58 protein-coding genes and 2 tRNA genes (1 of these 60 cut by a window edge) are annotated in these 56617 nt (G+C 54.7%); 40 read left to right on the plus strand and 20 right to left on the minus strand.

What is annotated here, in order from left to right; translation table 11 throughout:
* Positions 1 to 55: 55 nt before the first annotated feature.
* The 3 genes from ABLV17_RS07815 to ABLV17_RS07825 form a co-directional block, all read right to left on the minus strand.
* Positions 56 to 143 (minus strand) — tRNA-Ser (locus ABLV17_RS07815).
* A 146-nt stretch (positions 144 to 289) separates the two neighbouring features.
* Positions 290 to 967 carry an isochorismatase family protein gene (locus ABLV17_RS07820; protein ID WP_015367229.1) on the minus strand — a complete coding sequence of 226 codons (678 nt, stop codon included), beginning with the start codon at positions 965 to 967 and terminating at the stop codon, positions 290 to 292.
* Between the two features lie 19 nt (positions 968 to 986).
* On the minus strand, positions 987 to 1847 hold the full coding sequence (locus tag ABLV17_RS07825) for a pirin family protein (protein WP_308959190.1): 861 nt from the start codon (positions 1845 to 1847) through the stop codon (positions 987 to 989).
* 115 nt (positions 1848 to 1962) lie between these two features.
* Here ABLV17_RS07825 and ABLV17_RS07830 point away from each other — a divergent pair, with 115 nt between their 5' ends.
* Complete coding sequence (locus tag ABLV17_RS07830) at positions 1963 to 2868, plus strand: LysR family transcriptional regulator (protein WP_015367227.1); 906 nt, start codon at positions 1963 to 1965, stop codon at positions 2866 to 2868.
* On the opposite strand, the gene ABLV17_RS07835 is transcribed toward ABLV17_RS07830, so the two are convergent.
* Entirely contained in the window at positions 2865 to 3119 is a 255-nt protein-coding gene (locus ABLV17_RS07835; protein ID WP_348854208.1) for a hypothetical protein, read from the minus strand. The two genes, ABLV17_RS07830 and ABLV17_RS07835, sit on opposite strands and share 4 nt — an antisense overlap.
* 335 nt (positions 3120 to 3454) lie before the next feature.
* Positions 3455 to 3542: transfer RNA gene (locus ABLV17_RS07840), tRNA-Ser, on the minus strand.
* A 268-nt stretch (positions 3543 to 3810) separates the two neighbouring features.
* Here ABLV17_RS07840 and ghrA point away from each other — a divergent pair.
* The 7 genes from ghrA (at position 3811) to ymdB (ending at position 8465) form a co-directional block, all read left to right on the plus strand.
* Entirely contained in the window at positions 3811 to 4749 is a 939-nt protein-coding gene (ghrA, locus tag ABLV17_RS07845; protein ID WP_308959057.1) for a glyoxylate/hydroxypyruvate reductase GhrA, read from the plus strand.
* A gap of 85 nt (positions 4750 to 4834) precedes the next feature.
* Complete coding sequence (locus tag ABLV17_RS07850; RefSeq protein WP_015367224.1) at positions 4835 to 5572, plus strand: phosphatase; 738 nt, start codon at positions 4835 to 4837, stop codon at positions 5570 to 5572.
* A 23-nt stretch (positions 5573 to 5595) separates the two neighbouring features.
* Entirely contained in the window at positions 5596 to 6150 is a 555-nt protein-coding gene (locus ABLV17_RS07855; protein WP_087858025.1) for a molecular chaperone, read from the plus strand.
* Between the two features lie 102 nt (positions 6151 to 6252).
* Positions 6253 to 6735 (plus strand): DUF1097 domain-containing protein, encoded by a 483-nt coding sequence (locus ABLV17_RS07860; RefSeq protein WP_080961886.1) that lies wholly within the window; start codon positions 6253 to 6255, stop codon positions 6733 to 6735.
* 287 nt (positions 6736 to 7022) lie between these two features.
* Positions 7023 to 7319, plus strand: a complete 297-nt coding sequence (locus ABLV17_RS07865; protein WP_228302313.1) for a fimbrial assembly protein — start codon at positions 7023 to 7025, stop codon at positions 7317 to 7319.
* 228 nt (positions 7320 to 7547) lie between these two features.
* Positions 7548 to 7850, plus strand: a complete 303-nt coding sequence (locus tag ABLV17_RS07870; protein ID WP_087858023.1) for a type 1 fimbrial protein — start codon at positions 7548 to 7550, stop codon at positions 7848 to 7850.
* A 90-nt stretch (positions 7851 to 7940) separates the two neighbouring features.
* A complete protein-coding gene (gene ymdB / locus ABLV17_RS07875) occupies positions 7941 to 8465 on the plus strand; it encodes an O-acetyl-ADP-ribose deacetylase (RefSeq protein WP_087858022.1) in 525 nt (174 codons plus the stop codon).
* A gap of 44 nt (positions 8466 to 8509) precedes the next feature.
* On the opposite strand, the gene mdoC is transcribed toward ymdB, so the two are convergent.
* Positions 8510 to 9670, minus strand: coding sequence for a glucans biosynthesis protein MdoC (gene mdoC / locus ABLV17_RS07880; protein ID WP_213793810.1), 1161 nt, complete (start codon positions 9668 to 9670; stop codon positions 8510 to 8512).
* A gap of 252 nt (positions 9671 to 9922) precedes the next feature.
* Here mdoC and mdoG point away from each other — a divergent pair, with 252 nt between their 5' ends.
* The 3 genes from mdoG to ABLV17_RS07895 all read left to right on the plus strand — a co-directional run bounded on the left by mdoG (position 9923) and on the right by ABLV17_RS07895 (position 14286).
* A complete protein-coding gene (gene mdoG / locus ABLV17_RS07885; protein ID WP_045393624.1) occupies positions 9923 to 11476 on the plus strand; it encodes a glucans biosynthesis protein MdoG in 1554 nt (517 codons plus the stop codon).
* Positions 11469 to 13997 carry a glucans biosynthesis glucosyltransferase MdoH gene (gene mdoH / locus ABLV17_RS07890; protein WP_113374206.1) on the plus strand — a complete coding sequence of 843 codons (2529 nt, stop codon included), beginning with the start codon at positions 11469 to 11471 and terminating at the stop codon, positions 13995 to 13997. The genes mdoG and mdoH overlap by 8 nt, the downstream gene beginning before the upstream one ends.
* Before the next feature lie 61 nt (positions 13998 to 14058).
* Complete coding sequence (locus tag ABLV17_RS07895; RefSeq protein ID WP_087858019.1) at positions 14059 to 14286, plus strand: YceK/YidQ family lipoprotein; 228 nt, start codon at positions 14059 to 14061, stop codon at positions 14284 to 14286.
* On the opposite strand, the gene ABLV17_RS07900 is transcribed toward ABLV17_RS07895, so the two are convergent.
* From ABLV17_RS07900 to ABLV17_RS07910, 3 genes are all read right to left on the minus strand, one after another.
* Entirely contained in the window at positions 14287 to 14673 is a 387-nt protein-coding gene (locus ABLV17_RS07900) for a MysB family protein (protein WP_087858018.1), read from the minus strand. It lies immediately after the preceding gene.
* A gap of 91 nt (positions 14674 to 14764) precedes the next feature.
* The gene (gene mdtG / locus ABLV17_RS07905; protein ID WP_308959002.1) at positions 14765 to 16015 is read right to left on the minus strand and encodes a multidrug efflux MFS transporter MdtG; all 1251 of its coding nucleotides are present in this window, start codon (positions 16013 to 16015) and stop codon (positions 14765 to 14767) included.
* A 174-nt stretch (positions 16016 to 16189) separates the two neighbouring features.
* On the minus strand, positions 16190 to 17110 hold the full coding sequence (locus ABLV17_RS07910; RefSeq protein WP_348854209.1) for a Kdo(2)-lipid IV(A) acyltransferase: 921 nt from the start codon (positions 17108 to 17110) through the stop codon (positions 16190 to 16192).
* A 207-nt stretch (positions 17111 to 17317) separates the two neighbouring features.
* Here ABLV17_RS07910 and ABLV17_RS07915 point away from each other — a divergent pair, with 207 nt between their 5' ends.
* On the plus strand, positions 17318 to 18382 hold the full coding sequence (locus ABLV17_RS07915; protein WP_087858015.1) for a rhodanese-related sulfurtransferase: 1065 nt from the start codon (positions 17318 to 17320) through the stop codon (positions 18380 to 18382).
* On the opposite strand, the gene ABLV17_RS07920 is transcribed toward ABLV17_RS07915, so the two are convergent.
* The 7 genes from ABLV17_RS07920 to mdtH all read right to left on the minus strand — a co-directional run bounded on the left by ABLV17_RS07920 (position 18368) and on the right by mdtH (position 23722).
* On the minus strand, positions 18368 to 18481 hold the full coding sequence (locus ABLV17_RS07920; RefSeq protein ID WP_015367210.1) for a YceO family protein: 114 nt from the start codon (positions 18479 to 18481) through the stop codon (positions 18368 to 18370). The two genes, ABLV17_RS07915 and ABLV17_RS07920, sit on opposite strands and share 15 nt — an antisense overlap.
* 58 nt (positions 18482 to 18539) lie before the next feature.
* Positions 18540 to 19658, minus strand: coding sequence for an N-methyl-L-tryptophan oxidase (gene solA, locus ABLV17_RS07925; protein ID WP_308959001.1), 1119 nt, complete (start codon positions 19656 to 19658; stop codon positions 18540 to 18542).
* Positions 19659 to 19782: 124 nt separating this feature from the next.
* Positions 19783 to 20037: a biofilm formation regulator BssS gene (gene bssS, locus ABLV17_RS07930; RefSeq protein WP_015367208.1), complete on the minus strand. Its 255-nt coding sequence runs from the start codon at positions 20035 to 20037 to the stop codon at positions 19783 to 19785.
* Positions 20038 to 20342: 305 nt separating this feature from the next.
* The gene (dinI, locus tag ABLV17_RS07935; RefSeq protein ID WP_087858013.1) at positions 20343 to 20588 is read right to left on the minus strand and encodes a DNA damage-inducible protein I; all 246 of its coding nucleotides are present in this window, start codon (positions 20586 to 20588) and stop codon (positions 20343 to 20345) included.
* A 73-nt stretch (positions 20589 to 20661) separates the two neighbouring features.
* Positions 20662 to 21708 carry a dihydroorotase gene (pyrC, locus tag ABLV17_RS07940; RefSeq protein WP_308959000.1) on the minus strand — a complete coding sequence of 349 codons (1047 nt, stop codon included), beginning with the start codon at positions 21706 to 21708 and terminating at the stop codon, positions 20662 to 20664.
* A gap of 130 nt (positions 21709 to 21838) precedes the next feature.
* Positions 21839 to 22399, minus strand: a complete 561-nt coding sequence (locus tag ABLV17_RS07945) for a lipoprotein (protein ID WP_348854210.1) — start codon at positions 22397 to 22399, stop codon at positions 21839 to 21841.
* Positions 22400 to 22513: 114 nt separating this feature from the next.
* Positions 22514 to 23722: a multidrug efflux MFS transporter MdtH gene (gene mdtH, locus ABLV17_RS07950; protein ID WP_015367204.1), complete on the minus strand. Its 1209-nt coding sequence runs from the start codon at positions 23720 to 23722 to the stop codon at positions 22514 to 22516.
* Between the two features lie 227 nt (positions 23723 to 23949).
* On the opposite strand from mdtH, the gene rimJ reads away from it, so the two are divergent.
* The 4 genes from rimJ (at position 23950) to murJ (ending at position 27766) form a co-directional block, all read left to right on the plus strand.
* Complete coding sequence (gene rimJ, locus ABLV17_RS07955) at positions 23950 to 24534, plus strand: ribosomal protein S5-alanine N-acetyltransferase (protein ID WP_087858010.1); 585 nt, start codon at positions 23950 to 23952, stop codon at positions 24532 to 24534.
* 9 nt (positions 24535 to 24543) lie between these two features.
* On the plus strand, positions 24544 to 25191 hold the full coding sequence (locus tag ABLV17_RS07960; protein ID WP_042892208.1) for a YceH family protein: 648 nt from the start codon (positions 24544 to 24546) through the stop codon (positions 25189 to 25191).
* Between the two features lie 2 nt (positions 25192 to 25193).
* Positions 25194 to 26117: a Gfo/Idh/MocA family oxidoreductase gene (locus ABLV17_RS07965; RefSeq protein WP_087858009.1), complete on the plus strand. Its 924-nt coding sequence runs from the start codon at positions 25194 to 25196 to the stop codon at positions 26115 to 26117.
* A gap of 113 nt (positions 26118 to 26230) precedes the next feature.
* Entirely contained in the window at positions 26231 to 27766 is a 1536-nt protein-coding gene (murJ, locus tag ABLV17_RS07970) for a murein biosynthesis integral membrane protein MurJ (protein WP_348854211.1), read from the plus strand.
* Positions 27767 to 27821: 55 nt separating this feature from the next.
* On the opposite strand, the gene ABLV17_RS07975 is transcribed toward murJ, so the two are convergent.
* Positions 27822 to 29036, minus strand: a complete 1215-nt coding sequence (locus ABLV17_RS07975; protein ID WP_087858008.1) for an MFS transporter — start codon at positions 29034 to 29036, stop codon at positions 27822 to 27824.
* Between the two features lie 109 nt (positions 29037 to 29145).
* Between ABLV17_RS07975 and ABLV17_RS07980 the strand changes: the two genes are divergently transcribed.
* Complete coding sequence (locus tag ABLV17_RS07980; RefSeq protein ID WP_087858007.1) at positions 29146 to 30084, plus strand: LysR family transcriptional regulator; 939 nt, start codon at positions 29146 to 29148, stop codon at positions 30082 to 30084.
* Between the two features lie 39 nt (positions 30085 to 30123).
* Here the strand turns inward: ABLV17_RS07980 and rne are convergent, their stop codons facing one another.
* The gene (gene rne / locus ABLV17_RS07985) at positions 30124 to 33327 is read right to left on the minus strand and encodes a ribonuclease E (protein ID WP_348854212.1); all 3204 of its coding nucleotides are present in this window, start codon (positions 33325 to 33327) and stop codon (positions 30124 to 30126) included.
* Positions 33328 to 34152: 825 nt separating this feature from the next.
* On the opposite strand from rne, the gene rluC reads away from it, so the two are divergent.
* Entirely contained in the window at positions 34153 to 35106 is a 954-nt protein-coding gene (rluC, locus tag ABLV17_RS07990; protein WP_308959053.1) for a 23S rRNA pseudouridine(955/2504/2580) synthase RluC, read from the plus strand.
* Between the two features lie 40 nt (positions 35107 to 35146).
* Here rluC and ABLV17_RS07995 read toward each other — a convergent pair whose 3' ends face one another.
* On the minus strand, positions 35147 to 35731 hold the full coding sequence (locus tag ABLV17_RS07995) for a nucleoside triphosphate pyrophosphatase (protein WP_087858005.1): 585 nt from the start codon (positions 35729 to 35731) through the stop codon (positions 35147 to 35149).
* A gap of 141 nt (positions 35732 to 35872) precedes the next feature.
* Here ABLV17_RS07995 and yceD point away from each other — a divergent pair, with 141 nt between their 5' ends.
* The 22 genes from yceD to ABLV17_RS08105 all read left to right on the plus strand — a co-directional run bounded on the left by yceD (position 35873) and on the right by ABLV17_RS08105 (position 54805).
* Positions 35873 to 36394 carry a 23S rRNA accumulation protein YceD gene (gene yceD / locus ABLV17_RS08000; RefSeq protein WP_015705036.1) on the plus strand — a complete coding sequence of 174 codons (522 nt, stop codon included), beginning with the start codon at positions 35873 to 35875 and terminating at the stop codon, positions 36392 to 36394.
* A 16-nt stretch (positions 36395 to 36410) separates the two neighbouring features.
* Positions 36411 to 36584, plus strand: coding sequence for a 50S ribosomal protein L32 (gene rpmF / locus ABLV17_RS08005; RefSeq protein ID WP_000290724.1), 174 nt, complete (start codon positions 36411 to 36413; stop codon positions 36582 to 36584).
* A 146-nt stretch (positions 36585 to 36730) separates the two neighbouring features.
* Positions 36731 to 37831 (plus strand): phosphate acyltransferase PlsX, encoded by a 1101-nt coding sequence (gene plsX, locus ABLV17_RS08010; protein WP_308959054.1) that lies wholly within the window; start codon positions 36731 to 36733, stop codon positions 37829 to 37831.
* Between the two features lie 53 nt (positions 37832 to 37884).
* Positions 37885 to 38838, plus strand: a complete 954-nt coding sequence (locus tag ABLV17_RS08015; protein ID WP_045393676.1) for a beta-ketoacyl-ACP synthase III — start codon at positions 37885 to 37887, stop codon at positions 38836 to 38838.
* A gap of 15 nt (positions 38839 to 38853) precedes the next feature.
* Entirely contained in the window at positions 38854 to 39783 is a 930-nt protein-coding gene (gene fabD / locus ABLV17_RS08020; protein WP_087858003.1) for an ACP S-malonyltransferase, read from the plus strand.
* A 12-nt stretch (positions 39784 to 39795) separates the two neighbouring features.
* Positions 39796 to 40530 carry a 3-oxoacyl-ACP reductase FabG gene (gene fabG, locus ABLV17_RS08025; RefSeq protein WP_015367190.1) on the plus strand — a complete coding sequence of 245 codons (735 nt, stop codon included), beginning with the start codon at positions 39796 to 39798 and terminating at the stop codon, positions 40528 to 40530.
* A gap of 210 nt (positions 40531 to 40740) precedes the next feature.
* Complete coding sequence (gene acpP / locus ABLV17_RS08030) at positions 40741 to 40977, plus strand: acyl carrier protein (protein WP_000103754.1); 237 nt, start codon at positions 40741 to 40743, stop codon at positions 40975 to 40977.
* A gap of 88 nt (positions 40978 to 41065) precedes the next feature.
* The gene (fabF, locus tag ABLV17_RS08035; protein ID WP_087858002.1) at positions 41066 to 42307 is read left to right on the plus strand and encodes a beta-ketoacyl-ACP synthase II; all 1242 of its coding nucleotides are present in this window, start codon (positions 41066 to 41068) and stop codon (positions 42305 to 42307) included.
* A 128-nt stretch (positions 42308 to 42435) separates the two neighbouring features.
* Positions 42436 to 43245 (plus strand): aminodeoxychorismate lyase, encoded by an 810-nt coding sequence (gene pabC, locus ABLV17_RS08040; protein WP_087858001.1) that lies wholly within the window; start codon positions 42436 to 42438, stop codon positions 43243 to 43245.
* A 2-nt stretch (positions 43246 to 43247) separates the two neighbouring features.
* Positions 43248 to 44270, plus strand: a complete 1023-nt coding sequence (gene yceG, locus ABLV17_RS08045) for a cell division protein YceG (protein ID WP_271031909.1) — start codon at positions 43248 to 43250, stop codon at positions 44268 to 44270.
* Entirely contained in the window at positions 44260 to 44901 is a 642-nt protein-coding gene (gene tmk / locus ABLV17_RS08050; protein ID WP_113374196.1) for a dTMP kinase, read from the plus strand. Before yceG ends, tmk begins: the two co-directional genes overlap by 11 nt.
* Positions 44898 to 45902, plus strand: a complete 1005-nt coding sequence (gene holB, locus ABLV17_RS08055) for a DNA polymerase III subunit delta' (RefSeq protein ID WP_087857998.1) — start codon at positions 44898 to 44900, stop codon at positions 45900 to 45902. Before tmk ends, holB begins: the two co-directional genes overlap by 4 nt.
* A gap of 10 nt (positions 45903 to 45912) precedes the next feature.
* A complete protein-coding gene (locus ABLV17_RS08060) occupies positions 45913 to 46707 on the plus strand; it encodes a metal-dependent hydrolase (protein ID WP_087857997.1) in 795 nt (264 codons plus the stop codon).
* Positions 46708 to 47003: 296 nt separating this feature from the next.
* Entirely contained in the window at positions 47004 to 48437 is a 1434-nt protein-coding gene (ptsG, locus tag ABLV17_RS08065) for a PTS glucose transporter subunit IIBC (RefSeq protein WP_045393695.1), read from the plus strand.
* 257 nt (positions 48438 to 48694) lie between these two features.
* Positions 48695 to 49051 carry a purine nucleoside phosphoramidase gene (hinT, locus tag ABLV17_RS08070; protein ID WP_087857996.1) on the plus strand — a complete coding sequence of 119 codons (357 nt, stop codon included), beginning with the start codon at positions 48695 to 48697 and terminating at the stop codon, positions 49049 to 49051.
* Between the two features lie 4 nt (positions 49052 to 49055).
* A complete protein-coding gene (locus tag ABLV17_RS08075; protein WP_087857995.1) occupies positions 49056 to 49430 on the plus strand; it encodes a YcfL family protein in 375 nt (124 codons plus the stop codon).
* Between the two features lie 21 nt (positions 49431 to 49451).
* A complete protein-coding gene (gene lpoB / locus ABLV17_RS08080; RefSeq protein ID WP_308959035.1) occupies positions 49452 to 50090 on the plus strand; it encodes a penicillin-binding protein activator LpoB in 639 nt (212 codons plus the stop codon).
* Positions 50071 to 50898, plus strand: a complete 828-nt coding sequence (thiK, locus tag ABLV17_RS08085) for a thiamine kinase (RefSeq protein ID WP_113374194.1) — start codon at positions 50071 to 50073, stop codon at positions 50896 to 50898. Before lpoB ends, thiK begins: the two co-directional genes overlap by 20 nt.
* A gap of 23 nt (positions 50899 to 50921) precedes the next feature.
* Positions 50922 to 51932 carry a beta-N-acetylhexosaminidase gene (gene nagZ / locus ABLV17_RS08090; protein ID WP_183269023.1) on the plus strand — a complete coding sequence of 337 codons (1011 nt, stop codon included), beginning with the start codon at positions 50922 to 50924 and terminating at the stop codon, positions 51930 to 51932.
* A 36-nt stretch (positions 51933 to 51968) separates the two neighbouring features.
* Positions 51969 to 52511: an alpha/beta hydrolase YcfP gene (ycfP, locus tag ABLV17_RS08095; RefSeq protein ID WP_087857991.1), complete on the plus strand. Its 543-nt coding sequence runs from the start codon at positions 51969 to 51971 to the stop codon at positions 52509 to 52511.
* Positions 52512 to 52755: 244 nt separating this feature from the next.
* Positions 52756 to 54060 (plus strand): NAD(P)/FAD-dependent oxidoreductase, encoded by a 1305-nt coding sequence (locus ABLV17_RS08100; protein WP_087857990.1) that lies wholly within the window; start codon positions 52756 to 52758, stop codon positions 54058 to 54060.
* 205 nt (positions 54061 to 54265) lie between these two features.
* On the plus strand, positions 54266 to 54805 hold the full coding sequence (locus ABLV17_RS08105) for a glycine zipper 2TM domain-containing protein (protein WP_020079139.1): 540 nt from the start codon (positions 54266 to 54268) through the stop codon (positions 54803 to 54805).
* Between the two features lie 57 nt (positions 54806 to 54862).
* On the opposite strand, the gene ABLV17_RS08110 is transcribed toward ABLV17_RS08105, so the two are convergent.
* Positions 54863 to 56617: the 3' portion of a TonB-dependent siderophore receptor gene (locus ABLV17_RS08110; RefSeq protein ID WP_308958975.1), read on the minus strand. 435 nt of this gene lie beyond the right edge of the window; only the last 1755 of its 2190 coding nucleotides appear in the window; its start codon lies beyond the right edge, outside the window — the gene reads right to left on this strand; it ends in the stop codon at positions 54863 to 54865.

The following is a 56617-nucleotide window of genomic DNA, read 5'->3' on the forward strand; positions in this document are numbered from 1 at the left end:
CGGAGAATATAAAAGAAAAGAGCCCGTACTTTCGTACGAGCTCTCATCTCGAATATGGCGGTGAGGGGGGGATTCGAACCCCCGATACGTTGCCGTATACACACTTTCCAGGCGTGCTCCTTCAGCCACTCGGACACCTCACCATATTGTCTTGCTGCTCACCTTGGGTGGGCAACGGGGCGCTACTATAGGGAGTTGAGCTAAAACGGTCAAGCATATTTTTTTCTTTCTTTACCGTTCGGTTAAGCAATGAACACTGCCCCGTCGATTCATCGACGGGGCAGCTATTTTAACGCTGGGAGTCCAGCTTTTCGTTATTCTTCACGACGTCCTGCGCCTTGCTGTAGCTTTCAATCAGCAACTGATACGCCGGGAAGACTTTGGTGTACACCTCAGCCCACTCGGCGGCATCCGGACGGTTCCAGGTGCGCTGCAGTTCAGAGGCTACCGCGGCGGTATCCATTGGCACTACGCCGGCCTGGACTACTCGCGCCAGGGTGATCTCCTGCGCCATTTTGCTATAGGTACCCGAGGCGTCGATAACGGCAAACACCTTATAACCGTCGGCGACGGCGGCAATCGCCGGGAAAGCCATGCAGACGCTGGTAATAGTACCGGCAATGATTAAGGTTTTACGCCCGGTGGCTTTCACCGCGGCGACAAACTCCGGGTTGTCCCAGGCGTTGATTTCACCTTTACGCGCAATATATTTCGCATGCGGCGCGTTCTCATGAATTTCCGGAATCAACGGGCCGTTCGGGCCCTGCGGCACGGAAGCGGTGGTGATCACCGGGATCCCGGCAAGCGATGCCATTTTCGCCAGCGCGGCGGCGCGAGCGCGCAGTTCCGGCATCGGCATATCGCCGACGGTCTGAAACAGGCCGCTTTGGTGGTCAATCAACAGCATCGCGGTATCGTTAACATCAATCACCGGACGAGAACCGTTAAAGTTAGCTGGAGTAGACATATTCTTCACCTCAATTTCGTTAGATTTGGCCAAAACGGCCGCTGTTAAAATCGCGAATTGCTTCGGCAATTTGCGTTTTGGTATTCATCACAAACGGGCCGTAGCCCACGATCGGCTCCTGGAGCGGCTCGCCGGCCATCAGCAGAACCTTCGCGTTGGAGCCCGCTTCCAGATGGAAGGCTTCACCTTTTTGGCTCAGCACTACCAGCTGTCCTTCCCGTGCGTTTTCGGTACCGTTGACGGTGACTTCGCCCTCGAGTACAACCAACGCGGTGCTCCAGCCTTCCGGCTGATGCAATGTCACATCGTGACTTTGTTTGAGCTGCATATCCCACACGTTCAACGGTGAGAACGTATGCGCTGGGCCGGCGACATCGCCGTAACGCCCGGCAATCACTCTGACGCTCCCGGCATCGTCTTCCAGCGTCGCTTGTGGAATGACGTCTGCGGTAATGCTCTGATAGCCCGGAGTCGTCATCTTGTCTTTCGCCGGCAGGTTGACCCACAGCTGCATCATTTTCAGTTCACCGCCGGAGCGGGTGAACGCTCCCGAGTGGAACTCTTCATGCAGGATCCCGGCGCCAGCCGTCATCCACTGCACGTCGCCAGGGCCGATAACGCCGCCTCTGCCGGTTGAGTCGCGATGCTCTACTTCACCGGAGTAGACAATGGTGACGGTTTCGAATCCGCGATGCGGATGCTCGCCGACGCCGCGTTTACCGTTTCCCGCCGGAAAAGTATGCGGACCGGCATAGTCGAGCAGTAAAAATGGGCTCAGTTGTTCGCCGTGGGTCTGGTAAGAAAACATTGAGCGAACCGGGAAACCGTCGCCCACCCAGTGCTGCGAAGGGGCGGTGTAAACGCCAGTAATCTGTTTCATGGTTATCTCCTGCGTGTCTGTATCTGATGTGAATAAGCTTATATCTGGGGCTAATATTCCGGTAGATAGCGAAAATGACCTATACTGTTCTAAAAATGGAACGATGGAGAAAAGGATGCAGGATCTCAACGACCTGGCATGGTTTGTTCAGGTGGTAGACCATGGCGGTTTTGCCGCTGCCGGTCGGGCGCTCGACCAGCCTAAATCCAAACTCAGCCGCCGCATTGCGCAACTGGAAGAACGCTTGGGCGTGCGCCTGATTCAACGAACCACCCGACAGTTCGCCGTGACGGAAGTCGGCCAAACTTTCTACCAACATTGCAAGGCGATGTTGATAGAAGCCGAAGCGGCGCATCAGGCGGTAGAAACGCTGCAATCTGAACCGCGCGGCAGCGTCAAGCTCACCTGCCCGGTAACCCTGCTGCATGCCCATGTTGGCCCGATGCTGGCACGCTTTATGGTGCGATACCCTGGAGTAACGCTGCATCTGGAAGCCACCAATCGGCGGGTGGATGTGGTGGGCGAGGGGGTTGACGTGGCCATCCGCGTGCGGCCAAGGCCATTTGAAGATAGCGACCTGGTCATGCGGGTGTTGGCCGATCGCGGTCATCGCCTGGTGGCGAGTCCGGCGCTGATCGCTCGGCTTGGGCGCCCACAGGCGCCGGCGGAATTGAGTACCTGGCCGGGGCTAAGTATTGGCGCCGGAAAACATCAGCATAAATGGCAGCTGACCGGTCCGGAGGGGGCGCGAGCCGAGGTTTATTTCACCCCGCGGATGGTGACCAGCGATATGCTGGCGCTGCGCGAGGCGGCCATGGCGGGCGTTGGCGTGGTTCAACTTCCTTTATTAATGGTGCGCGATCAGCTGGCGTCAGGGGAGCTGGAAATCGTGCTTGATGAGTGGCAACCGCGTCGGGAAGTCATTCATGCGGTGTTCGCCTCGCGGCGCGGTTTATTACCTTCAGTCAGAGCGCTGGTGGATTATCTCAGCGAAGAGTATCAGCGGATGGAAGAGGATTAGCTTCGTTTTTTCCCGGCGGCGCTGCGCTTGGCCGGGGTACTGGTGGTGCGGCTTGCGTGATTCCCGGCGGCGCTGCGCTTGGCCGGGCTACTGGCTAATGGTGCGGCCTGTGGGATGGGTAGCCCGGGCGAGGCATTTATGCCGACCCCGGGAAGAGCGGCGGTGCCACATGCGAAAAAAAAGCCCGTACCAGCGAAGCTGGCACGGATAAAATCAAGACGTTGCATCGGTCGGGTCTCAGTCCAGGGCATAGCGAGTCTCCTCTTCTATGCCAGTTATAACTGTTACCCATGTGTCCGGTCTAAAGTGTTACCTATGTTTCCGGTTTGTACCGTTCTCGTCCCCCCCCAACGGAGAATATAAAAGAAAAAAGCCCGTACTTTCGTACGAGCTCTTCTTAAAATATGGCGGTGAGGGGGGGATTGACTCGCTTCGCTCGCCCCTGCGGGGCAGCCCGCTTACTGCGTTCGCGGTCTGTCCAACTGGCTGCGCCAGTTGTCGAACCCCGGTCGGGGGTTCTCATCCCCCCAGCGGAGAATATAAAAGAAAAGAGCCCGTACTTTCGTACGAGCTCTCATCTCGAATATGGCGGTGAGGGGGGGATTCGAACCCCCGATACGTTGCCGTATACACACTTTCCAGGCGTGCTCCTTCAGCCACTCGGACACCTCACCATATTGTCTTTCCCGTTGTTGCTGGGAACGGGCGCTAATGTAGGGAAATACGTATCTCCCGTCAATCAACTTTTTTAAAAAAAGATGCGTTTAGCCAAACTTCAAACAACTTGCTTCTTTAACGCGCGGTAATCGTTTTTTTTGTCGCCATTCTCTTTATTGCTCGATAGCGATGCGGAATTTGTTATGCTGGCAAACCAATACAAAACAAAGAGTAAAACACGACGCAAACCTCAACCTACTCACGCGTCAGTAATCAGGAGTCATTATGGAGATTATTTTTTACCACCCAACGTTCGATACCCCATACTGGATAGCAGAACTGGAAAAACATCTGCCGGGAGCGCGCGTTCGTGAGTGGAAACCTGGCGACAATCAACCAGCCGACTATGCGCTGGTCTGGCATCCACCGGTAGAAATGCTGCAAGGCCGCGAATTGAAAGCGGTTTTTGCCCTCGGCGCAGGCGTGGATTCCATTCTTAGCAAGCTGCGGGAACATCCGGAAATGCTGCCGCTTTCGATTCCGCTGTTCCGCCTCGAAGATACCGGCATGGGCCTGCAGATGCAGGAATATGCGGTAAGCCAGGTGCTGCACTGGTTCCGCCGCTTTGATGATTATCAGGCGCTGAAGCAGGAATCCCGCTGGCAGCCGTTGCCGGAATATCGTCGCGAGGATTTCACTATTGGTATCATGGGGGCAGGGGTGTTGGGCGGCAAAGTCGCGGAAAGCCTGTTGCGCTGGGGTTTCCCGCTGCGCTGCTGGAGCCGTAGCCACAAATCCTGGCCGCAGGTTGAGAGTTTTGCCGGTCAGGAAGAACTGGGCGCGTTTCTACAAGAAACCCGAGTGCTGATCAACCTGTTGCCCAATACGGCCGAAACCGTCGGCATCATTAATGAAACCTTACTTTCTCAACTTCCGGATAACAGCTATGTTCTGAATCTCGCCCGCGGCGTGCATATCGTCGAGCCGGATTTACTGGCGGCGCTTAATAGCGGCAAACTGAAAGGGGCGATGCTGGATGTCTTTAGCCGCGAACCGTTGCCGAAAGAGAGCCCGCTGTGGGCGCATCCGCGCGTGGCCATGACGCCGCATATTGCCGCCGTTACCCGTCCGCAGGAAGCAATTGCCTATATCGCCAGCACCATTAGCCGCCTGGAGCGGGGTGAAACGGTCAGCGGGCAGGTCGACCGCCAGCGCGGCTACTAATCGATAACCCCGCTACGGCGGGGTTTTTACTGATCATGACTCCTGATTCCTGCTATTCTTGCCACAAATAGAGGAGGAGATTGTGATGTATCCTGTTGACCTGCACATGCATACCGTCGCCAGCACCCACGCCTACAGTACCCTGCATGACTATATTGCCGAGGCCAAACGTAAAGGCATTAAACTATTTGCGATAACCGATCACGGCCCGGATATGGCAGATGCCCCGCACTACTGGCATTTCGTCAATATGCGTATCTGGCCGCGTCTGGTTGATGGCGTTGGCATTCTGCGCGGTATTGAAGCGAATATCAAAAATACCCAAGGTGAAATTGACTGTACCGGGCCAATGCTGACTTCGCTGGATCTGATCATTGCTGGATTTCATGAGCCAGTATTCCCGCCCCAGGATAAAGCCACTCATACTGAAGCGATGATTGCCGCGATTGCCAGTGGCGCCGTCCACATGATTAGCCATCCTGGTAATCCGAAGTTCCCAATCGATATTCCAGCGGTAGCCGAAGCGGCGGCAAAGCATCATGTGGCGCTGGAAATTAATAATTCCTCATTCCTCTCATCGCGTATTGGTAGTGAGGATAATTGCCGGGCGATCGCCGCCGCAGTGCGTGATGCGGGTGGTTGGGTGGCGCTGGGTTCGGACTCGCATACCGCCTTTACCCTTGGCGAATTTACCGAATGCCGCAAAATCCTTGACGCGGTGAATTTCCCGGAAGAGCGGATCCTAAACGTCAGTCCGCGTCGACTATTGAATTTCCTCGAATCACGCGGAATGCCGGCGATTGCGGAATTTGCAGACCTTTAATTTGAACCACTGGAACATATTGTATGAATGAATTTTCAATCCTCTGTCGCGTGCTGGGCTCGCTGTACTATCGTCAGCCGCAGGATCCGCTGTTGGTGCCGCTGTTCACGCTGATTCGCGATGGCAAGCTGGCCGCCAGTTGGCCGCTGGAACAGGATGAATTACTGGAGCGTCTGCAGAAGAGTTGTGATACCCAGCCCTTAACCGCTGATTACAACGCCCTGTTCGTCGGTGACGAATGTGCGGTCTCGCCTTATCGTAGCGCGTGGGTTGAAGGGGCCACTGAAGCGGAAGTTCGTGGTTTTCTGACGCAACACGGCATTCCTACTGGCGAAGGTCCAACCGATCATATTGGATCCTTACTGCTGGCCGCATCCTGGCTTGAAGATCATGCCTCGGATGACGAAAGCGAAACGCTGGAAACGTTGTTTGCCGATTATCTATTGCCGTGGTGTGGCACCTTCCTTGGAAAAGTGGAAGCGCATGCGCAAACCGCATTCTGGCGCACCATGGCGCTATTAACGCGTGAAGCGATTTCCGCGATGTGGGATGAACTACAGGAAGAAAACGACGAATAAATGTGACGCAGGTCACTTTTGATGTGAAACAGCAAACTCACGCATTCATATTGTGTGTTCTGGATCGCATTTGGTTGCCGCGTATCTGCTATGATACGCGGCATGAACATACTCTTCGCAATCGCACTCACGACGGGCATTCTCTCCGGCATTTGGGGATGGGTGGCGGTCTCACTTGGCCTGCTGAGCTGGGCCGGATTCCTCGGCTGTACGGCCTATTTCGCGTGCCCACAGGGCGGTCTGAAAGGGCTGTTGATTTCCGCCTGCACGGTCATGAGCGGCGTGATATGGGCGCTGGTGATTATTTACGGTAGCGCGTTGGCGCCGCAGCTGGAAATCCTCAGCTATGTGATGACCGGAATAGTCGCTTTCCTGATGTGCATTCAGGCGCGCCAGCTGCTGCTCTCTTTTGTTCCTGGAACCTTTATCGGCGCCTGCGCGACGTTTGCCGCGAGCGGCGACTGGCGCATTGTCGTGCCGTCTCTGGCGCTGGGATTGGTCTTTGGCTATGCCATGAAAAATAGCGGGCTGTGGCTGGCAGCGCGAGCGGCAAAGAATAAATCTTTGGCTAACGATCACGTCTGATTTTCTTCACATTTCCTCGATGACGGGAGCAAGCTTCCCGTCACGCACTACATGAAAGCCTTTTCGCATCAACCCCTCTTCGATTGTTTTTTCCTCTTAATGCAGACATTTTGAGCAAACAAACCATAATAATTTGATACCGTTTGCAAAAACGAAGAGAAAAAAGTATCAACAGGTACTTCATATATATACTGATTTTGTATGTAGTTGCTTGTATTCAACTGCGCTCATGGATGATTTGTAAGGTTTTTTTGACCGTTACGCAGAGGGGTTTTGCCGTGAAAAAAATGACTGGCGTACTACTTGCTACAGTTTGTTTCCTTCCCGCTTTATTGACTTTTTCGACTACCTCTAGCGCCGCAAGCGGCGTGATTCGTTTCCACGGCGGCGTTGTCGAACCGCCTTGTCAAATTCGTTCTTCAGAAGATCAGGTCTCGATGGCCTGCGCTAAGCAGAAGTCAGTTACTTTTTCTGCTCAGCAGGTGGCCCGAGGGGATCTGCAACATGCCAATATCAAATCTACGCAATTAACCTACATTAATCCTCAGCACACTAACGCTATCCTCGAAGTGAATTATCGTTAACAGTACAGCCCCTGCCGGACCCGCAGGGGTTTTCCCGTCTCTCACCTGATATTCCCACGCAGATTTTTTGTAGCAAAATCAAGATGAATCGGTTTTGTTATCAAAAAGAAAACAAAAAGTAATATATTTGTGTTTTATAACGCAATCATTGCCTTGCCGTAGTCTGGCGGCGCAATGCGCTCAGGGATGGCCTGTTGCTTCTTTGCTATTCATACAGAGGAGTTTGCCGTGATAAAAAAAATCCACGCCTTAGCGGTGCCATGTCTGATGTTGTCATGCTTATTTGGCTCAGTGAATGCCGCGCCGACCGGCGGCGTTGTCGCCATTTACGGGCAGGTCGTTGACCCCTCCTGCGAAGCCAATAGTGTGGGTGATAAGATTGAAATGGCCTGTCCGCGGCTGCGTACCCATATGGTTTCGCCGCAGGTGCTGACGACGGGGAATTACAGCAATGACGCCGTCCATTCGGCACAATTAAAGTATATTGATCCGCAACATACCCGCGCTATCCTCGAAGTGAATTATCGCTAAATACTGGCCCTCAGGCTTCCGCCTTGGGGGCTATCATGCCATAGTAGACATCACGCTAGGTATGAAGACGTTTGCCGACAGGAGGGGGAAATGGTTGTTCAACCTGAAGTAGTTCTCGGCGATATTACGACGTTGCAGGTAGATGTTATTGTTAACGCGGCCAACCCATCGTTACTGGGCGGCGGTGGCGTTGATGGCGCCATTCATCGGGCCGCGGGCCCGGAATTACTGGCCGCCTGCAAAATAGTCCGTCAGCAGCAGGGCGAATGTCCGCCCGGGCATGCGGTTATCACCAGCGCCGGTAATTTACCGGCCAGCGCGGTGATCCATGCGGTCGGCCCCGTCTGGCACGGCGGCGGCGAGCAGGAAGCTGAATTACTGGCGGATGCCTATCGCAATAGTCTGTTGCTGGCGGCAGCCAATAATTATCGTTCTATTGCTTTTCCGGCTATCAGCACCGGCGTATATGGCTATCCGAAACAGGCGGCGGCGGAAATTGCGGTAAAAACGGTGAATGCTTTCCTCACCCGATATAATCCGCTGGAACGAGTCTATTTCGTCTGTTTTGATAAAGAAACGGCGGAAATCTATCAGCGATTATTACAGGCAGAATGAATCGTGATACCGACAGCGCGCGGGCGCGCTGTCGGTTGCAGATTTTAGTTAACCGACACCGGCGCTTTCGCCGGTTTTTGTTGCGGTTTACCTGAGAACAGGAAGCGCAGCAGCGGAATACGAAGATGGATTTCGTACAATATCAGCGCAATCCCCACCACAAATACCAGTCCGGTGATAAAACCTAACAGGTTCGATTTTATTATCGGCGTAATCCATGCCCCATACAGCAGGGTGAGCGGATGGTGCACCAGGTAGATAAACAGCGAAGCGTTGACGAAGTAAGTCACCCGAGCGGACTGGAAGTTAAGCAGGCGGTGGCCCAGTGAGAACACCACGTTTACCATCCACAGCCCCAGCACCATCGTAATCACCGATTCGGTTTCATACATCCAGCCATCGCCAGAACCATACTGCTGGTTAAGACGATAGGCGATAAAGCCCAGCAGTGCGCCAACAAAACACCAGGGTGACGAGGTGGTGAACATCGCTTTTAGCCGCGGATTGATGAACGTCTGCGCGCCGAGAATGAAGAACGGCAGATAAAACAGGGTCTGCATAACGATAAAGTTAAACAGTCCGTTGCTGAGAATCGGCGGGTATACGATAAAAATGGTGCGACGGATCACCGCATACAATACGCCAAGTCCCAGAAAAATCAGCGATAATTGACTGAATGTGACGGTGTCACCGAAGCTGGCGGTCTGCGTTTTTCGCCGATTGGCCAGCCACTTAAACAGCACTACCCCGGCGGTGGTCAGCACCACGAGCACCAGCAAAAACCACAGATGGGAGATAAGCTCCCAGGCCAGGGTGTTGAATTTGTCATAGCCGGAGAGCGTATGCCAGTCCTGGGCTTTACCATTGACGTATTGCAGCATCAGAAACTGCGGCAGGGTGAGCAGTGGGATCGCGGTGAGCATCGGGATGCCAACTCGCTCTACACGCACTTTCCACCATTTCTTCAGCGGATAGCGGAGAAAGAGCATGTATGAGAAATAGCCGGAAATAACAAAGAAGACCTGCATACGGAAGGCATGGATAAAATCGTTGAACAGCGTTAGCCCCCAGGAGGGCTCCAGGCTATTCACATGCCAGCTGTGGCTGGAGTAGATAAGTGAGATGTGAAACGGGATCCCCAACAGCATCAGCCAGGCGCGGATACTGTCGAAGAAATATTCACGTTCTACTGGTGTTTTATTCATAAATTCACAACAATCTCAGACAATTCGTCTTATCACTCAGGGCGATAACGGTTACATTGCCAGCAACCCTACATGAACTCAGGGTATCTGTCTCCAGGATAAGTACGCAAAGTGCAATATGGGACAGAGAACTGTTTATTCCCTGGTCCGCTAAGCTGAACAATGCAGGGATTATGTTGTCGGATTGCCTGAGTTTCCATTAAAATAGATCGGATCGATTTAAGCACACAAAGGGGGAAGTGCTTACTTACTATGAAACATAAACCACAGATGATGAAAATGCGTTGGTTAAGCGCAGCCGTAATGTTGTCCCTGTGTACTTCATCTGCATGGGCATTCAGCATTGATGACGTAGCAAAACAGGCGAAAACGTTAGCCGGGAAAGGCTATGAAGCGCCAAAAAGTAACCTGCCCTCCGCCTTCCGCGATATGAAATACGCGGATTACCAGCAAATCCAGTTCAATCACGATAAAGCCTACTGGAATAATCTGAAGACCCCATTCAAGCTGGAATTTTACCACCAGGGCATGTATTTCGACACGCCGGTTACTATTAATGAAGTGACCAGCACCAGCGTACGTAAAATTAAATATAGCCCGGATTATTTTAATTTTGGCAATGTTCAGCACGATAAAGACACGGTGAAAGACCTTGGTTTCGCCGGTTTTAAAGTACTGTATCCGATCAATAGCAAAGACAAGAATGACGAAATCGTCAGCATGCTCGGGGCCAGCTACTTCCGCGTTCTGGGCCAGGGTCAGGTCTATGGGCTTTCCGCCCGCGGCCTGGCTATCGATACCGCGCTGCCGTCCGGCGAAGAGTTCCCTCGCTTCCGCGAGTTCTGGATTGAGCGTCCGAAAGCGACCGATAAGCGCTTAACTATCTACGCGCTGCTGGATTCCCCGCGTGCGACCGGCGCCTATCGCTTTGTGATTATGCCCGGGCGCGACACCGTGGTTGATGTGCAGTCGAAGGTTTATCTGCGCGACAAAGTCGGCAAGCTTGGCGTGGCGCCGTTGACCAGTATGTTCCTGTTTGGGCCGAACCAACCGTCGCCGACCACCAACTATCGTCCGGAATTACATGACTCCAACGGTCTGTCGATTCTTGCCGGTAACGGCGAGTGGATCTGGCGTCCGCTGAATAACCCGAAACATCTGGCCGTCAGTAGTTATGCGATGGAGAACCCGCAAGGGTTTGGCCTGCTGCAGCGTGGCCGCCAGTTCTCCCGCTTTGAAGATCTCGACGATCGTTACGACCAGCGCCCGAGCGCGTGGATCACTCCGAAAGGCGACTGGGGTAAGGGTAAAGTCGAATTGGTTGAAATCCCGACCAACGATGAAACCAACGATAATATCGTCACCTACTGGACCCCGGATCAGCTGCCGGAACCAGGCAAAGAGATGAACTTCAAGTACTCCATTACCTTCAGCCGCGATGAAGACAAACTGCATGCGCCAGACAGCGCTTATGTGGTGCAGACTCGCCGCTCAACCGGTGATGTGAAGCAGTCTAATCTCATTCGCCAGCCAGATGGCACCATCGCTTTCATCGTTGATTTCACCGGCGCTGACATGAAAAAAATGGCGGCGGATACCCCGGTAACGGCGCAGGCGAGCATCGGCGATAACGCCGAAATCGTGGAAAACTCGGTCCGCTATAATCCGGTTATCAAGGGTTGGCGTATGACCCTGCGCGTGAAAGTGAAAGATCCGAAGAAAACCACGGAAATGCGTGCGGCGCTGGTCAATGGCGATCAGACGCTAAGCGAAACCTGGAGCTATCAGCTGCCTGCCAATGAATAAGATAACGAATTATATCGACGCATTGCCGCTGTCGGATGCAGAAAAAGCCGCATTACCTGATACGAGCCTGCAAGCCGTACATGAAGCGCTTGACGCAGAGCATCATCATTTTTCGCGCGATGAAGATTCCCCATTAGGATCGGTAAAAGCGCGGCTGGAGCATAGCTGGCCGGACTCTCTGGCCGGCGATCAGCTGGTGAAAGATGATGAAGGACGCACTCAGCTTCATGCGATGCCGAAAGCGAAACGTTCCTCGATGATCCCCGACCCGTGGCGTACCAACCCGGTAGGCCGCTTCTGGGATCGTCTGCGTGGCCGTGATGTGACTCCGCGCTATCTCTCTCGTCTCACGCAGGAAGAGCGCGAAAGCGAACAGAAATGGCGTACCGTCGGCACCATTCGCCGCTATATTTTGCTGCTGCTGACGCTGGCGCAAACGGTAGTGGCCACGTGGTATATGAAGACCATCCTCCCTTATCAGGGATGGGCGTTGATCAATCCATCCGATATGGTTGGCCAGGATCTATGGGTCTCCTTCATGCAGCTACTGCCGTACGTGTTGCAGACCGGTATCCTGATCCTCTTCGCGGTACTTTTCTGCTGGGTCTCGGCCGGTTTCTGGACCGCGCTGATGGGCTTCCTGCAACTGCTGATCGGGCGTGATAAATACAGTATTTCGGCATCCACCGTTGGTGACGAGCCGCTGAACCCGGAACACCGGACGGCGCTTATTATGCCAATCTGCAACGAAGATGTTGACCGCGTGTTTGCCGGCCTGCGCGCCACCTGGGAATCGGTGAAAGCGACGGGTAACGCTGCGCATTTTGACGTTTACGTGCTAAGCGACAGCTACGACCCGGATATTTGCGTTGCCGAGCAAAAAGCGTGGATGGAGTTGATTGCCGAAGTGCAGGGTGAAGGCCAGATCTTCTATCGTCGCCGTCGCCGTCGCGTGAAACGTAAAAGCGGCAACATCGATGATTTCTGCCGTCGCTGGGGTAGCCAGTATAGTTACATGGTGGTGCTCGACGCTGACTCAGTGATGACCGGCGAGTGCCTGAGCGGGCTGGTGCGCCTGATGGAAGCGAATCCGAATGCCGGGATCATCCAGTCTTCGCCGCGCGCCTCCGGTATGGATACCCTTTATGCGCGCTGCCAGCAGTTCGCCACCCGCGTGTACGGCCCCCTGTTTACCGCCGGGCTGCACTTCTGGCAGTTGGGTGAATCGCACTACTGGGGTCACAACGCCATTATCCGCGTGAAGCCGTTCATCGAACACTGTGCGCTGGCGCCGCTGCCGGGCGAGGGTAACTTTGCCGGTTCGATTCTGTCGCATGACTTCGTGGAAGCCGCGCTGATGCGCCGTGCGGGTTGGGGCGTATGGATCGCCTACGATCTGCCGGGCTCCTATGAAGAGCTGCCGCCGAACCTGCTGGATGAGCTGAAGCGCGACCGTCGCTGGTGTCAGGGTAACCTGATGAACTTCCGCCTGTTCCTGGTGAAAGGGATGCACCCGGTACACCGTGCGGTGTTCCTGACCGGCGTCATGTCTTATCTGTCGGCGCCGCTGTGGTTTATGTTCCTCGCGTTGTCGACGGCGTTGCAGGTCGTGCACGCCCTGACCGAGCCGCAATACTTCCTGCAGCCGCGTCAGCTGTTCCCGGTATGGCCGCAGTGGCGTCCAGAACTGGCTATCGCGCTGTTTGCCTCGACCATGGTACTGCTGTTCCTGCCGAAACTGCTGAGTATCATTCTGGTGTGGTGCAAGGGGCCGAAAGAGTACGGCGGCTTCTTCCGCGTGACGCTTTCCCTGCTGCTGGAGGTGCTGTTCTCGGTGCTGCTGGCGCCGGTGCGCATGCTGTTCCACACCGTGTTCGTGGTCAGCGCGTTCCTCGGTTGGGAGGTGGTGTGGAATTCACCGCAGCGCGATGATGACTCAACGCCCTGGGGCGAGGCCTTTATGCGTCACGGCTCGCAGCTGCTGCTGGGTCTGGTTTGGGCGGTTGGTATGGCGTGGCTGGATCTGCGTTTCCTGTTCTGGCTGGCGCCTATCGTCGTGTCGCTAATCCTCTCTCCATTTGTCTCGGCGATTTCCAGCCGCGCGACGGTAGGTCTGCGTACTAAACGCTGGAAATTGTTCCTGATCCCGGAAGAGTATTCGCCGCCGCAGGTACTGAAAGATACCGATGCTTACCTGACTCTGAACCGTCAGCGTTCGCTGGGCGATGGCTTTATGCATGCGGTGTTTAACCCATCGTTCAACGCCCTGGCGACGGCAATGGCAACGGCGCGTCATCGCCACGGTCGTATTCTGGATATTGCCCGTGAACGCCACGTTGAGCAGGCGCTGAATGAAACGCCTGATAAACTTAACCGCGATCGTCGTCTGGTGCTGTTAAGCGATCCTGTAACGATGTCGCGTCTGCACTACCGCGTGTGGAACTCCCCGGAGAAATACTCTTCCTGGGTGGGAGAGTATCAGAAACTCACGCTGAACCCGCTGGCGTTGAAAACGAAGTAAGCCGTACGTTAAGGAAAATACCGGCAATTGTGCCGGTATTTTTTTGCCTGAGAGGAAGTGAATGAGAATATTTGTGCTTATCGCCATGACGCTGGTACTCAGCGGTTGTGGCAGCATTATTAGCCGTACGGTACCGGGGCAGGGCCATGGCAACCAATATTACCCCGGCGTACAGTGGGATGTTCGCGATTCAGGCTGGCGCTATCTGACCATTCTCGATCTGCCATTCTCGCTGGTATTTGATACGCTGTTGCTGCCGTTAGACGCCAGCCATGGTCCCTATGAGTAATTAACGCTCGTCCCACTCATCGGCTGCCGTCTGCCCCTCTTCGGTATCCAGGGAAGGCTCCAGCTGAAACTCGCCTTCATCCCATTCGTGTAGCGTATTTTCTTCCACCCACTCCTGGCGTAGCTCGATTTCGTCATAATCACCGTCAAATACGCTTTGCGCCGCTTCACCACTGAGCATGGGGAGACACTCGCCTTCTTCATCTTCGCTGGCGAAGAATTCAGCCCGCCAGGCGATATCACCGTCCTGGAGTACGTACTTCTGCATATTGAACTGTTCGATATCGGCAGTTTCTTCATCGCTATCGGGATTATCGGCCAAAAACTCTTCCCGGGCGGCGTCGATTGCCTCTTCGAGCGTGGCGTAGAAAACTGATTCCGTTGACATAGCTAACCCCCTAAGAAGAATGAAAAAGGAACACGTTTCAATCTATAGAAGGCGGTTAGCCTGGCGTCAAGGCAGAGAAGCGCTGAAGCGCTTAATTTACCGAACGTTTACCCGAGTCTCCATCATCCGCTGAAGCGTTATGCCGTGGGCGACGTAGACTGATGGTCGAGTAAAAAGCGTTAAACAGGACGACGCAGGCGGTGACGAGGAACACGGCGCGGAAGCCGTAGTTGGCCGAGACCGAGGCGCCGATTAACGGCCCGGTGACGTTGCCAATATCGCGAAATGACTGGTTATAGCTGAAGATACGCCCCGATATCTGGCTGGTGGAGTTGTACACCAGCAGAGTTTGTACGGCGGGTAATAGCGCGCCGTCGGCGGCGCCGAGCAAAAAGCGCAGAATACCCAGCTGTAGCGGCGTCTGAACGAATGACATTGGGACCAGCAGCAGCACGGAAATAACCAGGGCAACGATCAGGATCTTTTCCGGCCCAATACGATCGCCGAGCTTGCCTAAACGTGGCGCGCTCAGCAGGGCGGCAATGCCGGGTACGGAGGCAATCATACCGCTAATAAAGGCGATATTGCTGACGTTACCCGCCAGGTCGCGCACGTAGAGCGTCAGGATCGGCGCAATGGAACCCGTCGCCACCTGGATAATCAATGAGGTCACGAACAAGCTGAGCACCAGTTTAGGGTTCTTGAGCGAACCGAAAACGTCCCTGGCATTGAGCATCTCTTTTTTGTTCACCGGAACAAAGTTTTCGCGAATCAAAAATAGGGTGAACAGGAAGCAGATAAACAGCACCGTGGCGGTCATGAAGAAGACGGTGCGCAAACCCCAGTGGTCGGCAAGGAAACCGCCCGCCAGCGGGCCAAGGAGGGCGCCGCTTACCGCGCCGGTTGAAAGCGTTCCTAGCGCCCAGCCGCTTTTCTGACGCGGGATCTGGGTCGCGATCAGCGCATTGGCATTGGGGATAAAACCGCCCAGTAAACCCAGCAGCGCGCGCAGGATCAGGAATTGCCAAATGTTTTGCGCCATGCCCATCAGCATCATGACGATGGCCATCCCCAGCGCTGAACGCAGCAGCATAATCTTACGCCCTTTACGGTCTGCTAATCCGCCCCAGAACGGCGAGGCAACGGCGGAAAACAGGAAGGTAATGCTAAACACCAACCCTGACCACATATTCAGCGCGCTATGGCCGGTCACACCCAACTGTTCGACATAGAGTGGTAAAAAAGGCATCACGAGGCTAAAGGCGGCGCCGGTTAAAAAGCAGCCAAGCCAGGTGACGGTAAGATTTCGTTTCCAGTTAATAGGCGTATCAGCAGACGACATAAGGTCTCACTGGCCCGCGGCGCGGGTCAAAATAAAGGAAAATATGAGCCTGCTAATTATGCGCCTGAGAAATGGTTGTCGCAATGGAGCGTAGCTTTTAAAGCTAAAGGAGTATTAAAAAGGATCGGCGGTAAAAATATATCCGGGCAGGGGACCACCCGGATAATGAGTCAATCAGTAGCGCGAAGGCACGCCTTCCGGACGCGTCTTAAAGCGACGATGCAGCCACATATATTGCTCTGGCGCCATCAAGATGCATTGTTCGACGATTTTGTTCATCCATGCGGCGGTGGTCTCCGCGTTATCCAACGGCGGATCGCACTCCGGCGGCAGCATGATGAGCTCATAGCCTTTGCCGTTTGGTTTGCGGCGCGGAACAAATGGCACAATGCAGGCTTTGGACATTTTCGCCAGCATCCAGGTACCCGAAGTGGTGGCGGCCTGGTCGACGGCGAACAGCGGCGCGAAGACGCTGGCGGTCGGGCCGTAGTCGTGATCCGGGGCGTACCAGACCACTTCGCCTTTTTTCAGCGCGCGGATCATGCCTTTGAGATCTTTACGGTCAATCATATCTTTGTTGGAACGCAGGCGGCCCCAGGTCTGCAGCCAGTCGATTACCGGATTGTCATTCGGGCGATAGACGCCGATACCGGGCTCGTTCATGCCGAACATGCGCGCGCCCATTTCCAGCGTCAGGAAATGAATACCAATCAACAGAATGCCGCGCTGTTGTGCCTGCACGTCGCGGACATATTGGAAGCCGATGGTGTCTGTCCAGCGCGCAATGCGTCGGGTTGGCCAGAACCATGCCATCCCGGTTTCCATCAGGCCCATGCCGACGGACTCAAAGTTTTGTACTACCAGCTGATGACGCTCTTGCTCGCTCTTCTCAGGAAAGCAGAGTTCAAGATTGCGATAAGCGATTTTTGCGCGGCGTTTCATAAAACGCATTGCCAGGCGACCAATGGCATTACCGAGACGGTAGATAACCGGATAAGGGAGTTGGACAACTAACCACAACAGGCCTATGCCCAGCCAAAGCAGCCAGTAGCGCGGATGGAGCAGCGCGGCGGAAAATTTCGGTAAATGGGTCATTTCATACCTGTCTGATTTAACAACGCGTTCTATTATCGCATTTTTTTGCGCTGCCGCCAAAAGCAGTCTCCTGCTGAAGCAGATTGTTAACGGCTGAAAATTGCGTGGCTGAAATGTAGCGTAAAATGTAGGGATGTAAATTAACGGTGTTTGCTATATGATGCCCGCCGTTTATTTTACTCATTTCCTATGTCGAGCAGGTACACCATGCCAGTGTTACACAACCGCATTTCAAATGAGACGTTAAAGGCGCAGATGCTGGCTGAAACCGAGCCGCGCACGACGATCTCGTTCTATAAATATTTCACTATCGTTGACCCGAAAGCGACCCGCGACGCCCTGTGGCTGGCGCTGACTAAGCTGAATGTCTTTGGCCGCATCTATCTGGCCCATGAAGGTATCAATGCGCAGATCAGCGTGCCGGAAAGCAAGGTCGCGGCGTTACGTGAGTTTCTCGATGGTTTTGACCCGGCGCTGAAAGGGTTACGTCTGAATATCGCGCTGGATGATGACGGTAAATCCTTCTGGGTCCTGCGCCTCAAGGTTCGCGACCGTATTGTGGCCGACGGTATTGATGACCCGACTTTTGATCCCTCTGACGTGGGCGAGTACCTGAAAGCGGCGGAAGTGAACGCGATGCTGGACGATCCGGACGCGGTATTCATCGATATGCGCAACCATTATGAATACGAAGTCGGTCACTTCGAGAACGCGATGGAAATTCCGGCGGATACCTTCCGCGATCAATTGCCGAAAGCGGTTGAGATGATGCAGGAGTACAAAGACAAGAAGATTGTCATGTACTGTACCGGCGGCATTCGCTGTGAGAAAGCCAGCGCCTGGATGAAACATAGCGGTTTCAATAAGGTGTGGCACATTGAAGGCGGGATTATCGAGTACGCACGCCGCGCCCGTGAACAGGGCTTGCCGGTACGCTTTATCGGTAAGAACTTTGTCTTTGACGAGAGAATGGGCGAGCGTATTTCTGATGATGTGATTGCCCACTGCCATCAATGCGGCGCACCGTGCGACAGCCACACCAATTGCCTCAACGACGGCTGCCATTTGCTGTTTATTCAGTGCCCGGCTTGTGCCGAGAAATTTGCCGGTTGCTGCAGCGAAGCCTGTATGGAAGAGCATAAACTGCCGGAAGAGGAGCAGCGCAAATTGCGGGCGGGGCGAGAAAATGGCAATAAGATTTTTAATAAATCCCGCGGCCGTCTTAATACCAAACTAGGTATCCCGGATCCCGACCCGTCAGTAAAACCATAACCAGATGAGGTCGATTACTGCTAGCAGCAGCCACAGCGCGAGATAAATCATAAAGTGCTCGCGTACGTTGTTGACTAACCAGTGGTACAGGCGACGCATACACGCTCTCTGAGATGAAACGGCCTCAATCGAGGCCGTTTTGTTTTATAGCTGGCTATTATTGTGAAAATCGCGCCAGCGAGAAGGGAGTCAGATCAAACTCCGTCGTTTCACCTTGCGCAAATTGCGTCGCAATTTCGCCAAGTACCGGCGCAAACTTGAAACCGTGACCGCTTAAACCGGTAATGAGTAATGTATTGTCGTGACCGGGAAGGGTATCAATGATGAAATCTTCATCTGCCGTATTATCGTAAGTACAGGAGGCGCCGTGCAGGCAGCCGCCGATTCCGGGTAGCACGTTGCGCAGGAAGTTGAACGACTCAGAGCCATCGCTGGCGACAGCGCCAAACGGTTTCCGCTCGCCCGGCTCGGAAATCAGCTGGCCGCCATTATGCTTGCCGATCTTCAATTCGTTGTCTTCCGCCGGGAAGCCATAATACTGATCGCCATTAGGCAGCTCGCCGGTGAAAGCCGGGAAGTTATTTTTCGCGCTATAGCGACCATCGGCCTGGAACCAGGCGAAGACTTTACGTACCGGTTGAATGGGCAGTTCCGGCAATAATTTTGTTACCCAGGTCCCGGCGCAGATCAGCAGTTTTTTGCCGCTGTAGCTACCATCGGCGGTATCAATGGTCACGCCGTCGGTGTGATGGTGAATTGCGGTAACCGGGCAGTTGAACAGTTGGGCGCAGCCCGCTTCGCGCGCCAGGCGAATCCAGGTTTCTACCGCCAGCTCGCTGCGTAACACGCCGGAAGCCGGTTCAAAAATAGCCCGGTAATCTTGCGGGATACGAATCTCCGGCCAACGTTTCATAACCGCCTCAGCATCCAGCTCTTCCACGTTAAGCTCAAACTGACGCGCGCTGTGGGCTACGTTATTGAGAAAATCGGAGCCGGCGGGGCCAAGGTTAATAACCCCGGTTTTTTCGAATACGGCCTCGCCGCTACTTTGCGCAAATTCGTCCCATAGCTGCTGGGCGCGTAGCACCAATGGCACGTATCTTTCGCCCTCGCCATAGGCGTGACGAATCAGCCGCGTACTGCCATGGTGGCTGCCTTCCAGGTGCGGCGGTTTGTGGGCATCGGTCATCAGGACATTCAGACCGGCGCGGCGGGCGTAATAGCCGGCGGCAGCGCCAACGGAGCCGCTACCGATAATGATGAGGTCGTATTGCATGGTGAGTTCCGGGTTATTGTTTTATTAGCAGGGTAATTAACATCAGCCGGATGTACAAGCGCGAAAAATAATTCAGGCACCCGCAGGTGCCTGTTCAGTGAATATTTAGACATCATCGGTGATGCTAATGTCTGCGATACTCATTTGCCTGGTAATCGCCAGATTCTATCTTTGCTATTCCTGCTTCCAGAATAGAAATAAACTGACGTGCGACATCCGTCGTTAGCCATAGCGTCTGGCCAATTTCTGCTTCTTTATCGCTTTCTTGGGTGGGGTTTTGGTAGTGCAGGCGCAACATCAGCGCATCGTAGCTATCAACGGTGCTGATGTCCCATCCGACGAGGGGATGGGTCTGGATGACTTCATTATTCTTTTCCATCATAACCCCTTATTCATATGTTAAAAGACAACAATTCTCGAGGTTTAATGCTTGTTTTCTGAAGCAGGTTAATTATATCAGCAGTTAAGTGCAAACTCGAGAAAATAAATAATTAGAGACAAATTTTACGCTGATCGGTGGTTTTTTGCGCGGATTTCATCCTGGGGCTCATTATTTTTTAAGGAATTTATCAGGATATTAAGGAAAGTCTTAGTTATAAGCGGAGATAAAAAAGCCGGGGCGACCCGGCAAAAAAAAAGCACAATGAGGGAGCAAATTGATTTTGCGTAAGCAAACCCGGAGGCTTAGTCGTGGATAAACCAGTCGTCGGCGCTTTCCCAGGTTTCCTGCAGGATTTCGCTAATCCGGTCTTTGTCTTCTTTCAAACCACCGATGACGGACAAATTATTGCCGGCGGCGTAACGTACCGTGACCTGGTTTTCTCGTTCCGGATAATGTTGAGCGATACGCTTAGCGAGTTCGTTATTCAGCGCTTCCAGCGCGCCGCTGGGTAAGGCTGTGGTTTTGGCAATTGACACTTCGATGCGCATAATGGCCCCCTGGGTAATATACTGTTTATTTATACAGTAACGCTTGCGCATTTACAACAGGGGGCAAAAAACTTTATTTTTTCATCGTCCAACGCACGGTTTCACCGGCCAGGAACGGCACCAACGTATCGCCTGGAAGAGCGATACTTTCGGCAACGGTGCTCTCTTCACGTACCAGTTCAACGTAGCTTTCATTCACCGGCAGGCCGTAGAAACGCGGGCCATTCAGCGAGCTGAAAGCCTCAAAATGCTCCAGCGCATTCATCTCTTCAAAGACGGTGGCGTAGCTGCCGAGCGCGGTGGGGGCATTGAAACAGCCCGCACAGCCGCAGCTGGCCTCTTTACGGTGGCGCGCGTGCGGGGCTGAGTCTGTGCCGAGGAAAACGCGGTTGAACCCGCTGGCGACCAGTTCACGCAGCGCCTGCTGGTGGACGTTTCGCTTGAGGATTGGCAGGCAGTATAGATGCGGACGAATACCGCCAACGAGCATATGATTGCGGTTAAACATCAGATGCTGCGGCGTGATGGTGGCGGCCAGCAGTTCGTTGCCGTCGCGCACGTATTCAGCAGCATCTTTGGTGGTGATATGTTCGAAGACCACTTTTAACCCCGGCAGCCGTTTGCGCAGCGGTTCCATCACCGTCTCGATAAAGCGCGCTTCGCGATCGAAGATATCGATATCAGCATGGGTAACTTCGCCGTGCACCAGTAGCGGCATGCCCAGTTTTTCCATCCGTTCCAGTACCGGCATGATGGCGTCGGTGCTGGTTACGCCGTGACTGGAATTGGTAGTGGCGTTTGCCGGGTAGAGCTTGGCTGCGGTGAACACGCCTTCATGGAAACCGCGCTCCAGTTCGTCCGGGTCGAGCGTGTCGGTCAGGTAGCAGGTCATCAGCGGCGTGAAATCATGCCCGGCGGGAATTGCATCGATGATGCGCTGGCGGTAAGCAATGGCAGCAGCGACGGTCGTTACCGGCGGTACCAGATTCGGCATCACGATCGCCCGGCCATAAAACTCACTGGTGTAAGGCACGACGGTTTTCAACATATCATCATCGCGTAAATGAATATGCCAGTCGTCAGGGCGGCGGATTTTCAATACCTGGGGTTGTGCTGTCATGGAAGGCTCCGGCTAATTGGTTCAGTCATCAGGGCTGTTTTTTGCCGGGCACTAAGGATAAGCGTAAACGTTTTCCTTTGCACTCATTTCCGTAAAAAATTAAGGGCGCCATATTCAGCGCCCTTATCGTTTAGTCAGTGAAGGGGATGATTATCTCGCCCGGTTTCACTTCGATGCCTTTAGCGTATTTCTTCGCTAAGGCTTCGCCGGTGCTGGCATCTTCACGCAGAACGTAGGCCGGTTGCTGGTTGAAATAGCTGCGCAGCGACTGATTCAGATAAGGGATCAGCGTCTGTACCACGGAGGTGAGCTTTTCCGGCTTAACTTTCGCATCGACGACTTCCATTTCACGCAGATAAATCGCGCCTTGCTCTTTATTGAACACCGGCAGCGCTTTGAGCTTCAGGTCGATGGTCGCTTTCTGATTGCCAAACAGCGAATTCAGATCCAGATTAGCGGTTCCGCTCAGCGCCACTTTATTCGGCTCTTCACGACCGATGGCGCTGGTCAGGTTTTGCAGTTCAATATGCGCATCCGCTACGCCAGGCAGGCCGATATCTTTGGCGAAGTGATTACGTTTCTGCAGCGCCTGGTTAATCTCCTGCTCGCTAACGGAGTATTGCGTAAGCTGGTTACATCCGCTCAGAAGGCCGCCGACAATCAGCGCGGCCGCGATCAACATCTTTCTCATTGGGTTCCTTAACGTCATGCCATAGCTAATCCTGACACAAAGCAGCATGGTCTGCTAGCCCCGCTTGTACTAGCGGAAAATGCTGAAAAAAAGGATTACCACTTTGGCCGAGCGTCAGGTGCGCGGTTCCAGCATGCCGGAAGCCGATCGTTTTTGGCTGAACTGCCACCACAGCGCAATGAATGTCGCAAAGCCGATAATGCCCAGCATCAGCCACGGCAGCTCGGGCTGATTGAGCACTTTACCGGCGTCAAACAGCCAGCCGCCGCCGGCGTACCCCAGCGCGCCGCCGAAAGCCAGTCCAAGGCGGCTGAAACCCATATAGCTGCCGCGAGCGCGGGCATCGGCCAGTGACGCGCCCAGCGTTTCGCGCGCGGGTTCGGCAATGATTGAGCCGATATAAAAGATACAGATTAGGGTAAACAACTGCTGCAGTGTGCTGGTTAAGCCAATCGGCAGCATCGCCGCCGTCATCACCAGCAAACCCGCCATCAGACGATGCTCGAGGCGAAAACGTTTCTCGCTCCAGCGGGCGATGGGGTACAGCAGCGTCAAGGAAATTGTCGCTTCAATGGCATACATCCATTTCACCGCCGCCGGAGAGCCTGCAATATCGTTAACCATAATCGGCAGCATGAGCATCACCTGCACGGCCAGCATGTAGTAACCGGTCAGGGTCAGCACGTAAGTGACAAAGCGCTTATCGCGTAACACCAGCCCCAGTCCTTCGCGGATTGGCGTTTTGACCGTCGAGAGTTTCCATGCCGGCAGATACCAGGCGTTAAACGCGGCACAGGCAATAAAGAGCGCTGCCCCTGCGCTGCACACCAGACGGAAATCGTACTGTAAGAGCCAACTGCCCAGCAGAGCGCCGATGACCGCGCCGGCGCTATCCTGCATCATCAGGATAGAGAAGAAGCGACCACGTTGATGCGGGCGCACCAGTTTGACCACCAGCGCCGCTCGCGGCGGGTCGAACAGGGTGCCGCCGAGACCGGACAAAATGCATGAAAGCCAGAGCACCCAGGGCTCATGGGCGACGGCCATCGCCGCGAAACCGCCGGCGCGCATCAGCATCCCGGTGACAATCATCGGTTTGGCGCCGAAACGGTCGGCAATCGCGCCGCCGAAGATGCCTAAACCTTGTTGCACCAGTTGACGTAGACCGAGGGCAATACCGACCATCAGCGCCGCCCAGCCCATTTGGTCGACAAAACGGATCGATATCAGGGGGAATACGACAAAAAAGCCGAGCACAACCAGCATGTTATCGACCAACAGGAAATATTTACCCAGGCTCCTTGCCTGCGATACGCGGGACATTTCCCCTCCAGGGAAAAAGAAAGATAAGCTTAGATATTCTGCGGTGGCGGCGGTTATTTTCCCAGCATACTGGCGACAATATTTTTTTATCAAAAAGCAAGATCGATTGAGGCTATTCATCGAAAAACGGAGGTGGTGCAGAAAATGGTATGTTGCTGTTTTCCCACCTTCACTCAGGGAAGGTATAGTGAAAGATATCAGTTTGGGGCAGGGAACAGGAGTGAGGAATGTTTGGCTATCGCAGTAACGTACCCAAGGTGCGTTTGACGACGGACCGGCTGGTGGTGCGGCTGGTTCACGATCGTGACGCCTGGCGTCTGGCCGATTACTACGCGGAAAATAAAGGGTTCCTGAAACCCTGGGAGCCGGTGCGCGATGAAAGCCACTGTTATCCCTCCGGCTGGCAGGCGCGGTTATCGATGATTACGGAGTTTCACAAACAGGGTTCGGCATTTTATTTCGCGCTACTCGATCCTGATGAGAAAGAGATTATTGGCGTAGCGAATTTCTCAAACGTGGTGCGTGGTTCATTTCATGCCTGCTATCTCGGCTATTCCATTGGTGAAAAGTGGCAAGGGCAGGGGCTGATGTTTGAAGCGCTGACCGCGGCGATTCGCTATATGCAACGTACGCAGCATGTCCACCGCATCATGGCCAACTATATGCCGCATAACAAACGCAGCGGCGATCTGCTCGCCCGGCTCGGATTCGAAAAAGAGGGTTACGCAAAGGACTACCTCCTCATTGATGGACAATGGCGAGATCACGTATTGACGGCGTTAACGGCCACTGACTGGACCCCAGGGCGCTAAGGAGACAACATGAAATATCAGCTAACCGCGCATGAAGCGCGCATCATTGGTTGTCTGCTGGAGAAGCAGGTAACCACGCCGGAACAGTATCCGCTATCAGTGAATGCGGTGGTTACCGCCTGTAACCAGAAAACCAACCGCGAGCCGGTGATGTCGCTGGCGGAAAGCGATGTCCAGGATTTGCTGGATGAGCTGGTTAAACGCCACTACCTGCGTACGGTAAGCGGTTTTGGCAACCGGGTAACCAAATATGAACAGCGCTTCTGCAATTCCGAATTTGGCGACCTCAAATTAACGGCGGCGGAAGTCGCCATCGTCACGACGCTGCTGCTGCGCGGCGCGCAAACGCCAGGCGAGCTGCGTAGCCGCGCGCAGAGGATGTATGAATTCCGCGATATGGCCGAGGTGGAAAGCACGCTCGACAATTTGGCCAGTCGTGAAGACGGTCCTTACGTCGCGCGCCTTCCGCGCGAGCCGGGTAAACGCGAAAGCCGCTATATGCACCTGTTTTGTGATGACATGGATTCGCTCATTACCGTCGTGGAAGCCGTGTCCCCGCCGAATGACGATTTGCAGGCGCGCGTTGAGGCGCTGGAAAGTGAAGTCGCTGAGCTCAAAATACGTCTTGATTCCCTGCTGGCTCATTTAGGAGAGTAACCGTGACGGCGAAATTACGTGTTGGCGTGGTGGGGCTTGGCGGCATTGCACAAAAGGCATGGCTGCCGGTGCTTGGCGCCGCTGATGGCTGGACGCTGCAGGCCGCCTGGTCGCCGGGGAAAGAGAAAGCGTTACGCATCTGCGAAACCTGGCGTCTGCCTTATGCCGAGTCTCTGGATGCGCTGGCGGCGCAATGTGATGCGGTATTTGTTCATACATCAACCGCTTCACATTATGAAGTGGTTCATCATCTGCTGAATGCAGGCGTTCATGTTTGTGTGGACAAGCCGCTGGCGGACAAGCTCAGCGAAGCCGAATCACTGGTTGAACTGGCAGCGCGTCGGCGTTTAACGTTAATGGTGGGATTCAATCGCCGCTTTGCGCCGCTGTATCGTGAATTGAAAGCGCATCTCAATGATGCGGCGTCATTGCGCATGGATAAGCACCGTAGCGATAGCGTCGGCAAAGAACTGCGTTTTACCCTGCTGGATGATTATCTGCATGTTGTTGATACCGCACTGTGGCTGGCAGGAGATAAGGCGCGGGTGAATGGCGGGATCCTGCAAACCACTTCTCAAGGGGAAATGCTCTACGCCGAGCATCACTTCAGCGCGGGGCAACTGCAGATAACGACTAGCATGCATCGTCGTGCCGGAAGCCAGCGTGAGTGGGTGCAGGCGGTAACCGATGGCGGGCTGTATGAGGTGAGCGATATGCGCGAGTGGCGTGAAGAGCGGGGCAGCGGAATCTTGCAGCGCCCGGCACCCGGCTGGCAGACAACGCTTGAGCAGCGCGGATTCGACGGCTGCGCACGGCACTTCATTGAATGCGTGCAAAATCAGACGGTTCCGGAAACCGCCGGCGAGCAGGCGCTTTTAGCCCAGCGGATCGTGGAAAAGCTCTGGCGTGAAGCGATGAGCGAATAACTGGTTGTAACAACTGACAGTAGTAATTCATTGCGAACCCGGTAGACTATCGCCACTTTCCAGCGCCCGCTTTTGCGGGCGTTTTACTCCATGGGTTGTGGAATAAGACAGTAATGAATCTATTAAAATCATTAGCGGCAGTCAGCTCGATGACCATGTTCTCGCGCGTGCTGGGGTTCGCCCGCGATGCTATCGTCGCGCGTATTTTTGGCGCCGGGATGGCGACCGACGCCTTTTTCGTGGCCTTCAAACTGCCAAACCTTTTGCGGCGTATTTTTGCCGAAGGCGCCTTTTCTCAGGCCTTTGTGCCGATCCTCGCTGAATATAAAAGCAAGCAGGGCGAAGACGCGACGCGGGTGTTCGTCTCCTATGTTTCCGGGCTGTTGACGCTGGTTCTGGCGCTGGTCACCGTGGCGGGGATGCTGGCTGCGCCATGGGTGATTACCGTAACCGCTCCGGGCTTTGCCGATACGCCGGATAAATTTGCCTTAACCACCCAACTGCTGCGTATCACCTTCCCCTATATTTTATTGATTTCGCTGGCGTCGCTGGTGGGGGCTATCCTTAACACCTGGAACCGCTTCTCGGTTCCCGCCTTCGCGCCGACCTTCCTTAACGTCAGCATGATTGGTTTTGCCCTGTTTGCCGCGCCTTATTTTCATCCGCCAATGTTGGCGATGGCCTGGGCGGTCACGGTTGGCGGTATCCTGCAACTGGCGTACCAACTGCCGCATCTGAAAAAAATCGGTATGCTGGTGCTGCCGCGGGTTAATCTGAAAGATGCCGGGGCGATTCGCGTGGTCAAGCAGATGGGGCCGGCGATCCTCGGCGTCTCCGTCAGCCAGATTTCGCTGATTATCAACACCATTTTCGCCTCCTTCCTGGTCTCAGGTTCGGTCTCCTGGATGTATTATGCCGACCGTCTGATGGAGTTCCCCTCCGGTGTGTTGGGCGTGGCGCTGGGGACCATTCTGTTGCCATCGCTATCAAAAAGTTTCGCCAGCGGCAATCACGATGAGTACTGCCGACTGATGGATTGGGGGCTGCGCCTGTGCTTCCTGTTGGCCTTGCCAAGCGCGGTTGCCTTAGGCATTCTCGCCAAACCGCTGACGGTATCGCTATTCCAGTACGGTAAGTTTAACGCTTTTGATGCGGCGATGACCCAGCGCGCGCTGGTGGCTTATTCGGTTGGTCTGATGGGGCTTATCGTCGTGAAGGTGCTGGCGCCGGGCTTCTACTCGCGCCAGGATATCAAGACGCCGGTTAAAATCGCCATTGTTACCCTGATTATGACCCAGGTAATGAACCTGGCGTTTATTGGTCCGTTGAAGCATGCTGGTTTGTCGCTGTCTATTGGTCTGGCCGCGTGTCTGAACGCCGCGCTGCTTTACTGGCAACTGCGTAAGCAGAAAATCTTCACCCCGCAGCCGGGCTGGTTCGTCTTCCTGCTGCGTCTGGTCATCGCGGTGCTGGTCATGGCGGCAGCGCTCGTCGGCGTGATGTATCTGATGCCGGAATGGTCGCAGGGGACGATGCCGTTCCGCCTGATGCGTCTGATGGTAGTGGTAGTCGCCGGCTTTGTCGCCTATTTCTCGACCTTGCTGCTGCTCGGCTTCCGCCTGAAAGAGTTTGCCCGCCGCACGATTTAAATTCATCGTTACGTCGGGCCTGATTAACCCGTTCCGCTATGCGGAGCGGGTTTTTTTATCTCACGGCGCGTTCAGCGGCCTGTAGACGGGCATTTTCCAGCAGGCGGATAATCAGAGCAATCGCGCCGCTGCTCACCGCCAGAATCACCACGCCATTCCAGCCAGCCAGCACGTACAGTTTACTTCCCAGCACCGATCCCAGAGCCATACCGATGAAGACCACGGTAAACAGCAAGGCGTTAAGCCTGCCGCGGGCCTGGGGCTCCAGGCTGTAAACCAGATTTTGATGCGCTACCAGGCTTGATTGCAGACCAAGGTCAAAACCGATAGCCGATAACGCAATCAGCGCCAGTTGGCCGTGTACCGGCAGGGCGGGCAGCAGCAACATCAGGGCAAAGGAGACGGTGACGAATGCCGCGCCGAGCTGGGTGACTCTCCCCGCGCCAACTTTATCCGCCAGACCGCCTGCCAGCGGTGCCGCCAGGGCGCCTGCCGCGCCCGCGATACCGAAGCCGCCGGCGACCGCGCTACCCATCTGATAACGTTCGGCGAGCATGACCGCCAGCGTCGACCAAAACGCGCTAAAGGCGATAGATAAAAAGCCCTGGGCGAATGCCGCGCGGCGCAGCGCGGGGTAGCGCTGCCACAAATGGGCCATTGACTTCATCAACTGCGGATAACTGAGGGTAGAGTGGATCTCAAAACGCGGCAGAACACGCCACATTAACAGGCCGATGAAAGCGATACTGACTGCCGCAGCCTGGTACATGACCCGCCAGCCAAATAGCGCGCCGACCAGCCCGCTGACGGTACGCGAAAGCAGGATCCCGAGCAGCAGGCCGGTCATCACCGTACCGACCATTTTCCCCTGTTTGCCCGCCGGCGCCAGAATCGCCGCCGCCGGGACAATATCCTGCGCCATGGTCGCCGCCATGCCGATCAGCAGGCTGACGACCAGCAGCGAGGTAAGCTGACCGGTCACGCTGCAGAGTAGCAACAGCGCCGCCAGCACGGCGCTTTTCAGCAGGATAAGCGTTCTGCGATCGTGGCGGTCGCCGAGCGGCAGCAGAAATAATATTCCCAATGCATAGCCTGCCTGAGTCAACGTGGGCACCAGCCCCATTCCCTCTACGCTGAGATGCAGGTTGGCGCCGATTAACGGCAGCAGCGGTTGGGCGTAGTAGATGGATGCGACGCTAAAGCCTGCGCCGAGCGCGAGAATAAAAATAACCCATCCGGCCTGGCGGGTGGATAAAGGAAGCGGTGTCATGGTAATGCCCTCGTAAATGCGTTGGCGCTATTGTTCCCCGAAGCGGACTGGCGCGGAAGATAGGGTAGTGGTAAAACGGTTATACGTAGCACGTATAGGCAAAATATAAATGAAGAAACAAGAGCGTATAGATCGGATTGAGCTGATGCGGACGTTTATTCGCATCGTCGAAGCGGGTTCGCTCTCGGCGGCAGCTCTCCAGATGAGTACGACACAGGCGACCGTTAGCCGACGCTTGCAGTCGCTGGAGACGTTACTTGGCGCAAGGCTTATTCTGCGCACGACCCATGCGATGAAACTGACCGATGACGGCGAGCGTTGCTATCAACATGCGCGACGGCTGGTGGAGAGTTGGCTGGCGCTGGAAGATGATCTACGCATCGAGGAAGACCGACCGGTTGGCGTGCTGCGGGTGCGGGCGCCGCACGCTTTTGGCCAACAGCAATTGCTGGGCCCGCTGGTGAGTTTTCTGCAGCGATATCCTGAGCTCTCCGTTGAGTGGATGCTGAATGATAAAACCGTCGACTTTCTGAGCGATAATATTGATTGCGCGATCCGCGTCGGTGCGGAGGTCGATCCGGCAACGGTATCGGTACTATTGGCTGTGGTTCCCCGCAGCCTGGTGGTTGCGCCTGAGCTATTGGCGCGCCACCCGGAACTCAGCGAACCTCAGATGCTCTCCACGCTGCCCTGGGTCGCTATCAGCACTTTTTACCAGCATGAAGTCACGCTACAGCATCAGGTGGGCGGGCAGTTGATGAGCTTCCCGATTGTCCCTTGTCTGAGTACCGATAGCGTCTACGTTGCGCGTAACACCGCGCTGGCGGGGTTGGGGGCGGCTATTGTTTCCAGTTGGGCGGTGGAGGAGGATATTGCGGCAGGCCGGCTGATTGAACCGTTTGCGCAGTGGCGGGCTTCGCCGCTGCCGGTGCATCTGGTTTACCCCTGGGCGCGCTATTATCCGACGCGGCTACGCAAGTTTCTCGATTTGATGCGCGAGGTAATGCCGCAGGTGGCGGGGATGCAGCGTCCGGACGAGAAGAAATAAAAAAACCGGCCAGTTGGCCGGTTTTTTAGTCGTGCACCGTTACTCTACAGGTTGCGGCCGAGTCGCTTCCGCCGTGGCCTGATGAGTGGCGCTATGGCCGCCTGCAGACCCTTTACCCTCAAAGGCAAACGGAGGACGAACCCAATCGCTTTGGCGCGGTGCTTCCGGCACGTATTCCGGAGCCGGGGCGCGGGTCATCGGCGCGGTCGCGTGGCGAGTCGCAGTGGATGTCGGTTGCGCTTTCACCACTGGCGCGGCGTTGACGACCGGTGTCGGTTCAACAACCGGCGCGGCTTCTTCAACGGCGGCAACGGTGGTTTCTTCGACAACAGCGGTTTCTTCTGCGACGGTTTCTTCAGTAGCCGGAGCAGGAGTCGTCTCAGTTTCTTCGGCTACCGTCTCTGTTGGTTCACTGACCTCTGCCTGCGGCACAACGTTTTCCGCAACAGCCGCAGTCTCTTCAACCACCGCCGTTTCTTCGACGACCGGCGCTTGAGCTACAGTCGCTTCTGGGGTCGGTTCGTTGGCCACTGCCGGTGCGGCAGTTTCAGCCGTGACGGTTTCCGCAACGACAACCGGAGCGATAGTCTCCGCGACGACTGGCGTAATGATAGGCTCAACGCTGGCGGTTTCTTGTACCGGTAACTCTTCCTGCTGCTGATCCTGCACGCGAGCAATCGGATAACGGATCCACGCTTTACCAGATGCCAGCTCAGGCGATGCGCAGGCGATAGCCAACGGCATCGGCGACTGGGTCGGATAACGCTCATCGCGGTAACGGCGACGACGTTGGCCGCTTACGCGCAGGTGACGCGGAGAGCGACGTGAACGGCGAGGCATACCGTTAGATTCACGAGCGTCGCCGTTTTCATCCTGCTCAGCGGCAGTTTCAACGACGGCCGGCAGATCGACTTTTGCCAGTTCAGTACGCGGCGTAGTAGATTCCGGCTGCTGCTCGGCTACGGTTTCGATAACCTGCTCGGTTTCCACGGACTCAAAGCGGATTTTCTGCGCCAGCTGACGCGGCTTACGACGCGGCATGCTCTGAACGCGTTCTTCCTGCTCGGTTTCCTGCTGGACTACCGGTTCTTCACGGGTCTGAGCTTTCGCTTCCTGCTGTGCCTGGCGCTTGTCATCATTACGACGACGGTTGCGTTCACGGCGCGGTTGCTGCTGCTCATCACGTGATTTGCCGGTATCAGCCTCATTGCCTGCGGTTTGACGAGATTCGCGCTGTTCAACGTTCTGCGGTTGTTTCTCACGGCGATTACGGCGGTTTTCCTCACGAGACTCACGAGAGTCGCGACCTTCAGCGTTTTCTCCACGGTTATCGCGATTGTCACGATTATCGCGGCTATCGCGGTTATCACGACGGTCATTGCGATCGCGGCGATTATTAGAACGCGGTTTACGACGCTCTTGCTGACGTTCCGGTTTCTCTTCTGTTTTTTGCTCAGTCTTGACTTCCGCCGGTTTGGCTTCCTCTGCGCCAGCAAAAATGTTTTTCAATGCGCCAAAGAAGCGGGACAGCAGGCCAGGTTGGGCAGGCGTTGCTACTTTTGCGGCTGGAGCGGCGGCGGCTTTCGCTGCGACCGGGGCGGCTGAGGTTTCTTCCTGTACCGGTACTGGCGGCGCATCCGGCATCACGAAAGCGGCCAGCGCAGGTTCCTCACGGCGTTTACGTTCAGCCGGTTCTTCGTCAGACGGCATCGCCATCTCTTCTTCGTGCAGTTTCGGCAGCAAATAGCTCAGGGTTGAGGTCTCTTCGCCTTTACGCACGCGCAGTACGGAGTAGTGCGGGGTTTGCATCTCGTCGTTCGGGACGATGATGACGCGAATGTCGCTCTGACGGGTTTCAATCGCGCTGACTGCGGCACGTTTTTCGTTAAGCAGATAAGACGCAATGGGGACCGGAACGATCGCGTGGACTTCTTTGGTGTTCTCTTTCAGCGCTTCTTCTTCAATCAGACGCAGGATAGAGAGCGACAGCGATTCGTTGTCACGCACGGTACCGGTGCCGCTACAGCGTGGGCACACGTGGTGGCTGGATTCACCCAGTGACGGGCTCAGACGCTGGCGGGACATCTCCAGCAGGCCGAAGCGCGAGATATGGCTGATCTGGATACGCGCGCGGTCCTGGCGGACGGCTTCACGCAGGCGGTTTTCAACTGCGCGCTGGTGGCGTACCGGGGTCATATCGATGAAGTCGATAACGATCAGGCCGCCAAGGTCGCGCAGACGCAGCTGGCGCGCGATTTCGTCAGCCGCTTCGAGGTTAGTATTGAACGCCGTTTCTTCGATATCGCCGCCGCGGGTCGCGCGAGCGGAGTTGATGTCGATAGCGGTCAGCGCTTCGGTACTATCAATAACGATAGAACCACCGGATGGCAGGCGAACTTCACGCTGGAACGCGGATTCAATCTGGGATTCAATCTGGTAGTGGCTGAACAGCGGGATTTCACCGGTGTACAGTTTGATTTTGCTGCTGAAATCCGGACGACCGAGGGCGGCGATATGCTGGCGCGCCAGCTCAAGCACTTTCGGGTTATCGATCAGGATTTCGCCGATGTCCTGGCGCAGGTAGTCGCGGAAGGCACGTACGATAACGTTACTTTCCTGATGGATCAGGAATGGAGCAGGGCGGCTCTCCGCGGCTTTCTGAATCGCTTCCCAGTGCTTCAGGCGGAAGCTCAGATCCCACTGCAGCGCTTCAGCGGATTTGCCGACGCCCGCGGTACGTACGATAAGACCCATGCCGTCCGGCAACTGCAGGCTCGCCAGCGCTTCTTTCAGCTCGGTACGATCGTCACCTTCGATACGGCGTGAAATACCGCCGGCGCGAGGGTTATTCGGCATCAGTACCAGGTAGCTGCCTGCCAGGCTGATAAAGGTGGTCAGCGCAGCGCCTTTATTACCGCGCTCTTCTTTATCAATCTGAACAATGACTTCCTGACCTTCGCGCAGAACGTCCTTAATGTTAGGGCGGCCATGAGAGCTGTAATTGGCTGGGAAGTATTCGCGGGCAATTTCTTTGAGGGGGAGGAAACCATGACGCTCAGCGCCGTAATCGACAAACGCGGCTTCAAGGCTAGGTTCAATACGTGTGATTTTGCCTTTGTAGATGTTCGCTTTTTTCTGCTCGTGCCCGGGGCTTTCGATATCCAGGTCGTACAGGCGCTGCCCATCAACAAGAGCGACGCGCAACTCTTCCTGCTGAGTTGCGTTGATTAACATTCTTTTCATCGTAACTTACTCATTATTCTTACATTGACGACTAAGCTACGGGCAGAGTAACGCCTTACCGGGTGAAAACCGATGGCCTCGAGTCTGGTTCACGTCGCCAACCTCACGGTTGTCGCGCGCTTAAGAGGCGCAGAGTGTCGGTCGCCTGTGTTTCAAACGGAAACACAGCGCAATTATTCAGGGGAACAGCCTGGGATGTATCACCAGAGAATATTCCATTTATACACTTCATCCTTTAAGTGATTTCGCGTTGGCCGCGCTTGTTCACTTCAATCGATTGCTTGTACAACCGACTGAAGATTCTCTCTTTTGCAGCCTTGACGCACCTCAAACGATGTTGCGTATATTCTCATCGTCTCTCACGTCGCAGGGGTAATGGCTTAACCTGTTCACCTCAATCGGAGGATTCAGATGAACTCCCGGTAGTCCCGGAGTCGTCGCCGTCCTGCCACGCAAAAATCTTATAGAGCCTGTGCCGGTAAGGACTGCAACCCGCAGCCCGCTAACTGTCTGAAAGATCAATACGTCTTACGCCATTGCTGCGTGGATGATCGGTCAGACAAAATTGGTCATTCCGCTAATTTCTTGTTCTAACAAGTGTCAACACGGAAAACAGCCTCATTATTCCATTGCTAACCTTGTTATAGCAAGTTCACTTTTACCTTTTATCACCGGGTTACTCACAGTTTTTTCACCAGCGTCTACAGATTGTTCTAATAACAAACAAAACGCCGATGAAGCATGCGATGAAATCCGGATACTGATAAATATAAGCATATAAAAATGAGTGGCGCTAATGCCCTCGGCTATTTAGAATCGCCGACCATGAAAACTGAGACTCCAACCGTAAAAATGGTTGCCATTTCCGCCGATGAAGCGGGGCAACGTATCGACAACTTTTTGCGTACGCAACTTAAGGGCGTACCGAAGAGCATGATTTATCGCATCCTGCGTAAAGGCGAGGTGCGGGTAAACAAAAAACGCGTCAAGCCGGAATATAAACTGGAAGATGGCGATGAAGTGCGTATCCCGCCAGTGCGTGTCGCCGAGCGCGAAGAAGAGGCCGTTTCGCCGCACCTGCAAAAAGTGGCGGCGCTGTCGGATGTGATTCTCTATGAAGACGATCATATCCTGGTGCTGAATAAACCTTCCGGCACCGCAGTGCACGGCGGTAGCGGTCTGAGCTTCGGCGTGATTGAAGGGCTGCGCGCGCTGCGCCCGGAGGCCCGTTTCCTTGAACTGGTTCACCGTCTCGATCGCGATACTTCCGGCGTGCTGTTGGTGGCGAAAAAACGTTCGGCGCTTCGTTCGCTCCACGAGCAGCTGCGTGAGAAAGGGATGCAGAAGGATTATCTGGCGCTGGTGCGCGGTCAGTGGCAGTCGCACACGAAGGTGGTACAAGCGCCTCTGCTGAAAAATATTCTGCAGAGCGGCGAGCGTATCGTGCGCGTGAGCCAGGAAGGTAAGCCGTCCGAAACGCGCTTTAAAGTAGAAGAGCGTTACGCATTTGCCACGCTGGTGCGCTGTAGTCCGGTTACCGGGCGTACGCACCAGATTCGCGTTCATACGCAGTATGCGGGACATCCGATTGCTTTTGACGATCGCTATGGCGATCGCGAGTTTGACAAGCAGCTTTCAGGGACTGGCTTAAACCGCCTGTTTTTGCATGCGGCGGCGTTGAAATTCACCCATCCTGGCTCTGGAGAGGTGATGCGTATTGAAGCGCCGTTGGATAACCAACTGAAGCACTGCTTACAGGTTTTACGTAATAGCAAATAGGTAAAGCGGCGGATTTATACTCCGCCGCTTTCTTTTCTGACTAACTGAGTAACGGGTTGTAGCCTTCCCGGCGCAACATCTGGCATAGCGCTATTAGCGGTAACCCAACCAGCGAATTAGGGTCGCGTCCTTCCAGTCGTTCAAATAGCGTAATACCTAATCCTTCGCTTTTAAAACTCCCGGCGCACTGCAGAGGGTTCTCTTTACGGATATAGGCCTCGATCTCCTGATCGCTTAAATGCCGAAAATGGACGTCGAAAGGTTCGCATTCCGTTTGCAGGTGTCCGTTGGCGGAATTGTAGAGCGCCAGTCCGGTATAAAAAGTGACAATCGTGCCGCTGGCTTTGCGTAGCTGACGGTGGGCGTTTTCTTCAGTGTGTGGTTTACCGGTAATTTCGCCGTCTAAGACGCAAACCTGATCGGAACCTATAATAAGGTGCTGAGGGAAGCGGGATGCCAGCGCCTGGGCTTTGGCTTGCGCCAGACGCACAACCAACTGGCGGGCGGATTCGCCGGGCAGAGGCGTTTCATCAACCTCAGGCGCTGCGCATTCGAACGGCAGCGAGAGTTTTTCCAGCAGCATCCGCCGCCACGGCGAGGTTGAGGCCAGGAGAAGATTAGACATATTTTTTCATCCACATATAGCGCTTCGCAGAGCATCATTTTAAACTATGCGCCGCAATGTGTGCGAATAAATGGCAAAAGGCAACCTGAGGCTGCCTTTTTCTTTGACTCTATGACATTACAAAGTTAATATGCGCGCCCTATGCAAAAGGTAAAATTACCCCTGACTCTCGATCCGGTTCGCACGGCTCAAAAACGCCTTGATTACGAGGGTATCTACGCCCGTGATCAGGTTGGCCGTGTCGCCGATTCAGTCGTCAGCGTGGACAGTGATGTGGAATGCAGCATGTCGTTCGCTATCGATAACCAGCGTCTCGCCGTTATTACCGGTGATGCGAAGGTATCGGTAACCCTCGAATGTCAGCGTTGCGGGAAACCGTTCCCTCATCATGTTCACACAACGTATTGTTTCAGCCCTGTCAGAAATGACGAACAGGCAGAAGCACTACCGGAAGCGTATGAGCCGATTGAGGTTAACGAATTCGGTGAAATCGATCTGCAGGCGATGGTTGAGGATGAAATCATTCTTTCCTTGCCGGTAGTTCCGGTGCATGATTCTGAACACTGTGAAGTGTCCGACGCGGACATGGTCTTTGGCGAACTGCCTGAAGAGGCACAAAAACCAAACCCATTTGCCGTATTAGCCAGCTTAAAGCATAAGTAATTGAGGAGTAAGGTCCATGGCCGTACAACAGAATAAACCAACCCGTTCCAAACGTGGCATGCGTCGTTCCCATGACGCTCTGACCGCAGTCACCAGCCTGTCTGTAGACAAAACTTCTGGTGAGAAACACCTGCGTCACCACATCACTGCCGACGGTTTCTACCGCGGTCGCAAGGTAATCGCTAAGTAATCACGCCTTACTCCGTGGATTTCACGTTGCAAGAAAACGTAATTAACGTCCTTGTAACGTGAAAGACAAGAGTAAAAGCGTGGTGAAGCTTAGTGAGGATCTCCCCAGGTAACTGGGGAATAACCGAACCGGGCAGCGACGATACCTTGACACGTCTAACCCTGGCGTTAGATGTCATGGGGGGCGATTTTGGCCCATCCGTGACAGTGCCTGCAGCACTGCAGGCACTGAACTCTAATTCGCAACTCACACTTCTTTTAGTCGGCGACCCCGACGCCATCACGCCATTACTTGCCAAAGCTGATTTCGAACAACGTTCGCGATTGCAGATTATTCCTGCACAGTCAGTTATTGCCAGTGATGCGCGGCCCGCTCAGGCTATCCGCAGTAGCCGCGGAAGCTCGATGCGCCTGGCGCTGGAGCTGGTAAAAGAAGGCCGGGCCGAGGCCTGTGTTAGCGCGGGAAATACCGGCGCGCTGATGGGACTGGCGAAATTATTGCTCAAACCCATTGAGGGAATTGAGCGCCCGGCGCTGGTGACGGTGCTACCGCATCAGCAAAAGGGCAAAACGGTGGTGCTGGATTTAGGCGCCAACGTCGATTGTGATAGCACGATGCTGGTACAGTTCGCGGTGATGGGCGCGGTGTTAGCTGAAGAAGTCGTAGGGATTAAAAATCCACGCATTGCGCTGTTGAATATCGGCGAAGAAGAGATGAAAGGTCTCAATAGCATCCGTGATGCGTCGGCGATTCTCAAAACGCTGCCGTCCTTCAACTATATTGGTTACCTTGAAGCTAACGAGTTGCTGACGGGTAAAACGGATGTTCTGGTTTGTGATGGATTCACGGGCAACGTCACATTAAAGACGATGGAAGGTGTTGTCAGAATGTTCCTTTCGCTGCTGAAATCACAGGGAGAGGGAAAAAAACGGTCGTGGTGGCTGATTTTATTAAAGCGTTGGTTACAAAAAAGCCTGAGCAGGCGATTCAGTCACCTCAACCCCGACCAGTATAATGGCGCCTGTCTGTTAGGATTGCGCGGTTCTGTGATCAAAAGTCATGGCGCTGCCAACCAGCGCGCATTTTGCGTCGCAATAGAGCAGGCAGTGCAGGCGGTGCAGCGGCAAGTTCCACAGCGGATCGCCGCTCGCCTGGAATCGTTATACCCAGCAGGCTTTGAACTGCCAGGGAGCAGCAGCGGTAACGGGAATGCCCGACGGCACAACGGGACCAACGGATACGACTGACGCCCTGCGGTTTGAACAACGCGGGTATATTACCCAAGAGTGACTGAGCGTACATGTATACAAAGATTATTGGCACCGGCAGCTATCTGCCTGAGCAAGTGCGTACTAACGCCGACCTGGAAAAAATGGTTGAAACGACTGACGAGTGGATTGTCACGCGTACAGGTATTCGTGAACGCCGTATTGCCGCAGCGAACGAAACAGTTGCTACGATGGGCTTCGAAGCCGCAAAGAAAGCGCTTGAAATGGCGAATGTCAACCCGGAGCAAATTGGTCTGATCGTTGTTGCGACCACCTCGGGCACTCATGCCTTCCCGAGCTCTGCGTGCCAGATTCAATCTATGCTGGGCGTAAAAGGTTGCCCGGCGTTCGACGTCGCAGCCGCCTGCGCGGGCTTTACCTATGCCCTGAGCATCGCCGATCAGTACGTGAAAAACGGCGCCGTTGATTATGCGCTGGTGATCGGCGCTGACGTGCTGGCGCGCACCTGCGATCCAACCGATCGCGGTACGATCATTATCTTCGGTGACGGCGCGGGCGCGGTAGTGCTCGGCGCTTCTGAAGAGCCGGGGATTATCTCCACGCATCTGCATGCCGATGGCCGCTACGGCGACCTGTTAACGCTGCCAAATGCCGATCGCGTTGAGCCGGAAAACCCGATTTATCTGACGATGGCCGGTAACGAAGTGTTTAAAGTTGCGGTCACCGAACTGGCGCATATCGTTGACGAGACGCTGGCGGCCAACAACCTTGAGCGCTCGGCGCTGGATTGGCTGGTGCCGCATCAGGCTAACCTGCGTATCATCAGCGCGACGGCGAAAAAACTGGGAATGTCGATGGATAATGTGGTGGTCACGCTCGATCGTCACGGTAATACTTCCGCGGCCTCGGTTCCTTGCGCGCTCGATGAAGCCGTTCGCGATGGCCGTATTCAACGCGGTCAGTTGATTCTGCTGGAAGCCTTCGGTGGTGGTTTCACCTGGGGTTCCGCGCTGGTTCGTTTTTAGTATAAGGATTTAAACATGACGCAATTTGCTTTTGTGTTCCCGGGACAGGGCTCTCAGGCTGTCGGTATGCTGGCAGATATGGCCGCGACCTGGCCAGTTATTGAAGAGACCTTCGGCGAAGCTTCCGCAGCGTTGGGTTACGATCTGTGGGCGCTTGCCCAACAGGGCCCGGCAGAAGAACTGAACAAAACCTGGCAAACGCAACCGGCGCTGCTGACCGCGTCCGTCGCGTTATATCGCGTATGGCAGCAGCAGGGCGGTAAAGCGCCGGCGCTGTTAGCCGGTCATAGCCTGGGCGAATACTCTGCGCTGGTCTGCGCAGGCGTTATCAATTTCGCTGATGCTGTTCGTCTGGTTGAACTGCGTGGTAAATTCATGCAGGAAGCGGTACCGGAAGGTACCGGCGCGATGTCTGCAATTATTGGCCTTGACGACGCGTCCATCGCTAAAGCTTGTGAAGAATCTGCGCAAGGGCAGGTGGTTTCGCCAGTGAACTACAATTCACCGGGCCAGGTGGTTATCGCCGGGCACAAAGAAGCCGTTGAACGCGCGGGCGCCGCGTGTAAAGCCGCAGGCGCCAAACGCGCGCTGCCGCTGCCGGTCAGCGTACCTTCGCACTGCGCGCTGATGAAACCTGCCGCTGAAAAACTGGCGGTAGAGCTGCAGAAAATCACTTTTAACGCGCCGACCGTTGCGGTTGTGAACAACGTCGACGTGAAGTGCGAAACCGCGCCGGACGCTATCCGCGACGCGCTGATTCGCCAGCTGTACAGCCCGGTGCAGTGGACTAAGACCGTTGAGTTTATGGCATCTCAGGGCGTCGAGCACCTGTATGAAATGGGCCCGGGTAAAGTCCTCACCGGCCTGACCAAACGTATTGTTGACACCCTGACTGCTTCTGCGCTCAACGAGCCGGCTGCGATGTCTGCGGCGCTTGAGCAATAAAAGAGGAATACCATGAGTTTTGAAGGAAAAATCGCGCTGGTTACCGGCGCGAGCCGCGGTATCGGCCGCGCTATCGCTGAAACCCTCGCCGCGCGCGGCGCGAAAGTTATCGGTACTGCCACCAGCGAAAGCGGCGCGCAGGCAATCAGCGACTATTTAGGCGCCAACGGTAAAGGTCTGATGTTGAATGTGACCGACCCGGCATCTATTGAATCTGTTCTGGAAAATGTTCGCGCAGAGTTTGGCGAAGTTGACATCCTGGTCAATAATGCCGGGATTACTCGTGATAACCTGTTAATGCGAATGAAAGATGATGAGTGGAACGATATTATCGAAACCAACCTGTCATCGGTATTCCGTCTGTCAAAAGCGGTAATGCGCGCTATGATGAAAAAGCGTCATGGACGTATTATCACTATCGGTTCTGTGGTTGGTACCATGGGAAATGCTGGTCAGGCTAACTACGCTGCGGCGAAAGCGGGTCTGATCGGTTTCAGTAAGTCACTGGCACGTGAAGTTGCGTCTCGCGGTATTACTGTAAACGTTGTTGCTCCGGGCTTTATTGAAACGGACATGACGCGTGCGCTGACCGATGAGCAGCGTGCGGGTACGCTGGCGGCAGTTCCTGCGGGGCGCCTTGGCTCCCCAAATGAAATCGCCAGCGCGGTTGCATTCTTAGCCTCTGACGAAGCGGGTTACATCACTGGTGAAACCCTGCACGTCAATGGCGGGATGTATATGGTCTGACCGAGATTTGCGCAAAATGTTCAGGAAGCGCGCAGTCTGCACGCTTGCGGGTACTGTTTTGTGCGAAATCATTTGCGTTATTAGGGCAAACAGCCGCAAAATAGCGTAAAATCGTGGTAAGACCTGCCGGGATTTAGTTGCAAATTTTTCAACATTTTATACACTACGAAAACCATCGCGAAAGCGAGTTTTGATAGGAAATTTAAGAGTATGAGCACTATCGAAGAACGCGTTAAGAAAATTATCGGCGAACAGCTGGGCGTTAAGCAGGAAGAAGTTACCAACAATGCTTCCTTCGTTGAAGACCTGGGCGCTGATTCTCTTGACACCGTTGAGCTGGTAATGGCTCTGGAAGAAGAGTTTGATACTGAGATTCCGGACGAAGAAGCTGAGAAAATCACCACCGTTCAGGCTGCCATTGATTACATCAACGGTCACCAGGCGTAAGTGAACATCTCCAGGCGGTCATTCGACCGCCTGAGTTTTATCTTTTTTTGTCCCACAAGAATCTATTTTCCCTCCCTGGAGGACAACCGTGTCTAAGCGTCGTGTAGTTGTGACCGGACTGGGCATGTTGTCTCCTGTCGGCAATACCGTAGAGTCTACCTGGAAAGCTCTCCTTGCCGGTCAGAGTGGCATCAGCCTGATCGACCATTTCGATACTAGCGCCTATGCAACGAAATTTGCTGGCTTAGTAAAGGATTTTAACTGTGATGATATCATCTCGCGCAAAGAACAGCGCAAGATGGATGCCTTCATTCAATATGGAATTGTCGCTGGCGTTCAGGCCATGCAGGATTCTGGCCTTGAAGTGACGGAAGAAAACGCAACCCGCATCGGCGCCGCTATCGGTTCCGGTATTGGTGGCCTTGGCTTGATCGAAGAAAACCACAGTTCGCTGGTAAATGGCGGACCGCGGAAGATCAGCCCGTTCTTCGTACCGTCCACAATTGTTAACATGGTGGCCGGTCATCTGACCATCATGTTCGGTCTGCGTGGACCGAGTATCTCCATCGCGACCGCTTGTACTTCAGGCGTACACAATATCGGCCACGCGGCGCGTATTATCGCTTACGGCGATGCCGATGCGATGGTTGCCGGTGGTGCAGAGAAGGCGAGTACGCCGCTGGGCGTAGGCGGCTTTGGCGCTGCGCGCGCGCTGTCTACCCGCAATGACAATCCGCAGGCGGCAAGCCGTCCGTGGGATAAAGAGCGTGATGGCTTCGTGCTGGGCGACGGCGCCGGTATGGTCGTACTGGAAGAGTACGAGCATGCGAAAAAACGCGGCGCGAAAATCTACGCTGAGATCGTCGGCTTTGGTATGAGCAGCGATGCCTACCATATGACGTCTCCACCGGAAGATGGCGCTGGCGCTGCGCTGGCGATGGTTAACGCCATTCGTGATGCGGCAATTGAACCGGGCCAGATTGGCTACGTCAACGCCCACGGAACTTCTACGCCAGCGGGCGATAAAGCAGAAGCCCAGGCGGTGAAATCCGTTTTTGGCGATGCGGCACGCCGTGTGATGGTGAGCTCCACCAAATCCATGACTGGCCACCTGTTAGGCGCGGCTGGCGCAGTAGAGTCTATCTACTCTATTCTCGCGCTGCGCGATCAGGCGGTTCCGCCGACCATCAACCTGGATAACCCGGATGAAGGTTGTGACCTGGACTTCGTTCCTCATGAAGCGCGTCAGGTTTCCGGTATGGAATACACCCTGTGTAACTCCTTCGGCTTTGGCGGTACTAACGGTTCGATTATCTTCAAAAAAGTATGATCAACCGCTAATGCTGGTTTAAGCGTTGACGAAAGACCCGCCTGGCGGGTCTTTTTTTATTCGGTTTTCTCCGCTTGTTCTCTGCTTTTTATCCTGAGACACTGTGCCACCGGTGAGAGGAGCCCTCTATGTTCTTGATAAATGGTGTCGAGCAGGATGTGCTGGCAGCAAATGACCGCGCAATTCAATTCGGTGATGGCTGTTTCACCACCTCGCGAATCATCAACGGCCAGATAGCCTTTTTCAATGCCCATCTGGGCCGTTTGCAGGATACGTGCGAAAAACTCTTTATACCTTTTACTGAATGGCGAACGTTGGCCGCAGAGATGCAAGAACTGGCAAAGCCGCACAGTGAAGGCGTCCTCAAAGTGGTCATAACGCGTGGCTCAGGAGGCCGGGGATATAGCGCGACAGGCTGCATGCAGCCGAACCGCATGATGAGCGTTTCTTCTTTCCCCTCGCACTATGCGCGATGGCGAGAAGAGGGAATAACCCTGGCGTTAAGTCCGATCCGCCTGGGGCGCAATCCCTCGCTGGCCGGGCTCAAACATCTTAATCGCCTGGAACAAGTCTTGATTCGTTCTCATCTTGAGCAGACAGACGCCGATGAGGCGCTGGTCCTTGACAGCGACGGGTGGCTTACGGAATGCTGTGCCGCGAATGTGTTCTGGCGTAAAGGAAGCCATGTGTTCACGCCGCGCCTCGATCAGGCGGGCGTCAATGGCATTATGCGCCAGTACTGTATAGCCAAGTTGGCACGTTCGCCTTTTGATGTTGTCGAAGTATCCGTGCGCCCCGATGTGCTGCGCGATGTCGATGAAGTGCTGATTTGCAATGCGCTTATGCCGCTAGTACCGGTTCGTCGTTGGGATGACATCTGTTGGTCCGAACGCGATCTTTACCATTTTTTAGCCCCATTGTGTGAGCTGCCTGGTTAGTCATGAAGAAAATGTTACGTTTTGTCTTGCTGTTAGTGGTGGTGTTCGGTATTGCCGCAGCGGCAGGGATGTGGAAAGTCCGCCAACTGGCAGACAGCAAGTTGCTTATTAAAGAAGAGACCATCTTCACCCTTGAGCCAGGAACCGGACGAGTGGTGCTTGGCCAGCAGCTTTATGGCGATAAAATTATTAATCGTCCGCGCGTATTCCAGTGGTTGCTGCGCGTCGAACCCGAACTTTCTCATTTTAAAGCGGGTACTTACCGCTTCACACCGCAAATGACGGTGCGCGAAATGCTGCAGCTACTGGCAAGCGGCAAAGAGGCGCAGTTCCCGTTACGTTTTGTTGAAGGGATGCGCGTTAGCGACTATCTGCATCAGCTGCGCGATGCGCCGTATGTAAAACACACTTTAGAAGACGATAGTTACGAAACGGTGGCCAAAGCGCTGGGGCTTGAGCATGCCGATTGGGTTGAAGGCTGGTTCTGGCCGGATACCTGGATGTACACCGCCAATACCAGCGATATCGCCATTCTTAAACGCGCGCATCAGAAAATGGTCGCTGCGGTAGCGAAAGCCTGGGAAGGGCGGGCGGAAAATCTACCGTATAAAGATCAAAACCAATTACTGACCATGGCCTCTATTGTTGAGAAAGAGACCGCGGTTCCTGCGGAGCGCGATCGCGTGGCTTCGGTCTTTATCAACCGCCTACGTATTGGCATGCGTTTACAGACCGACCCTACCGTGATTTACGGCATGGGTGAGCGCTATAATGGTAAACTGACGCGCAAAGATCTGGAAACGCCGACCGCCTATAACACCTATGTGATTAGCGGTATGCCGCCAGGGCCCATCGCCGTGCCGGGCGAAGCGTCTCTCAATGCGGCCGCGCATCCGGCGAAGACGCCGTATCTCTATTTTGTTGCCGACGGAAAAGGCGGCCATACGTTCAATACCAATTTGGCCAGCCATAACCGCTCGGTTCAGGACTATTTAAAAGTACTTAAGGAAAAAAATGCGCAGTAACTATATCGTCATCGAAGGCCTGGAAGGGGCGGGGAAAACGACCGCACGCAATCTGGTCGTTGAGACACTCGAACAGCTGGGTATCCGCGATATGGTGTTTACCCGTGAGCCGGGCGGCACCATCCTGGCTGAAAAACTGCGCAGCCTGGTGCTGGATATCCAGTCTACCGGCGATGAAGTCATTAACGACAAGGCGGAAGTACTGATGTTTTACGCCGCCCGCGTACAGTTGGTTGAAACCGTTATCAAGCCGGCGCTGGCCCGCGGTCAGTGGGTCATTGGCGACCGTCACGATCTCTCAACTCAGGCCTACCAGGGCGGCGGGCGCGGTATCGATCAGGGAATGCTGGCGACGCTACGCGATGCGGTGCTCGGCGATTTCCGTCCTGATTTAACGCTCTATCTTGACGTGACGCCGGAGGTCGGCCTCAAGCGCGCGCGCGCGCGCGGCGATCTGGATCGGATTGAACAGGAGTCGATGAACTTCTTTAATCGTACCCGCGCGCGCTACCTTGAACTGGCGGCGCAGGATCCGACTATCCGTACGGTGGATGCAACGCAGCCTCTGGAAGCGGTTGAACGTGATATCCGTTCTGTCATCACACAATGGGTTGCGGAGCAACGCGCATGAAATGGTATCCGTGGTTACGCCCGTCCTTCGAGCAGCTAGTGGCTGGTTATCAGGCAGGACGGGGTCACCATGCGTTATTACTGCAGGCGTTGCCGGGGATGGGCGGCGATGCGCTCATCTACGCGTTATGCCGATTCCTGATGTGCCGCCAGCCGGAAGGGCATAAAAGCTGCGGCCATTGTCATAGCTGCCAGCTTATGCAGGCCGGCACCCATCCTGATTACTACACGCTTGCCCCGGAGAAAGGCAAGAGTGCGCTAGGTATCGATGCGGTGCGCGGCATCACTGAAAAACTCTATGAGCGCGCGCGTCTCGGCGGCGCGAAGGTGGTGTGGATCAACGATGCGACGTTGTTAACCGATGCCGCCGCCAATGCTTTGCTGAAGACGCTGGAAGAGCCGCCGGAACACACCTGGTTTTTCCTGGCCTGTCAGGAGCCGGCGCGGCTGCTCGCTACCTTGCGTAGCCGTTGCTTCTCATATCATCTTGCCCCGCCCTCTGAAGCCTGGGCATTAGGGTGGTTAGAGCGCGAAGTGACAATGTCACAAGATGCTTTGTTGGCCGCTCTGCGCCTCAGCGCTAACGCGCCCGCAGCAGCGCTAGAGTTACTGCAAGAGGCCAACTGGGCGCCGCGACAACAGCTCTGCCAGGCGCTAGCCAGCGTGTTAACCAGCGGCGACTGGCTGTCATTATTACCGGTTCTGAATCACGAACAGGCTCCGGTGCGTCTGCACTGGCTGGCATCGCTGTTGCTGGATGCGCAAAAAAGGCAACAGGGTATTTCGCTTCTGAGTAATCCGGATGCCTGGACGTTGGTTAACCAGCTGGCGCAAACACTCTCGGGCCCGCGTCTTGAAGCTATCACGCGCGATGTTAGCGCCTGTCGCGAACAGTTACTGAGCGTGGTCGGCGTCAACCGCGAACTACTACTCACCGAGCGCCTCCTGCGCTGGGAACATTACCTGCAACCCGGGGCGGTTCTGCCCGTCTCGCATCTCTGAGAATAAGAATATGTTTTTAGTCGATTCCCACTGCCATCTTGATGGCCTGGATTATCAAACGTTGCATAAAGACGTCGATGATGTTCTGGCGAAAGCCGCCGCGCGTGATGTCAGGTTTTTCCTGGCGGTCGCCACGACGCTGCCGGGATACCGCGGGATGCGTGAATTAATCGGCCAGCGCGATGACGTCGTGTTTTCTTGCGGCGTGCATCCCCTGAACCAGGATGAAGCGTATGACTTTGAGGAACTGCGTACGCTGGCGGCGGAGGAGGGCGTCGTGGCGATGGGGGAAACCGGGCTCGATTACTTCTATACCCCGGAAACCAAACTGCGCCAGCAGGAGTCTTTCCGTCAACACATTCGCATTGGCCGCGAATTAAATAAACCGGTGATTGTGCATACCCGCGATGCGCGCGCCGACACGCTGGCAATTTTGCAGGAAGAAAACGTGACGGATTGCGGTGGCGTACTACACTGTTTCACAGAGGATAGAGAGACCGCGGGTAAACTGCTCGATATGGGATTCTATATTTCGTTTTCCGGTATCGTCACATTCCGTAATGCCGAACAGCTACGAGATGCCGCGCGTTATGTGCCGCTCGATCGTCTGCTGGTGGAGACCGATTCGCCGTATCTGGCGCCGGTGCCGCACCGCGGCAAAGAGAACCAGCCGGCAATGGTTCGTGATGTCGCCGAATACATGGCGGTGTTGAAAGGCGTGCCGTTGGAGCAACTCGCGCAACAAACCACCGAAAACTTTGCCAGCTTGTTCCACATCGACCCTGCCAGACTGCAACCTGCCTGATCTTTCTATTATTTTAAGGCTCGTAATTAATACTTAAAGCGAGTAAAGTTCACCGCCGCGACAGAGGCGGTGAACGCATTTTTGCAACATACAGATACACATTATGTAAATCAGTGTAAATTTTTATATGTTGACTGAATGAAACGTGATAGCCGTCAAACAATCTCCGCGTTAATTATTTTACTCTGTGTAATAAATAAAGGGCGCTTAGATGTCCTGTCCACGGCCCGGTTCTCCCCCCGAGCCAATGCGTGAAAACGTAAAAAAGTACCAAATACTCAGGAGCACTCTCAATTATGTTTAAGAATGCATTTGCTAACCTGCAGAAGGTCGGTAAATCGCTGATGCTGCCAGTATCCGTACTGCCTATCGCAGGTATCCTGCTGGGCGTCGGTTCTGCCAACTTCAGCTGGCTGCCAGCCGTGGTTTCTCACGTCATGGCAGAAGCAGGCGGTTCAGTATTCGCCAATATGCCGCTGATCTTCGCAATCGGTGTTGCGCTTGGCTTCACCAATAACGACGGTGTATCCGCACTGGCTGCAGTCGTAGCTTACGGCATCATGGTGAAAACCATGGCGGTAGTCGCGCCGCTGGTTCTGCATTTACCTGCTGAGGAAATCGCAGCGAAACACCTGGCTGATACCGGCGTGCTTGGCGGTATTATCTCGGGTGCGATTGCAGCCTACATGTTCAACCGCTTCTACCGTATCAAGCTGCCTGAATATCTGGGCTTCTTCGCGGGCAAGCGCTTTGTGCCGATTATCTCTGGTCTCGCTGCTATCTTCACCGGCGTGATCCTGTCCTTTATCTGGCCGCCGATCGGTTCCGCCATCCAGACCTTCTCTCAATGGGCGGCTTACCAGAACCCAGTTGTGGCGTTCGGTATCTACGGCTTCATTGAGCGCTGCCTGGTACCGTTTGGTCTGCACCATATCTGGAACGTACCTTTCCAGATGCAAATTGGTGAATACACCAACGCTGCAGGCCAGGTGTTCCACGGCGACATCCCGCGTTACATGGCAGGCGACCCGACTGCAGGTAAACTGTCTGGCGGCTTCCTGTTCAAAATGTACGGCCTGCCGGCTGCAGCTATCGCGATTTGGCACTCTGCTAAACCAGAGAACCGCGCCAAAGTCGGCGGTATCATGATCTCCGCTGCGCTGACCTCGTTCCTGACCGGTATTACCGAGCCGATCGAGTTCTCCTTCATGTTCGTCGCGCCGATCCTGTATATCATTCACGCGATTCTCGCAGGCCTGGCATTCCCGATCTGTATCCTGCTGGGTATGCGTGACGGGACTTCGTTCTCTCATGGTCTGATCGACTTTATCGTTCTGTCCGGCAACAGCAGCAAACTGTGGCTGTTCCCGATTGTCGGTATTTGCTACGCGATCGTGTACTACGTCGTCTTCCGCGTGCTGATTAAAGCGCTGGACCTGAAAACGCCGGGTCGTGAAGATGCAACAGAAGACAGCAAAGGCGCCGCTACCAGTGAAATGGCCCCGGCTCTGATTGCTGCTTTCGGCGGTAAAGAGAACATCACTAACCTCGACGCATGTATTACTCGTCTGCGCGTGAGCGTGGCTGATGTAGCGAAAGTTGATCAGGCTGGTCTGAAAAAACTGGGTGCTGCTGGCGTAGTTGTTGCAGGTTCTGGCGTTCAGGCCATTTTCGGTACCAAGTCCGATAACCTGAAAACCGAAATGGATGAATACATCCGCAACAGCTAAGACGTAGTGTGGGGAGACTAAGGCAGCCAAATGGCTGCCTTTTTTACGTCGGTATTCTGGTCATTGTTTGGCAATATCCGGAAAATGGGGAGAAATGCTTATTCCCTCAGCAGCTAAGTCTATAGTTGAATAAGAAAAACTGCATTCAGGTTGAAAGAGAGGGAGGAAGTCGCTCATACTCTTAGCTGATCCTGTGCATTCGTGTTTATCTGCAGAGGCAGGCCGGAGCACGGTATAAAACTAATAAGGAATCAGTCATGGCAGAAGAAACGATTTTCAGCAAAATCATTCGCCGGGAAATCCCGTCGGATATTGTTTATCAGGATGAGCTGGTCACCGCTTTTCGCGATATCTCTCCGCAGGCGCCGACCCATATTCTGATTATCCCGAATATCCTGATTCCGACCGTAAATGACGTCACTACCGAGCACGAACTGACTTTGGGCCGTATGATGACCGTCGCGGCCAGGATTGCCCGTGATGAAGGCCTGGCTGATGACGGCTACCGCCTTATCGTTAACTGCAACCGCCATGGCGGCCAGGAAGTCTACCATATTCATATGCACCTGCTGGGCGGTCGTCCGTTAGGCCCGATGCTGGCGCATAAAGGCTAAACCGATGCGCGCTGCTTATTCAGGCGTTTTGATTCTGACGGCGCTACTGGCCGGATGTAGCTCGCGCCCGGAAATTCCGGTTGGCGAACAGCAGACTTTGGTGATGGAATCCAGCGTTCTGGCGGCGGGTATCAGCGCCGATCCGCCGTCGGTCACCGCCTCGGAAATCCAGGCCACCGCTACCTCAAGATTATTTAATGAACGGCAACAGCCCATAACCGTGCACTACCGTTTCTTCTGGTATGACGCCCATGGGCTGGAGATGCATCCGCTGGAACCTGCGCGAAGCGTGACGGTTCCAGCCCACTCGTCCGTGGTGCTCTACGGCAGTGCCAATATTCTCGGGGCGCACAAAGCCCGTCTTTATCTTTATCTCTAAGAGGTCATCATAATGATTAAAATGTGTCGCTATGCGTTAATCACTGCACTGGCGATATTCCTGGCAGGCTGTGTGGGGCAACGAAATGAACCTGCGCCAGTCGAGGAGGCCAAGCCGAAGCCGGAACAACCTGCGCAGCCGCAGCCGACGGTACCTGCCGTGCCGACGGTGCCAACGCAGCCGGGTCCAATCGAACACGGCAGTGAACAGCCTTCGCAGCCGTCCCAGCCCGCGCCGCGCGTTCGCCACTATAACTGGGACGCCGCTGTGCAACCGATGATCGGTCAGATGCTGCAGGCGGGCGGCGTGAACGCAGGTAGTATTCTGCTGGTGGATAGCGTCAACAACCGTACCAACGGATCGCTGAACGCATCCGAAGCGACCTCCGCGCTGCGCAATGCGTTGGCGGGCAACGGCAAGTTTACGCTGGTCTCCTCGCAGCAGCTCTCCGTAGCGAAACAACAATTAGGTCTTTCGCCGCAGGACAGTCTTGGCAGCCGCAGCAAAGCGATGGGAATTGCGCGCACAGTTGGCGCTCAGTATGTGCTGTATTCGAATGCCACCGGCAACGTCAACGCGCCGGAGCTGAAAATGCAACTGATGCTGGTGCAGTCCGGCGAGATTATCTGGTCAGGCAAAGGTGCGGTTCAGCAACAATAAGCTAACGCGCGACGAGCTCTTGTCGCGCTTTTTTCCCCGCTATTCGCCTGTCGCCGCGCTGACTGAAAACGGTCTTAGCGGCGGCAGCTGCATTATCAGCGATGGCGTTCGTCGGCTGGTGTTGCGCCAGCCGCACGATCCGCTGGCGCCGCTCAGCCATTTTCTACGCCAGTACCGCGTGCTTCAGCGCCTTCCCGCGACCCTTTCGCCGGCGCCGGTGTTCTTTTCGCCGTGCTGGATGGTGGTGGAGTATTGCACAGGGGAAGTGAAAAGCGGGCTGCCGGAATGCCCCTCGCTTGCCGGGTTATTGTATCATCTGCATCAACAGCCGCGTTTTGGCTGGCGTATCGAGCTGGCGCCGTTGCTTGAATTGTACTGGCAGCAGTGCGATCCGGCGAGGCGTACGGTTTTCTGGTTACGCTGGCAGAAACGGTTATTACGCCGGCGAGAACCACAGCCGTTGCGTTTGGCGCCTCTGCATATGGACGTCCACGCCGGCAATATAATTCACCGCGACGACGGGCTGCGCTTGATTGATTGGGAGTATGCCGGAGACGGCGATATCGCACTGGAACTGGCGGCGGTATGGTGCGATGCCCCTACGCGTCGTCAGCTGCTTAAAGCCTATTCACGGCTCGCGCATCTTGATGAGCGTCAGCTGCGGCGGCAAATACAACGCTGGCGACCGTGGGTGCTCATGCTGATGGCGGGATGGTATGAACGGCGCTGGCAGCAGAGCGGCGACCGGCAATTTATTACGCTGGCGGATGCGACATGGCGTCAGCTAAAAATAGAAAATAAAGGATAAGAGAGGTCTGTGTGGGTCCGGTAATGTTGGATGTCGAAGGTTTTGAACTGGATGCGGAAGAGCGTGAGATTCTGGCTCATCCTTTGGTCGGCGGCTTAATTTTGTTTACCCGCAACTACCACGATCCGGCGCAATTGCGTGAACTGGTACGTCAAATCCGCGAGGCCTCGCGTAATCATCTCGTGGTGGCGGTAGATCAGGAAGGCGGACGCGTGCAGCGTTTTCGCGAAGGTTTTACTCGCCTGCCGGCTGCGCAGTCTTTTGCCGCTCTGCTGGGGGTGGAAGAGGGCGGTAAACTCGCCGCTGAGGCCGGTTGGCTGATGGCCAGCGAAATGATCGCCATGGATATTGATATCAGCTTTGCGCCGGTGCTGGATGTCGGCCATATCAGCGCCGCGATCGGTGAACGCTCCTGGCATGAAGACCCGCAAAAAGCGTTGGCGATGGCGCGTCATTTCATCGACGGTATGCATGCCGCCGGCATGAAATCCACCGGTAAACACTTCCCGGGCCACGGCGCGGTGACGGCGGATTCACACAAAGAGACGCCGTTTGACCCGCGTCCGGCAGCGGAAATTCGCGCCAAAGATATGGCGGTGTTCAAAAGTCTGATCGATGAGCAACGGCTGGATGCGATTATGCCGGCGCACGTGATTTACTCTGACATCGATCCGCGGCCGGCTAGTGGTTCAGAATACTGGCTGAAAACGGTGCTGCGCGGCGAGCTGGGCTTTGACGGCGTCATCTTCTCTGACGACCTGTCGATGGAAGGGGCGGCGATCATGGGCAGCTATGCTGAACGTGGACAGGCATCGCTCGATGCCGGTTGCGATATGATCCTGGTCTGCAATAATCGTAAAGGCGCGGTGAGCGTATTGGATAACCTGTCCCCGATCAAAGCAGAGCGTGTTACAAAATTGTATCATAAAGGTTCATTTACCCGTCAGGAACTGCGAGATTCCGCGCGTTGGCAGACGGTCAGCGCACAGCTGGAGGCGCTCCATGCGCGCTGGCAAGAAGCGAAGTCTGCGTAATTAACCTGAAGGGCGTTGTTGTCTGGTGAGGATACGATGATTATCTATTTACACGGTTTTGACTCTAACAGCCCCGGTAACCATGAAAAGGTGCTGCAGCTGCAGTTTATCGACCCGGACGTGCGGTTGATTAGCTACAGTACGCTCCATCCAAAACATGATATGCAGCATTTGTTGAAGGAAGTCGACAAAATGCTGCAGCTCAATGCCGACGATCGGCCGCTGATATGCGGTGTCGGGTTAGGTGGCTACTGGGCGGAAAGGATTGGTTTCCTGTGCGATATTCGCCAGGCCGTGTTCAACCCGAATCTGTTCCCTCACGAGAACATGGAAGGGAAAATCGACAGGCCGGAGGAGTATCAGGATATCGCCACCAAGTGCGTGAACAACTTCCGTGAAAAAAATCGCGACCGTTGCCTGGTAGTGCTATCACGCCATGATGAGGCGCTGGATAGCCAACGTTCGGCTGACTTGTTGCATCATTATTACGAAATCATCTGGGATGAAGAACAGACGCACAAATTTAAAAGTCTTTCACCGCACCTGCAGCGAATAAAGGCTTTTAAGACCCTCGGCTAATCCTGTTTTGTCATAATCAGCCCGCAGCGTGCAAACGCCGCGGGCTTTTTCTTGTCCATAATTGACGTTGTTCGTTTAAAAAATATGCGGTAAAACTTGATGCACATCAATTTTGGTATGACCAATGTTCCGTTCATGCTATTCTCGGTGCTGCTGAATGGTTTCATCGCTGCAACCTATTGTTAACTAAGAGCTATTTGAATAACTTTTAATTAACAATTGGTTAATAATTTTAGGGGGTCTTGTGACTACGCCATTGAAAAGAATCGTTATTGTAGGTGGTGGTGCCGGCGGACTGGAACTGGCTACTCAGTTGGGTAGAAAGCTGGGCCGCAGCAAAAAAGCGAAAATTACGCTGGTGGACCGCAACCATAGCCACCTGTGGAAGCCGTTGCTGCACGAAGTAGCGACCGGTTCTCTGGATGAAGGCGTTGACGCGCTGAGCTACCTGGCGCATGCGCGCAACCATGGTTTTCAGTTCCAGTTAGGCTCGGTGGTGGATATCAATCGCGAAGGGAAAACCATTACCCTCGCGGAACTGCGTAACGAGAAAGGCGAGCTGTTGGTTGCGGAGCGTAAGCTGCCGTACGACACGCTGGTAATGGCGCTGGGCAGTACCTCCAATGACTTTAACACGCCAGGGGTGAAGGAAAACTGTATTTTCCTGGATAACCCGCACCAGGCGCGCCGTTTCCATCAGGAAATGCTCAACCTGTTCCTCAAGTATTCTGCAAATCTCGGTGCGAACGGTAAGGTCAATATCGCTATCGTCGGCGGCGGGGCCACCGGAGTTGAGCTGTCGGCTGAGCTACATAATGCGGTGAAACAGCTGCATAGTTACGGCTATAAAGGGTTGACCAACGAAGCGCTGAACGTGACGCTGGTCGAAGCCGGTGAACGTATTCTTCCGGCGCTGCCGCCGCGTATTTCCGGCGCCGCGCACAATGAACTGACCAAACTCGGCGTTCGTGTCCTGACGCAGACCATGGTGACCAGCGCAGACGTTAACGGCCTGCACACTAAAGATGGGCAGTTTATTGATGCCGATCTGATGGTATGGGCGGCGGGTATCAAAGCGCCTGATTTTATGAAAGAGATTGGCGGCCTGGAGACCAACCGTATTAATCAGCTGGTGGTGGAGCCGACGCTGCAGACCACCCGTGACCCGGATATTTACGCCATCGGCGACTGCGCCTCCTGCGCTCGCCCGGAAGGTGGGTTTGTCCCACCGCGCGCCCAGGCGGCGCACCAGATGGCAACCTGCGCGCTGAATAACATTCTGGCGCAGATGAAAGGCAAAGCGCTGAAACCGTATGTCTATAAAGATCACGGTTCACTGGTCTCGCTGTCGAACTACTCCACCGTTGGCAGCCTGATGGGCAACCTGATGCGCGGCTCGATGATGGTTGAAGGGCGAATTGCGCGCTTCGTGTATATCTCGCTGTATCGCATGCATCAGATTGCGTTACACGGCTATTTCAAAACCGGCCTGATGATGTTGGTAGGACGCATTAACCGCATCATTCGTCCGCGTCTCAAGCTGCACTAAGCGGCAAGCAATCAGGATAGCGTCATCGCGGCGCTATCCTGAAAACACAGCATATCCTTCTGCCAGAATCGCTAATTCCTGTTAGGAATCCTCTGAATCCCCTTGATTTGCCGTAGGTTCCCGCATTTTTCATCCGCTTTCTGATTTGCATACCCCCTGAGCAGAACGCAGAATTGCTAGTAACAGCAATGAAGGAGGAACTCCCGTGAATAAATCAATGTTGGCGGGTATTGGGATTGGCGTTGCCGCCGCGTTGGGCGTCGCCGCCGTTGCCGGTCTCAATGTATTAGATCGTGGCCCGCAATATGCGCAAGTGGTGTCCAGTACGCCAATAAAAGAAAGCATAAAAACGCCGCGTCAGGAATGCCGCAACGTGACCGTTACCCATCGTCGCCCGGTTCAGGATGAAAACCGTATTGCCGGTTCCGTTCTCGGCGCGGTCGCCGGCGGCGTGATTGGCCATCAGTTTGGCGGCGGTCGTGGTCGAAGCGTAGCGACCGTTGTCGGCGCGTTGGGCGGCGGCTATGCCGGCAACCAAATTCAGGGCTCAATGCAGGATAACGACACCTATACCACTACCCAGCAGCGCTGTAAGACGGTCTACGATAAGTCGGAAAAAATGCTCGGTTATGACGTCACCTATAAAATCGGCGACCAGCAGGGCAAAATCCGCATGGACCACCAGCCGGGGGCGCAAATCCCGCTGGACAGCAACGGTCAGCTGATTCTGAATAACAAAGCGTAAAACAGCAGTTTTAAGCTATTAGCCCCTCAATCACTCAGGCTGAGGGGCTTTTTTTTATCAGAACGTTAACGCGTAGTTCAGGCCGAAGGTCCGGCCGCGGCCTTTATATTCGTACAGCCCGGCGCTGCCATAGGTTGGACTATACAACAGCGGCGCACGCTGTCCCCAGATGGTGACGTAATCCTCATTCAGCAAGTTCTCGATGCTAAAGGTCAGTTTACCCACCGGGAGCAGATAGCTACCGATAAAATCGACGGTATTGTACCCATCAAGCTTATTGCCGCTGGCATCGCTTAAATCAAATACCTGCTGGCTTTGCACACGCAGCGACCACGGGTCCGGTGCCCAGCCGACCCAGGCAGTAGCTTTCGACGGCGAGGCGAGGGTGACGTCCCACTTCTGCCAACTGCCATCAGTTTTTACTTGCGATTTCAGCACGTTGAAGTTAGCACCCAGACTCCAGTCGCTATCAGGCACGAAGTAGTCCACCGCGCCTTCCACGCCGTAAATGCGTCGTTTATCCGATTGCACATCAATGGTCATATCGCTGCGGTTAACCACGATAGTTTTGTCTGATGTCGAGTAATAAGCGGCAAGCTGGGTGCGCAGGTTGTCGCCGGTGTAGCGCCAACCCAGCTCCCAGGAGTTAACTTTGATCCCCTGCAGCGGCGAGTCGCCGACGTTAACACTGGAGACCAGCGGCAGATGGCCGTTGACCGCGGCGCCGTAGCTGCCGATACCGTAATATTTACCCGGATCCGGGAGTTCGACGCCCTGAGAGAAGTTAAACCAGGTCTGCTGGCGTTCGGTAATGTGGGCGACGATCCCGGCGTTAAAGAGGAAGTTATCATAATCGGTCTTGCCGCCAGGAATGGCGTCAGCCGACCGGTATTTACCTTTGGCGACATCCTGCTGTTGCGCATAGCCGACAAAATCATCAACCCGATTTTCCGTCCACTGATAACGGACGCCGCCGCTAAGGGTGAAGATGTCGTTCAGGTCATAACTGCTTTGCAGGAACGGCGCGAGATTGGTGATGCTGTAGCCAGGGTAACGGCCCGTGGTATAGGCTGACTGGTTGTTCAGGCCGCCGGAAGCCATCGCTTTATCCAGATCGAAAAACATCTGGTTGGAATTAAAGGTTTCATGGTCGGCATCAATGCCCCAGGTTAGATCCCATCCCGTTAGCGGCTGGCTGTTGAAGGTAACTTTAGCGCCGTACTGGTCGGTATCCTGCTGTGAGGCGGAAAAACTGCTGATTTTACCTTTGCTCAAGGCCGGGAAGGGGTAGAAGGTCAGCGATTCGTCGCGATAGTAAATCTGGCTGACCAGGTTCTGACCGAAGAAGTCGGCGTCGGAATATTGCAGGCTGATCAAATGACGTTCGGTGCCGGGTACGCGGTCAGAGTTAAGCCCGTTAGAGGTCCAGGCTTTACTTTCGCCAAGTACCGCTGACATATCTTTGCCCAGATTCAGGCCATAATCATCGCCCTGGCTTTTATAGTACTGCGTGACTAGCTGGAGCTGACGCTGGTCATCGATTTCTATGGTACCGGTGCCCATCACGTCGAGTCGGTCTGAATGCTGTAAGCCGGTTTGCGTATTATCGAGGATCAGCGCGTCATTGTTGCCGTCATACCAGCCGCCGAAGCGCTGATAGGCCACCGATAGACGGCCGGAAGCATGATCGGTACCGCCGCTGACGGCCGCCGCCACCCGTTCATCATGGTCGTTGCTATTGGCAAAGCCGGTTTTACCACCCAGCTCCAGATCCACCTGGCGTTCCTGCTGGCCTTTTTTCGTAACGATATT

It is taken from the genome of Klebsiella sp. CN_Kp091 (genome assembly GCF_040065095.1).
GTDB classification, from domain to species: domain Bacteria; phylum Pseudomonadota; class Gammaproteobacteria; order Enterobacterales; family Enterobacteriaceae; genus Klebsiella; species Klebsiella aerogenes.

Excerpts from the sequence above, each read along its gene's own strand:
- ABLV17_RS07920 (WP_015367210.1), bottom strand. The coding sequence starts at position 18,481 with ATGCGTCGCCTGTACCACTGGTTAGTCAACAACGTACGCGAGCACTTT.
- ABLV17_RS08015 (WP_045393676.1), top strand. The coding sequence starts at position 37,885 with ATGTATACAAAGATTATTGGCACCGGCAGCTATCTGCCTGAGCAAGTG.
- ABLV17_RS07835 (WP_348854208.1), bottom strand. The coding sequence starts at position 3,119 with ATGCCCTGGACTGAGACCCGACCGATGCAACGTCTTGATTTTATCCGT.
- ABLV17_RS07820 (WP_015367229.1), bottom strand. The coding sequence starts at position 967 with ATGTCTACTCCAGCTAACTTTAACGGTTCTCGTCCGGTGATTGATGTT.
- ymdB (WP_087858022.1), top strand. The coding sequence starts at position 7,941 with ATGGTTGTTCAACCTGAAGTAGTTCTCGGCGATATTACGACGTTGCAG.
- ghrA (WP_308959057.1), top strand. The coding sequence starts at position 3,811 with ATGGAGATTATTTTTTACCACCCAACGTTCGATACCCCATACTGGATA.
- ABLV17_RS07975 (WP_087858008.1), bottom strand. The coding sequence starts at position 29,036 with ATGACACCGCTTCCTTTATCCACCCGCCAGGCCGGATGGGTTATTTTT.
- ABLV17_RS07895 (WP_087858019.1), top strand. The coding sequence starts at position 14,059 with ATGAGAATATTTGTGCTTATCGCCATGACGCTGGTACTCAGCGGTTGT.
- rimJ (WP_087858010.1), top strand. The coding sequence starts at position 23,950 with ATGTTTGGCTATCGCAGTAACGTACCCAAGGTGCGTTTGACGACGGAC.
- ABLV17_RS07850 (WP_015367224.1), top strand. The coding sequence starts at position 4,835 with ATGTATCCTGTTGACCTGCACATGCATACCGTCGCCAGCACCCACGCC.
- yceD (WP_015705036.1), top strand. The coding sequence starts at position 35,873 with ATGCAAAAGGTAAAATTACCCCTGACTCTCGATCCGGTTCGCACGGCT.
- mdtG (WP_308959002.1), bottom strand. The coding sequence starts at position 16,015 with ATGTCGTCTGCTGATACGCCTATTAACTGGAAACGAAATCTTACCGTC.
- ABLV17_RS07825 (WP_308959190.1), bottom strand. The coding sequence starts at position 1,847 with ATGAAACAGATTACTGGCGTTTACACCGCCCCTTCGCAGCACTGGGTG.
- rpmF (WP_000290724.1), top strand. The coding sequence starts at position 36,411 with ATGGCCGTACAACAGAATAAACCAACCCGTTCCAAACGTGGCATGCGT.
- fabD (WP_087858003.1), top strand. The coding sequence starts at position 38,854 with ATGACGCAATTTGCTTTTGTGTTCCCGGGACAGGGCTCTCAGGCTGTC.
- bssS (WP_015367208.1), bottom strand. The coding sequence starts at position 20,037 with ATGGAAAAGAATAATGAAGTCATCCAGACCCATCCCCTCGTCGGATGG.
- pabC (WP_087858001.1), top strand. The coding sequence starts at position 42,436 with ATGTTCTTGATAAATGGTGTCGAGCAGGATGTGCTGGCAGCAAATGAC.
- ABLV17_RS07900 (WP_087858018.1), bottom strand. The coding sequence starts at position 14,673 with ATGTCAACGGAATCAGTTTTCTACGCCACGCTCGAAGAGGCAATCGAC.
- ycfP (WP_087857991.1), top strand. The coding sequence starts at position 51,969 with ATGATTATCTATTTACACGGTTTTGACTCTAACAGCCCCGGTAACCAT.
- acpP (WP_000103754.1), top strand. The coding sequence starts at position 40,741 with ATGAGCACTATCGAAGAACGCGTTAAGAAAATTATCGGCGAACAGCTG.
- ABLV17_RS07960 (WP_042892208.1), top strand. The coding sequence starts at position 24,544 with ATGAAATATCAGCTAACCGCGCATGAAGCGCGCATCATTGGTTGTCTG.
- ptsG (WP_045393695.1), top strand. The coding sequence starts at position 47,004 with ATGTTTAAGAATGCATTTGCTAACCTGCAGAAGGTCGGTAAATCGCTG.
- nagZ (WP_183269023.1), top strand. The coding sequence starts at position 50,922 with ATGTTGGATGTCGAAGGTTTTGAACTGGATGCGGAAGAGCGTGAGATT.
- ABLV17_RS07865 (WP_228302313.1), top strand. The coding sequence starts at position 7,023 with ATGACTGGCGTACTACTTGCTACAGTTTGTTTCCTTCCCGCTTTATTG.
- mdoC (WP_213793810.1), bottom strand. The coding sequence starts at position 9,670 with ATGAATAAAACACCAGTAGAACGTGAATATTTCTTCGACAGTATCCGC.
- tmk (WP_113374196.1), top strand. The coding sequence starts at position 44,260 with ATGCGCAGTAACTATATCGTCATCGAAGGCCTGGAAGGGGCGGGGAAA.
- dinI (WP_087858013.1), bottom strand. The coding sequence starts at position 20,588 with ATGCGCATCGAAGTGTCAATTGCCAAAACCACAGCCTTACCCAGCGGC.
- ABLV17_RS07910 (WP_348854209.1), bottom strand. The coding sequence starts at position 17,110 with ATGACCCATTTACCGAAATTTTCCGCCGCGCTGCTCCATCCGCGCTAC.
- rluC (WP_308959053.1), top strand. The coding sequence starts at position 34,153 with ATGAAAACTGAGACTCCAACCGTAAAAATGGTTGCCATTTCCGCCGAT.
- ABLV17_RS07855 (WP_087858025.1), top strand. The coding sequence starts at position 5,596 with ATGAATGAATTTTCAATCCTCTGTCGCGTGCTGGGCTCGCTGTACTAT.
- ABLV17_RS07830 (WP_015367227.1), top strand. The coding sequence starts at position 1,963 with ATGCAGGATCTCAACGACCTGGCATGGTTTGTTCAGGTGGTAGACCAT.
- ABLV17_RS07980 (WP_087858007.1), top strand. The coding sequence starts at position 29,146 with ATGAAGAAACAAGAGCGTATAGATCGGATTGAGCTGATGCGGACGTTT.
- solA (WP_308959001.1), bottom strand. The coding sequence starts at position 19,658 with ATGCAATACGACCTCATCATTATCGGTAGCGGCTCCGTTGGCGCTGCC.
- fabG (WP_015367190.1), top strand. The coding sequence starts at position 39,796 with ATGAGTTTTGAAGGAAAAATCGCGCTGGTTACCGGCGCGAGCCGCGGT.
- murJ (WP_348854211.1), top strand. The coding sequence starts at position 26,231 with ATGAATCTATTAAAATCATTAGCGGCAGTCAGCTCGATGACCATGTTC.
- ABLV17_RS07860 (WP_080961886.1), top strand. The coding sequence starts at position 6,253 with ATGAACATACTCTTCGCAATCGCACTCACGACGGGCATTCTCTCCGGC.
- ABLV17_RS07945 (WP_348854210.1), bottom strand. The coding sequence starts at position 22,399 with ATGAGAAAGATGTTGATCGCGGCCGCGCTGATTGTCGGCGGCCTTCTG.
- yceG (WP_271031909.1), top strand. The coding sequence starts at position 43,248 with ATGAAGAAAATGTTACGTTTTGTCTTGCTGTTAGTGGTGGTGTTCGGT.
- ABLV17_RS08060 (WP_087857997.1), top strand. The coding sequence starts at position 45,913 with ATGTTTTTAGTCGATTCCCACTGCCATCTTGATGGCCTGGATTATCAA.
- ABLV17_RS08075 (WP_087857995.1), top strand. The coding sequence starts at position 49,056 with ATGCGCGCTGCTTATTCAGGCGTTTTGATTCTGACGGCGCTACTGGCC.
- pyrC (WP_308959000.1), bottom strand. The coding sequence starts at position 21,708 with ATGACAGCACAACCCCAGGTATTGAAAATCCGCCGCCCTGACGACTGG.
- mdoH (WP_113374206.1), top strand. The coding sequence starts at position 11,469 with ATGAATAAGATAACGAATTATATCGACGCATTGCCGCTGTCGGATGCA.
- mdtH (WP_015367204.1), bottom strand. The coding sequence starts at position 23,722 with ATGTCCCGCGTATCGCAGGCAAGGAGCCTGGGTAAATATTTCCTGTTG.
- ABLV17_RS07915 (WP_087858015.1), top strand. The coding sequence starts at position 17,318 with ATGCCAGTGTTACACAACCGCATTTCAAATGAGACGTTAAAGGCGCAG.
- ABLV17_RS07995 (WP_087858005.1), bottom strand. The coding sequence starts at position 35,731 with ATGTCTAATCTTCTCCTGGCCTCAACCTCGCCGTGGCGGCGGATGCTG.
- rne (WP_348854212.1), bottom strand. The coding sequence starts at position 33,327 with ATGAAAAGAATGTTAATCAACGCAACTCAGCAGGAAGAGTTGCGCGTC.
- holB (WP_087857998.1), top strand. The coding sequence starts at position 44,898 with ATGAAATGGTATCCGTGGTTACGCCCGTCCTTCGAGCAGCTAGTGGCT.
- mdoG (WP_045393624.1), top strand. The coding sequence starts at position 9,923 with ATGAAACATAAACCACAGATGATGAAAATGCGTTGGTTAAGCGCAGCC.
- hinT (WP_087857996.1), top strand. The coding sequence starts at position 48,695 with ATGGCAGAAGAAACGATTTTCAGCAAAATCATTCGCCGGGAAATCCCG.
- lpoB (WP_308959035.1), top strand. The coding sequence starts at position 49,452 with ATGTGTCGCTATGCGTTAATCACTGCACTGGCGATATTCCTGGCAGGC.